This window comes from Companilactobacillus bobalius (assembly GCF_009764355.1).
Genome location: NZ_LNUA01000009.1, coordinates 57,672 through 106,910 on the forward strand (window position 1 = coordinate 57,672; position 49,239 = coordinate 106,910).

Annotated in this window: 41 protein-coding genes and 1 rRNA gene (1 of these 42 cut by a window edge); 28 read left to right on the forward strand and 14 right to left on the reverse strand. The window is 36.2% G+C overall.

What is annotated here, in order from left to right; all coding sequences use genetic code 11:
* Positions 1-14: the 3' portion of a hypothetical protein gene (locus tag ATN92_RS01300; protein WP_056955116.1), read on the forward strand. Its footprint begins 499 nt before the window's first position; 14 of the gene's 513 nt are visible here — the last part of the coding sequence; its start codon lies beyond the left edge, outside the window; the stop codon is at positions 12-14.
* Positions 15-266: 252 nt separating this feature from the next.
* On the opposite strand, the gene ATN92_RS01305 is transcribed toward ATN92_RS01300, so the two are convergent.
* Positions 267-1,079, reverse strand: a complete 813-nt coding sequence (locus tag ATN92_RS01305) for a hypothetical protein (protein WP_056955120.1) — start codon at positions 1,077-1,079, stop codon at positions 267-269.
* 79 nt (positions 1,080-1,158) lie between these two features.
* A complete protein-coding gene (locus ATN92_RS01310) occupies positions 1,159-2,010 on the reverse strand; it encodes an alpha/beta fold hydrolase (RefSeq protein ID WP_056955122.1) in 852 nt (283 codons plus the stop codon).
* A gap of 180 nt (positions 2,011-2,190) precedes the next feature.
* Here ATN92_RS01310 and ATN92_RS01315 point away from each other — a divergent pair, with 180 nt between their 5' ends.
* Positions 2,191-2,895, forward strand: coding sequence for a glucosamine-6-phosphate deaminase (locus ATN92_RS01315; protein ID WP_056955124.1), 705 nt, complete (start codon positions 2,191-2,193; stop codon positions 2,893-2,895).
* 367 nt (positions 2,896-3,262) lie between these two features.
* Here ATN92_RS01315 and ATN92_RS01320 read toward each other — a convergent pair whose 3' ends face one another.
* A complete protein-coding gene (locus ATN92_RS01320) occupies positions 3,263-5,008 on the reverse strand; it encodes a 1-deoxy-D-xylulose-5-phosphate synthase (protein ID WP_056955126.1) in 1,746 nt (581 codons plus the stop codon).
* Between the two features lie 196 nt (positions 5,009-5,204).
* Between ATN92_RS01320 and ATN92_RS01325 the strand changes: the two genes are divergently transcribed.
* The gene (locus tag ATN92_RS01325; RefSeq protein WP_056955129.1) at positions 5,205-6,578 is read left to right on the forward strand and encodes an amino acid permease; all 1,374 of its coding nucleotides are present in this window, start codon (positions 5,205-5,207) and stop codon (positions 6,576-6,578) included.
* Positions 6,579-6,618: 40 nt separating this feature from the next.
* Here the strand turns inward: ATN92_RS01325 and ATN92_RS01330 are convergent, their stop codons facing one another.
* Both ATN92_RS01330 and ATN92_RS01335 read right to left on the reverse strand, forming a co-directional pair.
* Entirely contained in the window at positions 6,619-7,695 is a 1,077-nt protein-coding gene (locus tag ATN92_RS01330) for a S66 family peptidase (RefSeq protein ID WP_056955131.1), read from the reverse strand.
* Positions 7,695-8,894: a chloride channel protein gene (locus ATN92_RS01335; RefSeq protein ID WP_056955133.1), complete on the reverse strand. Its 1,200-nt coding sequence runs from the start codon at positions 8,892-8,894 to the stop codon at positions 7,695-7,697. The genes ATN92_RS01330 and ATN92_RS01335 overlap by 1 nt, the downstream gene beginning before the upstream one ends.
* A 273-nt stretch (positions 8,895-9,167) precedes the next feature.
* Between ATN92_RS01335 and ATN92_RS01340 the strand changes: the two genes are divergently transcribed.
* Together ATN92_RS01340 and ATN92_RS01345 are read left to right on the forward strand one after the other, a co-directional pair.
* Entirely contained in the window at positions 9,168-9,485 is a 318-nt protein-coding gene (locus tag ATN92_RS01340) for a PadR family transcriptional regulator (protein ID WP_056955134.1), read from the forward strand.
* Positions 9,478-10,032: a DUF1700 domain-containing protein gene (locus ATN92_RS01345; protein ID WP_056955136.1), complete on the forward strand. Its 555-nt coding sequence runs from the start codon at positions 9,478-9,480 to the stop codon at positions 10,030-10,032. The genes ATN92_RS01340 and ATN92_RS01345 overlap by 8 nt, the downstream gene beginning before the upstream one ends.
* Positions 10,033-10,333: 301 nt before the next feature.
* On the opposite strand, the gene ATN92_RS01350 is transcribed toward ATN92_RS01345, so the two are convergent.
* The 7 genes from ATN92_RS01350 to rpmH form a co-directional block, all read right to left on the reverse strand.
* A complete protein-coding gene (locus tag ATN92_RS01350) occupies positions 10,334-11,242 on the reverse strand; it encodes a Gfo/Idh/MocA family protein (protein WP_056955138.1) in 909 nt (302 codons plus the stop codon).
* Positions 11,243-11,254: 12 nt separating this feature from the next.
* Complete coding sequence (locus ATN92_RS01355; protein ID WP_056955139.1) at positions 11,255-13,789, reverse strand: excinuclease ABC subunit UvrA; 2,535 nt, start codon at positions 13,787-13,789, stop codon at positions 11,255-11,257.
* A gap of 223 nt (positions 13,790-14,012) precedes the next feature.
* Positions 14,013-15,920 carry a tRNA uridine-5-carboxymethylaminomethyl(34) synthesis enzyme MnmG gene (mnmG, locus tag ATN92_RS01360; protein ID WP_056955141.1) on the reverse strand — a complete coding sequence of 636 codons (1,908 nt, stop codon included), beginning with the start codon at positions 15,918-15,920 and terminating at the stop codon, positions 14,013-14,015.
* A gap of 25 nt (positions 15,921-15,945) precedes the next feature.
* On the reverse strand, positions 15,946-17,334 hold the full coding sequence (gene mnmE, locus ATN92_RS01365; RefSeq protein ID WP_056955144.1) for a tRNA uridine-5-carboxymethylaminomethyl(34) synthesis GTPase MnmE: 1,389 nt from the start codon (positions 17,332-17,334) through the stop codon (positions 15,946-15,948).
* A 140-nt stretch (positions 17,335-17,474) separates the two neighbouring features.
* Positions 17,475-18,329 carry a membrane protein insertase YidC gene (gene yidC / locus ATN92_RS01370; RefSeq protein ID WP_056955146.1) on the reverse strand — a complete coding sequence of 285 codons (855 nt, stop codon included), beginning with the start codon at positions 18,327-18,329 and terminating at the stop codon, positions 17,475-17,477.
* A 28-nt stretch (positions 18,330-18,357) separates the two neighbouring features.
* Positions 18,358-18,699, reverse strand: coding sequence for a ribonuclease P protein component (gene rnpA / locus ATN92_RS01375; protein WP_025085420.1), 342 nt, complete (start codon positions 18,697-18,699; stop codon positions 18,358-18,360).
* Between the two features lie 67 nt (positions 18,700-18,766).
* On the reverse strand, positions 18,767-18,907 hold the full coding sequence (gene rpmH / locus ATN92_RS01380) for a 50S ribosomal protein L34 (protein WP_025085419.1): 141 nt from the start codon (positions 18,905-18,907) through the stop codon (positions 18,767-18,769).
* A gap of 506 nt (positions 18,908-19,413) precedes the next feature.
* On the opposite strand from rpmH, the gene dnaA reads away from it, so the two are divergent.
* The 18 genes from dnaA (at position 19,414) to ATN92_RS01470 (ending at position 37,911) form a co-directional block, all read left to right on the forward strand.
* Complete coding sequence (gene dnaA, locus ATN92_RS01385; RefSeq protein ID WP_082604616.1) at positions 19,414-20,790, forward strand: chromosomal replication initiator protein DnaA; 1,377 nt, start codon at positions 19,414-19,416, stop codon at positions 20,788-20,790.
* A gap of 158 nt (positions 20,791-20,948) precedes the next feature.
* Positions 20,949-22,085, forward strand: a complete 1,137-nt coding sequence (gene dnaN / locus ATN92_RS01390; RefSeq protein WP_056955147.1) for a DNA polymerase III subunit beta — start codon at positions 20,949-20,951, stop codon at positions 22,083-22,085.
* Positions 22,086-22,325: 240 nt separating this feature from the next.
* Positions 22,326-22,535: a S4 domain-containing protein YaaA gene (gene yaaA, locus ATN92_RS01395; RefSeq protein ID WP_056955149.1), complete on the forward strand. Its 210-nt coding sequence runs from the start codon at positions 22,326-22,328 to the stop codon at positions 22,533-22,535.
* Complete coding sequence (gene recF, locus ATN92_RS01400; RefSeq protein ID WP_056955152.1) at positions 22,536-23,657, forward strand: DNA replication/repair protein RecF; 1,122 nt, start codon at positions 22,536-22,538, stop codon at positions 23,655-23,657.
* On the forward strand, positions 23,657-25,606 hold the full coding sequence (gyrB, locus tag ATN92_RS01405; protein WP_056955154.1) for a DNA topoisomerase (ATP-hydrolyzing) subunit B: 1,950 nt from the start codon (positions 23,657-23,659) through the stop codon (positions 25,604-25,606). The genes recF and gyrB overlap by 1 nt, the downstream gene beginning before the upstream one ends.
* Positions 25,607-25,622: 16 nt before the next feature.
* Positions 25,623-28,127, forward strand: a complete 2,505-nt coding sequence (gene gyrA, locus ATN92_RS01410; protein ID WP_056955156.1) for a DNA gyrase subunit A — start codon at positions 25,623-25,625, stop codon at positions 28,125-28,127.
* 201 nt (positions 28,128-28,328) lie between these two features.
* Positions 28,329-28,625, forward strand: a complete 297-nt coding sequence (gene rpsF, locus ATN92_RS01415) for a 30S ribosomal protein S6 (protein WP_025085412.1) — start codon at positions 28,329-28,331, stop codon at positions 28,623-28,625.
* Between the two features lie 37 nt (positions 28,626-28,662).
* A complete protein-coding gene (gene ssb / locus ATN92_RS01420; RefSeq protein ID WP_056955158.1) occupies positions 28,663-29,223 on the forward strand; it encodes a single-stranded DNA-binding protein in 561 nt (186 codons plus the stop codon).
* A 20-nt stretch (positions 29,224-29,243) separates the two neighbouring features.
* Entirely contained in the window at positions 29,244-29,480 is a 237-nt protein-coding gene (gene rpsR, locus ATN92_RS01425) for a 30S ribosomal protein S18 (protein ID WP_025085410.1), read from the forward strand.
* Between the two features lie 325 nt (positions 29,481-29,805).
* Entirely contained in the window at positions 29,806-30,009 is a 204-nt protein-coding gene (locus ATN92_RS01430; protein ID WP_056955210.1) for a helix-turn-helix transcriptional regulator, read from the forward strand.
* Positions 29,996-30,535 carry a DUF3278 domain-containing protein gene (locus ATN92_RS01435; protein WP_056955160.1) on the forward strand — a complete coding sequence of 180 codons (540 nt, stop codon included), beginning with the start codon at positions 29,996-29,998 and terminating at the stop codon, positions 30,533-30,535. Before ATN92_RS01430 ends, ATN92_RS01435 begins: the two co-directional genes overlap by 14 nt.
* A 38-nt stretch (positions 30,536-30,573) precedes the next feature.
* A complete protein-coding gene (locus ATN92_RS01440) occupies positions 30,574-31,110 on the forward strand; it encodes a DUF3278 domain-containing protein (RefSeq protein WP_056955162.1) in 537 nt (178 codons plus the stop codon).
* Between the two features lie 132 nt (positions 31,111-31,242).
* A complete protein-coding gene (locus ATN92_RS01445; RefSeq protein ID WP_056955163.1) occupies positions 31,243-33,243 on the forward strand; it encodes a DHH family phosphoesterase in 2,001 nt (666 codons plus the stop codon).
* Positions 33,244-33,254: 11 nt separating this feature from the next.
* Positions 33,255-33,710, forward strand: a complete 456-nt coding sequence (gene rplI / locus ATN92_RS01450) for a 50S ribosomal protein L9 (protein ID WP_056955165.1) — start codon at positions 33,255-33,257, stop codon at positions 33,708-33,710.
* 7 nt (positions 33,711-33,717) lie between these two features.
* Positions 33,718-35,094, forward strand: coding sequence for a replicative DNA helicase (dnaB, locus tag ATN92_RS01455; RefSeq protein WP_056955167.1), 1,377 nt, complete (start codon positions 33,718-33,720; stop codon positions 35,092-35,094).
* Positions 35,095-35,114: 20 nt separating this feature from the next.
* Positions 35,115-36,401 (forward strand): adenylosuccinate synthase, encoded by a 1,287-nt coding sequence (locus ATN92_RS01460; protein ID WP_056955169.1) that lies wholly within the window; start codon positions 35,115-35,117, stop codon positions 36,399-36,401.
* Between the two features lie 153 nt (positions 36,402-36,554).
* The gene (locus tag ATN92_RS01465; protein ID WP_056955171.1) at positions 36,555-37,403 is read left to right on the forward strand and encodes an NAD(P)H-binding protein; all 849 of its coding nucleotides are present in this window, start codon (positions 36,555-36,557) and stop codon (positions 37,401-37,403) included.
* 61 nt (positions 37,404-37,464) lie between these two features.
* Complete coding sequence (locus tag ATN92_RS01470; protein WP_056955173.1) at positions 37,465-37,911, forward strand: Rrf2 family transcriptional regulator; 447 nt, start codon at positions 37,465-37,467, stop codon at positions 37,909-37,911.
* A 115-nt stretch (positions 37,912-38,026) separates the two neighbouring features.
* On the opposite strand, the gene ATN92_RS01475 is transcribed toward ATN92_RS01470, so the two are convergent.
* Positions 38,027-38,956: a hypothetical protein gene (locus tag ATN92_RS01475; RefSeq protein WP_087721282.1), complete on the reverse strand. Its 930-nt coding sequence runs from the start codon at positions 38,954-38,956 to the stop codon at positions 38,027-38,029.
* Positions 38,957-39,028: 72 nt separating this feature from the next.
* On the opposite strand from ATN92_RS01475, the gene ATN92_RS01480 reads away from it, so the two are divergent.
* Positions 39,029-40,324 (forward strand): hypothetical protein, encoded by a 1,296-nt coding sequence (locus ATN92_RS01480; RefSeq protein ID WP_056955177.1) that lies wholly within the window; start codon positions 39,029-39,031, stop codon positions 40,322-40,324.
* Positions 40,325-40,333: 9 nt separating this feature from the next.
* Positions 40,334-43,003, forward strand: coding sequence for a transglycosylase domain-containing protein (locus ATN92_RS01485; protein WP_056955179.1), 2,670 nt, complete (start codon positions 40,334-40,336; stop codon positions 43,001-43,003).
* 228 nt (positions 43,004-43,231) lie between these two features.
* On the opposite strand, the gene ATN92_RS01490 is transcribed toward ATN92_RS01485, so the two are convergent.
* Complete coding sequence (locus ATN92_RS01490) at positions 43,232-44,671, reverse strand: amino acid permease (protein WP_056955181.1); 1,440 nt, start codon at positions 44,669-44,671, stop codon at positions 43,232-43,234.
* 264 nt (positions 44,672-44,935) lie between these two features.
* Between ATN92_RS01490 and ATN92_RS01495 the strand changes: the two genes are divergently transcribed.
* The 3 genes from ATN92_RS01495 to ATN92_RS01505 form a co-directional block, all read left to right on the forward strand.
* The gene (locus tag ATN92_RS01495) at positions 44,936-46,219 is read left to right on the forward strand and encodes an LCP family glycopolymer transferase (protein ID WP_087721283.1); all 1,284 of its coding nucleotides are present in this window, start codon (positions 44,936-44,938) and stop codon (positions 46,217-46,219) included.
* A 95-nt stretch (positions 46,220-46,314) separates the two neighbouring features.
* The gene (locus ATN92_RS01500; RefSeq protein WP_056955183.1) at positions 46,315-47,859 is read left to right on the forward strand and encodes an ABC-F family ATP-binding cassette domain-containing protein; all 1,545 of its coding nucleotides are present in this window, start codon (positions 46,315-46,317) and stop codon (positions 47,857-47,859) included.
* Positions 47,860-48,188: 329 nt separating this feature from the next.
* Positions 48,189-49,239 (forward strand): 16S ribosomal RNA (locus ATN92_RS01505); the annotation flags it as partial.

Consider the following 49,239-nt stretch of genomic DNA (forward strand, 5'->3'; position numbering starts at 1 on the left):
AAGTTTCCAAATAAAAAGAGATACAACCTGTTCGAATGAACAGCTTATATCTCTTTTTTAGTCTGCAATGTAATAAAACCAATATATCAAAATAAAATATCCTAACCAACGTTCCAACGTAATGCAAATTTTAACAAAACGAATATCTTCAGCGGTAGGCTTTCGTCTAATTGGAAAAAGGATTCCAGCTATATAGTGCCAAACTGCCATGCAAAAAATTAATATTGCAAAGAAAGAATAATAGTAAATGACTGACATTTTTCCCCCTAATCTTCATCATAGTGATCATCTTGATTTTCACTACGACCCATAAAATATCCTTCATCAAAACCTTGATCGTAAGGACTATCGATTGATTCACTTGGTCCATGATAGTCGCCTTTTTTACGGAATTTGATATAAATGAAAAAAACTACAAATTGTAAGACGAAAGCTACCATCGATAATGTATTACCCAATCCGACTAAATCATTAAAACTTGTCGAATAAAGTCGTTTTTTACTGGTACTAGTAGCAATTTTTTGCATTCGTGGCACCATTCTTTGCGCTACTACCAAGGCGGCATCAATTTTCCCTTGTGGACTCACATATTTAATTCTCCCATTCAGCCCCATCCGATATTGCCAATATTTAATATCAGAAATGTAGCCGCCACTTCGATAAGTCGGATAGAAATAAAGTAAATTTGTTTGAAGATTCAAAATTAGATAGCTACTATTTTTAGCCCAATTCTTCGAAATATCTGGATTATCAACTTCACTAGTATCATTCAAATCCAGCGCTCGATTCTTCGACATGAAATTAAACTCATCTGGACCTTCTATATTTATATTGTCACCAAGTTCATCTGTATTTTTAACAATTATTAGATTTAGTCGTTGTGGATGAACACCAATATTGATCTGTCGATTGATCTGATTTAATTTTGCATACTGGTCTTTAGTAATGATTGCTTTGTACTGATAAACGTAATCACCCGTATTAGGCCCATCTTCAACGTCTGCGTGGGCATTTGAAGAAGTTATACTAATTGCTAATATCATCCCTAAAGCACACAGAAAAGCACGTAAGTACTTCATACTCCAGCCCCCTATAACCAGAATTTAGCACTTTTTGTCAACTAGTAAAGACTAAAAAAGCACCCCTTAAAGGAGTACTTTATTCTTCAATATCAACTTGTTGTCTTTCAACTTTTTCTTCGTCAAAAGCGATAATCTTATCAACGATTTCCTTAGGCTTTTCCAACATTGCCAAATGTCCGGCACCTTTAATATCGACTAATTGTAAACCAGGTACTCGACCAATTGTGGCTTTGGCATCTTTAATACCCTTTTCACCCAAAATCTGGTCGCCATCGGCATACATAGCTAAAGTTGGAATCTTGATCGTACGTAGACGCTTGTTTAAGAATTTCTCACTCAAGTAATCAACTGACATCTTTTGTAGCTTCTTAGCTACTTTGTGATCAACCATATTGGCAGCTTCGTCAACAATCTTTGGATTGGACAAACTCTTACGGTCAAAATTTTTATCAAAGTAAAGGCCAGCTTTAACTGGTGACTTAGCCAATTTTCCGAGCAATGGAATAGCCGCTACAGAAGACGATGCGTCCATATCGGAATATTTATCGGTTGCAGGGGTATTCAACAGGATTAATTTTGATATAGTAAAACCACGAAGTTCTGCCATATTAACAGCAATCAATCCACCAACACCGTAACCGAATATAATCAACTGTTTAACGATCTTTAAACGGGCAATTGCTTCCAACATGTTCCAAGCTTCAGAATCAATTGTATAGTTATCACTTTTAACCTTGCTAGACTTGCCTTGGCCAAGCAAATCCAACGCAACAACGGTATATTTGTCTTTCAAGTAAGGAATCATTTCATTGAAATAATCGATTGAACCATCAATTCCAGGAACCAAGATAATAATCTTGTCACTGTGGATTGATCCAATCAAATTTGTATTTACACTGCCTTCGGATGTAGATAATATTTTTTCCAAATTATTCTGCCTCTTTAGTTTTATCTCTATAGTAAAAAATATACCTAAAATGTGAAGATTTTGCATTGATTATCGGGATTTTAACTTATTTTTATTTAATTAACTTATTTTATTGACAATTTACAGAAAATGCATTAGATTGGACTAGACCAGATAAATAGAGATGGGAGATTTTTGAAGATGAATATAATTAAAGTTAAAGATACAGAAATGGGTGGCAAAGAAGCTTTTAAACTTATGAAGGCCGATATCGAAAACGGTGCTAAGGTTCTTGGTTTGGCAACTGGTAGTAGCCCAATTACACTTTACAATGAAATGACAAGCAGCGACCTTGATTTTTCTAACATGACTTCAGTTAACTTGGATGAATACGTTGGTTTGAAACCCGATAATGAACAAAGTTACCACTATTTCATGAAAGAACATCTATTTAACAAGAAACCTTTCAAGAACTCATACGTTCCTGATGGTTCAAATCCTGATGCCGAAGCTGCTACAAAAGCTTACGACAAGATCATCGAAGAAAATCCTATCGATCTTCAAATCTTAGGTATTGGTAGAAATGGTCACATTGGTTTTAACGAACCAGGTTCACCATTAGACGGTACAACTAGAAAAGTTGGTTTGACAGAATCAACAATCGAAGCTAACACACGTTTCTTCGAAGATGAAAAAGACGTTCCACGCTTTGCCTACTCAATGGGTATTGGCTCAATCATGAAAGCTAAGAAGATCATTCTTCTAGCTTATGGCGAAGCTAAGGCTGATGCTATTGCCGCTACCGTTGACGGTCCTGTTACAGAAGACTGCCCAGCAAGTGCTCTACAAAACCACCCAGATGTAACACTTATCATTGATGAAGCTGCTGCATCAAAGTTAAAATAATTGATTAATTTAACCGATAGTCCTAATTAATTTTAGGACTATTTTTTTATGAAAAATATTGGTTCCTCATTAATCCAGTAACTTAAAACGACATCCATTTAGAAAAGTAATGTAATACGCTTGTTCTAAATAGATGCCGTTTATTTTTATTTTAAAAGAGATTAATAAGTAGAATCGTTTACCAGTCTGGAGCAAAAATTAAAAATGCGGTCAGCTGTGAAATCATTGTTAGCGGCTCCGCCGGTTACAATGAGGCCGGTCTTGAAGATCCATTATTTTGCACGAAGTGCGGAATAATTAGCTTCAAGCCGCGCCCACAGCGTTCCACCAGCATTTTTGATTTTTGTGGAAGACGGAATTTTTAAGTTTATAAAGCAGCCTTAATTTCAGCTACAATTTGTTCTGGAGTTAATTTAAACTCATGCCATAATTCGGCAGTAGTTTCACGGTCATTGAAACGTTTAGCAGCTCCAAAGCTAAGAACATGCATGTCCGTATCACCATAGAAACGACTGACCTTTTCACCAAAGCCACCACTTAAACTAGCTTCTTCCAACGTAACAACCAATTGATGATCCTTTTCCAAATTACTCAAAGTTTCACCATCAAGTTCAGAAATATCACGAGGATCAATGACAGTTACATCAAGATCTTCTTTACTCAATTGTTGTTGCACTTCTTCAGCTAATGGTAACAAACTACCAAGTCCTAGAACCGCAACCTTCTTACCAGAATTCAAAACATTCATCTTGTGTGCATCGAAATTATTCAAAGCAGCAGAATGAACACCATTGCTTGGTACTCTGATAGCAACTGGACCTACATTTTGATGAAGAGCCCAGTGCATCATAGCGGTTAATTCTTCCTTAGTAGTTGGAGCTAAGTAAGTTAATCCAGGAATATTACTCAACATTGCAATATCAAAGATTCCTTGATGAGTTGGATCTCCCGCACTGATACTACCACCAGAAACCATGATTGTTACAGGTAGTTTGTTAATACCCAAATCATGAGATAATTGATCATATGCTCTTTGCAAAAATGTTCCTGAATGGAAAACGATTGGTTTCATGCCTTGTTGAGCTTGTCCAGCCGCAAAAGTAATTGACTCTTGTTCAGCAATACCGACATCAAAGTAACGGTCAGGATGTTTACGTCCAAATCTCTTCAAATCATAAGAACCTGGAATAGCAGCCGTAATTGCTGTGATTGGTGTCTTATCTTCAGTGATTTCTTTTTCTAATTCAGCATGTATAACGTCGTTATAAGTTTCACCTGTAACAGGGTGCAAAGTCTTACCAGTCTTTAAATCAAAAGGTACATGCCAGTGGAAAGCCTCTTTGTGGTCAATTGCTGGTTGATAACCATGACCCTTTTCTGTTTGGACATGTAACACGATTGGATGATCAATATCTTTAACAGCTTTGAAAGCATCCAACATTGATTGCATATCATTTCCATCAGCTACGTAACGGTAATCTAAGCCCATAGCCTTAAATAAGTTATGAGAACTTTGACCGTTAGTTTCACGTAGTTCTTTAAGACCTTCGTACATACCACCGTGATCTTCAGCGATGGCCATACCATTGTCATTAACTAGAATAATCAAGTTAGACTTCAAAGTAGCGGCAATGTTCAAACCTTCTAAAGCTAGACCACCTGAAAGTGAACCATCCCCAATAACAGCCATCACATTACCAGACTTACCTTGCAAATCACGAGCCGAAGCCATACCAGTTGCCAAAGCAATTGAAGTTGAAGTGTGTCCAATATTGAAGTAGTCATGAGGACTTTCTTCTGGAGCAGTATAACCACTAACATCTTCAAAATGTTTTGGATCAAGCCAAGCTTGTTTACGCCCTGTTAAAATCTTATGGGTGTAAGATTGGTGCGAAACATCCCAAACAACTTTATCAGTTGGTGAGTTAAATATTGTGTGAAAAGCAATCGTCAATTCAACGGCACCCAAGTTTGGACCAACGTGACCTCCAGTTTGACTAACTTTATTAAGCAATACTTGGCGGATTTCAGTTGCTAATTGTGTTAATTGAGCCAAATCCAATTTCTTCAAATCAGCTGGTTGATCAATTGTATTTAAAATTGATGTTTCCATATATTTGTTTCCTACTTTCCTCAATTTTTTTATCGATGTTTTCATACTACGACTTAAAGTAACCTTTAGGTCAAGAACATTTGTCAAAAAAATTTATTTATTTTTAAAATGATTAATCCCCATCACGAATTTTTGTTGACAAAGGATTAAAAAAACCAGTAACCTAATGAGGTTGTATTTTTAATAGGTGGTTAATATGAAAGAAAAATTATTTAAAAAAGCAGATTATAAAAAATTTGTGGCTGGTGATGCCCATTTTGAAAAGGTTCTAACTCGTGGCAATCTTATCTCAATGGGAATTGGCGCTATCATCGGTACAGGTATTTTCATCCTACCAGGAATCGTCGCTTCTGAAACAGCTGGCCCTGGTATCACAATTTCCTTTATTCTGTCAGCTATTGTCTGTGTTATGACGGCAATGTGTTTTGCGGAATTATCTTCAACTTTTCCGGTTGCTGGTAGTACATATTCATACGGAAGTATCATTTTTGGACAGTTTCCCGGTTGGTTAATTGGCTGGGCTCTATGCTTGGAATACGTTTTAGGTGTGTCAGCCGTATCTTCAGGCTTTTCAGCTTACTTCGTCAGTCTCTTCAAAGGATTAGGCATGGCTCTACCAAAAGCAGTTACAGGTCCATTTGAACCTTCTAACGGAACTTTCATTAATCTACCTGCTGTTATCGTTTTGGTCTTAATTTACTTATTACTTCGTCGTGGCGTTTTGGCCTCAGCTAGAATGAATACCGTAATGGTTTTTGTAAAAATTTCAGTTGTCCTAGCTTTCATTATTATCGGCCTATTCTATATCAAACCAGCTAATTATCATCCCTACTTCCCAATGGGTGGTATGGGTGTCGTCAAAGGGGCGGCTTTAGTCTTCTTTGCTTATCTAGGTTTTGACGTTATTCCGTCCTCGGCACCAGAAGTTAAAAATCCTCAAAAAAATATTCCTATAAGTATCATGAGTTCGTTAGCTGTCTGTGCAATTCTTTACGTTATTTTATCCGCCGTTTTAACTGGAATGGTCAGTTATAAAGATTTAAATGTTTCTGATCCCGTTGTCTTTGCTCTACAAAAAGTAGGCTTGAACAAAGTAACCTTTTTGATCAGTATCGGTGCCTTAGCCGGAATGTTTACTATGATGCTCAACACCGTTTACGGTGGTTCGCGTCTAATTTACGCCCTCGGACGTGATGGTATGATCCCTGAAGCATTTGGAAAAATTCATCCCAAAGCTAAGATGCCAATGCTTTCACTCAATGCCATTTCACTCCTAGCCATTCTTCTCGGTGGTTTCGTTTCCTTAAAAGAGCTAACTAGCTTGGTAAATATTGGAACACTGATTTCCTTTGTCTTCGTAGCCTTAGGAATTATTAAATTGAGACACCGCAGTGATGTACCAAAGAGTGAATTCAAAGTTCCTCTATATCCTTGGTTACCAATAATTTCTGCTATCTCATGTGTTATCTTAATGACTCAAGTTAGTATCAATTCTTGGATCACTTTCATCTTCTGGATCTTAATCGGTGTAGGAATTTACTTCGCTTACGGTTATAAAAAGAACGACTAAAAAATGCTATAAAACACGTTGATGTGTTTTATAGCATTTTTTATTCAGCAAAGTAAGGTTCAATAATTTCTAGTTTCTTATTATCCAAATCTAATTTAGCTTTTAACCCATATGGCAAAGCTGTTCTGGGATAAGCATGTCCAAAGTTAAAATTCGTCATCAACGGTGTCTTAGTATCCGCTGTCTCCTCTTTTAGAACTTGGCAGTATTCTTCATAGTGAACTTCATTCTGAGGTTTACCAGTGATAATAGCGGCAACTACTTGCAAGATTCCCTTGGCCTTCAAATTCTTCAACATCTTACGATATTCTTCTGGTGTCGGTTTTTCTTCACTAGTTTCCAAGAATAAAATTTTACCCTCAAACTCTTTGGCATCAGGAATCAAATGATATTTTTCATTAATTTTCGGTTCATCGTTATAACGTTTATCAGTAAGTAGGCTATTGAGACTATCTATACAGCCACCTAGTAACTTTCCTTCGACAATTCCTGATCCACGTTGAACTTGATATCCTTTAGTTTCAGAATGACTAACACGAGGTGTATTTAAGGCTGCTTCTGAAAAGTCAGTTCGTTCTTCATACCAGACAGGACTACTTGAAATTTCTGTAGTAGTTGGATTTTGAAAATAATGCTCCAAAGTCTTTTTCGTATATGGAAGTAATTCAGTATCTAACTCAGCTAAATCATTGATAACATTGGGACCGTAAAAAGTTGTTAATCCTAATTGATACAACATCAAATGATCCACCGTCGTATCTGAAAAACCGGTAAATAATTTAGGATGTTGTTGTACGTTTTTAACGAACTCTGGATCATCCAGTAAATAAGGTGCTAAACGATAGGTATCTTCTCCACCAATAGCACAGAAAATACCCTTAATTTGATCAGCAGCAAAGGCCTGTTTCAAGTCTTCGGCACGCTTTTCGGGATGATTTTTTATAAATTCTATTCCCTTCAAACTGTTAGGCATGAATTCTGGAATCAAGCCTAATTCTTCAATCCGTTTCTTGCCCTGATTCAATTCATGTTTGGCAAATTTCTCACCTAATACGCCTGCAGAAAGACTAACGACTGCGACGTGATCTCCCTTTTTCAATGCTTGTGGTTTAATCATTAAACGTTCCCCCTGACTTTTAACAAATACTTATTTTTCAAGAATAATACTCCTGCTACCAAAATAATAATAGGGGTAAGTGTAATTGGGAAAAATAGCATGATAAAAATTCCCGCAACAATTGGTGACAACAATTCACTCATAAGAGTCGTTGCTAAAACAGCTACTACTAGTAAAGTATCAAAGTTTGACAAGAGTGTTGCAGCTGCAAAACCAGCTGTCATCGTGGCAAAGGTGATTGGAAAAATATCTCCTCCACGCCAATTAAATGTTAAACACCAAACTAAGAAAATTAATTTTAATAGTGCCATCAAAAATAGATAGGTCGCCGATTGATTACTCCAAGCTCCAATCAACAAATGCAAACTATGTTGACCAGAGAATAATAGGTTGGGCTCTAAATATGAAATAGCGATGATTCCTAACGCTCCTAAAGCAATCCTCACGGCTAAATTCAAGTTTAACTGTTGAATAGTCTTTTCAAATAAATGATTTAATTTCTTCAAAATCATTCCGACAATGATTCCTACTATCATCAGAAGCGGCACAATCCACAATTCGCTTAACTGCCAATGTGAACGACCTAATTTCATAATAAAAGAAGGCTGATCAGTTTGTTTAATCAATAGAACGAATGCCAACAAACCGTTAATGGAGAAAACTATATAGAGTAATTTTTTCCATTTCAGAAGTTTTGGCGTCTTGGGAGCAATCTTCTCATCATATTTCTGACGATATTTGAAAGGATTTAAGAGACGTTTTATTGATGTTCCCAAAGATAATCGTTTTAGCTCATCATATTGAAAATAAAAATAACGTAAATTATCGGCTTGCCAAATTGACAGTGAAATAATAGCACTCAACAATGCTGCTTCAGGGCCGACGCCACTTCCAAAACTTAAAATGACTAGAGTTACCAACAAATTCAAAAAAACATCTTGATAATCAATCGTCTGATTTTGTTTCAACTCCTTCAACGAATCCTTCGAAGTCTTGGGAAGATTTGGCCAACGTTTTAACAAAAAGTACAGTATAAAACTGCCGGCAACGATTAAAACTGTTTGAAAAATATGACTATTACTAAGCCAAACAACTTTAGTTAAAAAGCCTTCAATAACTAAAAAGGCTGCTGCAATAAGGCCAATAATAGCACTCAATAATAATCCATAACTGACGAATAAAACTTTTTTGATAGCCACCACCTACTCTCGTAAATTAAGAAAATTATAGCATTGAAATTTGGATAAAAAAAAAGAGTCCTGCATGTCTGCAGGACCCTTTATGTGGTAAGGTGCGGTGATTTTCCAAACGCTTGCGCGCCAACCACGTACCCTTACCTCGGTTTGGCACCAAGATGTAGTATCGCACGTTCAAACATCCCCGTCAATCTAAATCGTAACGAAAGTTATTTTAAAGTATACTTGACAATTAATACCTCGCTATACATAATATGATGTTAAAGGAGGTATTACATGAACCCACAACTAAAAAAGGGATTATTAGATGTCTGCGTTCTTGCTAAACTCCGTAATTCCGAATCTTATGGTTATGCTATTATCCGTGATCTAGAGCCAATGATTGAAATATCCGAATCTACCTTGTACCCAATACTTAAACGTTTATTAGCAAAAGACGCTATTACCGTAACAAAACGAATACATAATAATCGAATTAGAAAATATTATAAAATAACAGCCATCGGTGAAGATGAAATAACTAAATTTCTTAATGACTGGCAGAATGTAGAAATAATTGTCGATTACATTCGGGGAGGAAATATCAATGACTAAAGAAGAGTTTTTAATTGAACTAAAAATCCGATTGAAGAAGTATGGAATCGCTAATAGTGACCAGTATATTAGTTACTACTCTGAATTTTTAGATGATCTAATGGAAGATGGTTACAGTGAAAAAGAAGCAATCAACAAAATCGGCTCCCCAAATAAGGTTATTCTATCAATTCTTTCAGACGAAAACGTTCAAATTCCCCAAGCCAAAAGTAAAGTTAAAAGTGCACTATTATTATTGGGAATTCCCGTATGGGGACCTATTATAGTTGCAGGATATATTATTCTATTAGCACTAGCATTCGCAGTAATGATTTGTGGTATAGCCCTTTCTCTTTCTGGAATCTGGCTGTTATTAGGAAGTCTAGTGGTTCTATTCAAAACTGGTATTTTAAATTTTCTATTTCAATTAGGAACCGCTTTTATTTTTGGGGGATTAGGTATAGTATTCTGGCAATTATTTTTATTCAGTTTTCAAAAAACTTATAGCCTAGTTAAGATAATGTTTCATAGTTTTACGAAAGAGAGACTTGATCATGAATATATTTAACTTCAATAAAAAACTTATGTTATTGGGTTTAGCTATTACATTTTTAGGAATAGTACTTTGTATAATAATTTTTGCTTGTTTGGGATTTGATATAAACCAAATACTTAAGAATTCCGGTAATATTTATTCTCCCATAAATTGGTCTTCCAAATGATAAGAATATTATCTACAAATATATTTTGTTCTCAAAAAAACGGCTGAAATCACAATGATTTCAGCCGTTTTTCATTTATTGTTTCACATGGAACATATTGTATAAAGACATATGTTCGCCACTATATATTGTGGTCAATTTAATTCATTATTTTTCAATAGTCTTGACCAAATCATAACAGAGTTTATGACTAAGAATAGCTGACTCTGGACTAACTGGATTTTCTCCATCATTAGTAACTGCATTGAGAAATGCTCTAGTAATTGGATCAAATCCTCTTGTCACCAAAGTATTCTCCCAATCAGGGCGTGAGGTTTGTGTCACTGCTCCAGTTTGATATGTTTGTAAGAGATTTAAGTTAGTAACCACCTGACGTGTTTTTGAACCTTGAACGGTGGTCATTTCTAAATTACTGCCGCCAACCATATTCGTAATAACTTGAACGTGACTCTTTGCCCCAGTCAAAGTGATATAACCTTGCTCCAAATTATCATCATCCGTAACTAAAAAGTTATCTACTTTTTGAATAGGCTCATCCATTAAATAAACTGCTGTATCGACTGAATGAATCATCAGATCAAAAATAGCAAATGCTGTTGGTTGTAACGCATTCTCACGAATCTTTTCTGAGACGATTGTTCGTTTATCAGCGATTTGTTTTAACTGCTGATCAAATGGTGCAAATCGACGATTAAAACCACAAGTTAACAATAGTTTCTTCTCTACGGCTAGTTGATAAAGTTCTTCTACTTCTGCTAAATTCTCTGAAACTGGTTTATCGACATAAACGTTAATACCAGCCGTCAATAGTTGTTTAATGATCTGATAATGAGTTTGTGTGGGCGTATGAACAAAGACTGCTAATGGTTTCTCAGCTATCAATTGATCCAAAGTTTGATGAAAGTGTTTGAAACCATACTTCTGTTCCAACATCTCTCCTTTAGCTTCATTTCTAGTTGTTAAATGCCATTCGTATTTATTTTGCAAAGTCGCCATAACTGGTAAATAAGCTTTTTGCGCAATATTACCCAGTCCAATAACACCAATTTTTTCCATATATCTAACCTCTTAATTTTGATTGAACAATTTCAAATGTTCTTTGAGGTACTTTCCAGTTAAACTAGCCGAATTATTTGCAACCGTTTTCGGTGTACCTGTTGCTACAATCTTACCACCATTGACTCCACCTTCGGGACCTAAATCATTGATGTAATCAGCATTGGATATAATATCCAAATCGTGTTCAATTACGATGATTGTGGCGTGACGTTTCAACAGTTTATTAAAGACATCTAACAATACTCCAACATCCTTAGGATGCAAGCCAACACTAGGTTCATCGAAGATAAAGAGTTGATTCTTTTGACTACGCTTCATATAAGTAACTAACTTCATTCTTTGAGCTTCCCCACCGGACAAAGTTGGTGTACTCTCACCTAATTTAAGATAGCTTAATCCAATATTGATCAAAACATCTAGTGTATTTTTGATTTGAGGAACATCTTGAAAAAATTCATCAGCCTGTTTAACTGACATATCTAAGATCTCAGCAATATTCTTACCGTGCCACATAATATCAAGAATCTCTTTTTTATAACGATTTCCGTGGCAGACAGGACAAGTTTGGACCATATCAGGTAAGTACTGAATATCCAAAGTAATTACACCAGTACCACCACAATTTGGACAAGCACCTTGCTTATTGTTGTATGAGAAATAAGTTGGCGTAAATTTCTTGGCTTTAGCCTCTGGTGTTTGTGCAAAGATTTTTCTTAAATGATCCAAAATTTTAGTGTAAGTTCCAACCGTCGAACGAACATTTTTACCAATTGGAACTGAATCGACTTTAACAATATTTTTAATATCAGCGTTATCAACTGATTTGACAAATTTAGGTAGTTTTTCACTATCAATCTTGGCTTGTAATGCTGGTAATAGACTTTCAAAAATTAAGGTCGTTTTACCAGAACCTGACATCCCTGAAACGATATTAAGTGATTCTTTGCTAAATTTAGCTGTCATATCGTGAATGTTATAACGGTCTCCAATTTGAATACTGATAGTTCCCTTTTTAAAGGCCTCTGTTGGTTGATGTTTGATAATATCGGCTTTACCTGTTAAATAAGGTTGGATCACAGAATCAGGATGATGCTCAATTTCCTCGACTGTCCCTTGTGTAATGACACGACCACCATCTGCACCAGAATCAGGACCAATTTCAATTACATAATCGGCAGCCGCAATAATACTCGTGTCATGATCTACGACAATCAAAGAATTCCCTAATCTGACTAATTCACGTAAGATTTTAATCAAACCATCCACGTTAGCAGCATGTAATCCGACACTAGGTTCATCTAAAACATACAAAACTCCAGTCATCTGATTTCTGATTGTCCGAGCTAATTGAATTCTCTGAAGTTCACCAGTTGACAAAGTATTACCAGCACGAGAAATGGATAAATAGTTAAGGCCCAAATCGACGATGGGTGATAGCAAATCTAATAATTCATTAGTCAAATTTTTGCCTAAGGATTTCATATCATCAGGCAACCAGTCCATAATTTTTTGACAAAAATCTTGAAGTTGGGAAATCGTAAATTGGGAAACTTCAGCGATATTCTTGTCGACTAATTCATTGGTGAATAACTTAGGATTAAAACGACTACCATGACAATCTGGGCAAGTTTTTTCAGTATAAAATCTTTCCAAACGTGTCAAAGTATTCTCGTTCTTAGTACTCTTCAAACTATTCTTAACGGCAGTTATCGCATTCTCATAGAGGGCATTCAGTCTAAATGAACGTCCTGTCTTAGTAGGAACCAAAATCTCTTTCTTTTGTTCCTTACCATTAATAACGATATCCTTTTCCTTTGCTGATAAGTCTTTGAATGGGACATCGGTTCTAACGCCTAATTCTTTAATAATATCTTTTTGTAAAGTTCTTCCAGGCAAATTCCAAGACCTTACAGCACCTTCATCAATACTTAGGGATTGATCCGGAATAATCTTGTCTAATTCAATTTCCTTTAAGAAACCTGTACCCTGGCAAGTAGGACAAGCACCATCAGAATTGAAGGCAAAGTCCTCAGCACTAAAAGCCATAAATTTAGCCTGACAAACAGGGCAAGTCATCATCCCCATAGCTTCATCACTAGTTGGTAGATCCATAGCTTCTGAAATTTTCAAAGTTGGATCTAACCGATGACCATTAGGGCAAACTACTGAAGCTAGTCTTGAGAACATCAATCTTAAAATATTCAAACTCTCAGTCATTGTTCCAACGGTTGAACGAACACTAGGTACAACAGGACGTTGTCTTAAAGCAATCGTTGAAGGTAAATTCTTGATGTTCTTAACGTCAGAACGGCCCATTTGTGTGATTCTTCTTCTTGTGTAAGTCGACAAAGCATTTAGATACTTTCTAGCTCCTTCTGCATAAATCGTATCCATAGCTAAAGAAGATTTTCCTGAACCCGAGACTCCGGTAATCGCCACAAAAGAATTCAAGGGAATATCTACATCGATATTCTTAAGATTATTGGCGTTGGCACCAATGACCTCAATATTATCTGGAATATAATTTTTATGTCTAATTGTCATAACTTTCTCCCTCTAATTAACAGGTAGATTATAACATTGCCGTTTGTTATTTCTTAACATAACGATGAAGTTAAATTCTGACACCTGTTTATCAAATGATAAACGGCGGCGGAATGTCGTATTTTCTTTCTATTCTAAACAAAGAAGGACCATGTCGCTTGCGACATGGTCCTTCCGATTTTTCATACATTATATTTTAAAAAAGTAGCGTTATAACGATTGGCTAGTTTACCTCGGGCAACTTAGCAATTTTACCCTGTTCAATATAGACACTCAAAATACCAATATCAGCCGGATTTACACCACTGATACGACTTGCTTGAGCAATTGTTTCAGGATTGATCTTACTTAATTTTTGAACGGCTTCAGTAGCTAAACTATCAACCTTTGTATAATCAATACGAGCAGGAATTTTCTTTGATTCCATCTTTTTCAAACGATCAATTTGAAGTTGTTCCTTCTTAATATAACCAGCATACTTCGTAGCAATTTCAACTTGTTCAGCAACCCGATTATCAACTGGAAAATCAGCTGCACCGACCATATCAATAATATCTTGATAGTGAACTTCTGGTCTTCTCAAGAAATGATCAGCTAACACACCATCTTTCAAAGGCTTTAAGTCATGTGCTTTTAAGAATGGTAAAGCTTGCTTAGGGGTAATCATCTTACGTGAAAGACGATCTAACTCCATCTTAATGGTCTGACGTTTCTCTTTGAAGGCGTTATAACGGTCATCGTTAATCAATCCAAGGGCATAGCCTTTGTCAGTTAAACGAAGATCAGCATTATCGTGACGTAAAATCAAACGATATTCTGCACGGCTAGTTAATAGACGATATGGTTCATTAGTTCCCTTAGTTACAAGGTCATCAATCAAAACACCGATATAAGCTTCGTTACGATGTAAGATAAATGGATCTTTACCTTGGGCACGTAGAGCAGCATTGATACCAGCCATAATTCCTTGTCCAGCAGCCTCTTCATAACCTGATGTTCCATTCATCTGTCCGGCAGTAAAGAGGTTCTTTACAACTTTTGTTTCAAGATTTAACTTCAATTGCCATGGTTCGATAACATCGTATTCAATGGCATATCCAGGACGCATCAACTTAGCATTTTGAAGTCCAGCGACTGAATGAAGCATCTTCAATTGAATTTCCTCAGGCATAGAAGTTGAGAAATCTCCAACATAATACTCTTGAGTATCCTTACCTTCTGGCTCTAGGAAGATCTGGTGTCTTGGCTTATCAGCGAAACGAACAATCTTATCTTCGATTGATGGGCAATATCTAGGACCAACACCCTTGATAACACCAGAGAACATTGGTGCACGGTTAAGGTTCTCACGAATAATCTTATGTGTATCAGCGTTAGTATAAGTCATCCAACATGAAATTTGGTGTTGAAGATAACTTGAATCAGGTGTTTCAAATGAGAAGTGATTAGGTTCTTTATCACCTGGTTGTTCGATGGTTTGGTCAAAATCAATTGTGTCCTTATTAACACGAGGAGGTGTACCTGTCTTAAATCTTGTTAGCTTGAAGCCATGCTTCTCAAGATCTTCAGATAACTTGATTGAAGGAATACTGTTATTAGGACCAGATGAATATGTCAATTCACCAATGATGATCTTACCTCTGGATGATGTACCTGCTGTTAAGACAACAGATTTAGCGTGATATTTAGCTCCAGTAGCTGTAACGATACCTTTGCAGACACCATCTTCAACGATCAATTTTTCAGCAATACCTTGGCGGAGTGTTAAATTAGGTTCCTTTTCCAAAGTATTCTTCATTTCACGATGATACATATTCTTATCGGCTTGGGCACGGAGTGCTCTAACAGCGGGTCCCTTACCAGTGTTAAGCATTCTCATTTGGATATAAGTCTTATCGATGTTGCGGCCCATTTCGCCACCTAAAGCATCAATTTCACGGACAACGATTCCCTTAGCTGGTCCACCAACTGAGGGGTTACATGGCATGAAGGCTACCATATCCAAATTGATTGTAATTAATAATGTCTTTTCGCCCATTCGAGCGGCAGCCAAAGCAGCTTCTGAACCCGCATGGCCGGCACCTACAACGATAACGTCATAAGTTTCTGAATCAAATTCTTTAACTTCCATTTTTCCACCTATTAACTTAAATTAACTATTTTCCTAAACAGAATTGTGAGAACAATTGTGTAATTAACTCATCTGGATAACTTTCACCGGTAATTTCGCCGAGAGTGTTCCAGCAAGCCGTCATATCGATTTGTACAAGGTCAATAGGCATTCCAGCCTCAATCCCTGAAATAACGTCATTAAGACTGTTTTTAGCCTTACGAAGCAATCCTGCTTGTCTAGCACTAGTAATAATGACATTACTACTATTATCTTCAATTCCTGAATTAAAGATTTTACCGATGGTTTGTTTAATTGTTTCAATACCATCATTTTTAATAGCTGAAGTTTGTAGAATAATATCATCATCCTTCAACTGAACTACTGAATTAGGCGTTATAACGGGCATCAAATCATTCTTGTTAAAAATAACGATTCGTTTCTTGTCCGTTGTAGCATTTAACAGTTCAATATCGTCTTCTTCTAGTTCTCGACTAGAATCCAAAACTAAGATTACCAAGTCAGCACTCTTTAAAGCACTCTTAGAACGTTCAACACCGATCTTCTCAACTTTGTCTTCAGTATCACGAATTCCGGCTGTATCGATCAATTTAAGCGGTACGCCGTCAATATTGACATATTGTTCAACCACATCACGTGTCGTTCCAGCAACATCAGTTACGATAGCCTTATCTTCGTCCAAAAGACGATTCAAAAGACTAGATTTACCAACATTAGGTTTTCCGACAATAGCGGTAGCTAAACCATGTTGTAAAATTTCACCACTATCAGCTGTCTTTAACAGTTGATCAATACTTGAACTTACAGTACGAGCTTTTTCCAACAACAATTTAGTTGTCATTTGATCCGTATCGTACTCTGGATAATCGATATTAACTTCAACTTGAGCTAAAGAATCCAAAATTTCTTGACGTAAGTTAGCGATCAAGTGATGTAAATTTCCATCCAACTGATTGACAGCTACTTGCATAGCTTTGTCAGTTTTCGCACGAATTAAATCCATCACGGATTCGGCTTGTGTCAAATCAATTCGGCCATTTAAAAAGGCTCGTTTTGTAAATTCACCAGGTTCGGCCATTCTGGCACCGGAACCAATTAAAAGTTGAAGTACTTTATTTGTAGCAACTATACCCCCATGGGTATTTATTTCTACTACATCTTCACATGTAAAAGTCTTAGGGGCACGCATAACAGAGACCATTACTTCGTCAACCAATGAACCATCGGCTGGATCAATAATATGACCATAATTAATGGTATGACTTGCAACTTTAGCAAGATCACGTCCCTTAAATAATTTCTTAGCGACTGAAATAGCCTGATCTCCTGACAAACGAACGATGGAGATGGCACCTTCCCCAGGAGGTGTTGAAATGGCTGCGATTGTGTCGTATTCAGTTACTGCACTTGGCATAAAATAGCTCCCTTCTCTATTTTTGAGCATAAAAAAAGTGCATAATCCGCCTGTTCTGACGGAAAAGCACCTTGACTACTTTTCTATATTCGATATTGAAATTTCTAAAACATCTTAACGACATTTTCAGAGATTGTCAATTATTTACGATTCTTATATACACGTTTCTTAGCTTTTCTAAGACGACGTTGTTTATCACGTTCTGCTTCCTCAGCCTGTTTTTGTTCACGACGATACTTGAACGGATTTTGGAAAGCCAATGTCTGAAGAACTTGGAACGCATTAGTTACAACCCAATAAATTGTAATAGCTGATGGGAATGTTAATGCGGGAACGAAGATAAAGATTGGCATGACGTAAGTCATAATCTTCGTTGTCGCATTTTGTTGTGGTTGTGAATAGCTGGAAATGTATGTACTTAAGAAAGTAAATACACCAGCTAAGATAGCCATGATGTAATATGGATCAGCTTTTCCAAGTTGCATCCATAAGAAAGTACCATCACGTAATTGTGTTGTCTTGTAAATAGCTTGATACAAGGCGAACATAACTGGCAATTGAATTACCAATGGCAAACAACCAGCCACAGGATTAACTCCTGCTTCACTATATAGCTTTTGTGTTTCTTCCCTCAATTTTTGTTGAGTCTCAACGTCTTTTGATGAATATTTATCCTGAAGAGCCTTCATTTGAGGCTGAATCTTCATTTGCTTATTCATACTTCTGATTTGAAGCCAGTTAAGTGGCAATAGAATAACACGCACAATAACTGTGAAAAGAACGATAGCCCAACCATAACTATTACCAACGATTGATGCTAACCAAAGAATGAATTGCGAGAAACTATACAAGATATAGTGATCCCAGAATCCAGTACTATGGCTTGTGATTGGTTCATTTAGGTTAGAACAACCAGCCAAAACCAATACAACACTAAGTAATAGTGCAATACCTATGTACTTCTTTAAGCTTTTTTTATTCACTTTTACACCCATTATTTTTTATTTATTAAAATTTAATATCCTACTGTAATATTTTACCCAATTTTAATAAATGCACAATATTCTTTTTTGTTTCAAACATGTCCAAATCTATAGCTGGTTTTCTTGCAATAATCAAGAAATCTAATTCTGCAGGAAGTTCTGGTTTCAATTCCAAAAGTGATTGACGAACGTATCTTTTAATACGATTACGACCAACCGCAGTATGTGAAACCTTTTTTCCTACAGATAATCCAACACGAAAATGTTTTTGGTCCTTTTTCGCAATCTTATATAGTACAAAGTTGCGATTAGCGACTGAATATCCATTTGAATAGACATATTGAAACTCATTTTCTTTTTTTATTCGATAGCTTTTTCTCATATGTCACCAGACTACTCTCGTTTTGTAATAAAAAAAGACCACCAAATTGTTTAGTGATCCTTCAAAACTAAGCTGATAATACTTTGCGACCCTTTTTACGGCGTCTTGCTAGAACTTTGCGACCATTACTTGTACTCATTCTCTTCATGAAACCATGGACGCGTTCACGGTGACGCTTCTTTGGTTGATATGTTCTCTTTGTAGTCATCAGTAAACCTCCTGACTCTTATATTAAAAATTTTTTAAATAACACTTCTTCAGACAATTGCTTAACTATAATATCATGTTCTAGCTTGAATTTAAACAGCTAATTTCCTATTAATGTAATTCTTTATCAAAAAGTTTTTCGCATTTTTGACTGTGGATAATTTATTTAAAGATTTGATAACTTATTTTTTCCACAGCTCCTTAAACAGGGTTTTCCAACTGTTAACTTTGTTGTGTTTTAGTTTTCCACAGAATTTGTGGAATTCTTGTTTTTTGTTTGTAACACCTGCAAATCAAGACTTTCCCAGTCTTATAATTGTGGATAACTATGTTAACAACTGAAATCAGTTTCCATTTTCCACAAAGCTGTGGATTAATAAATTACCTGTTGTTATTTCTTCATAATTTAAACAAGTGTTCTGTGGAAAACTTCTTAATAGAATGATAAACTATAGACTGTCATTTTAGGGAAAAAATTATCCACAACTTAAGATTGGGGGGAAATAATTGCAAAATATAAATAACTCAACTGATCCAAAACTAACAGAATTTTGGGATTATTTTACAAACAAACTTAGATCTCAATTAACATCTGTCAGTTATTCAACTTGGGTTGAAAGTGCAAATCCCTTATACATAGATGGAAATAACATTTATATTTCAGTCCCAACAAAACTGCATAAGGACTATTGGGAACGAAATTACACCGAAAAAATTGCTATTTACTCATATGAATTAAACGGAATTGAACTTAACCCAATTATTGAAAATGATGATGAAGTCACAAAAAAAGAGGAACAAGAAATTGCTCCCCAAGTTGAGCCAGCCACTGAAACTGCTCAACCAAAACATATATTTCATAATTCACATTTGAATCCGAAATATACTTTTTCATCATTTATTGTCGGTAGTGGAAACCAAATGGCTCACGCCGCAGCTCTTGCTGCAGCTGAAGATCCAGGTGGTGTCTACAATCCATTATTTATTTATGGAGGCGTTGGTTTAGGAAAAACTCATTTAATGCAAGCTATTGGACATCAAATGATCAAACTCGATCCAACCGCCAAAGTGAAATACGTTACCAGTGAAACTTTCGCAAATGACTTTATTAATTCCATCCAAATGAGGACACAGGATGATTTTCGTCAAGAATATCGCAACGTCGATCTACTATTAATAGATGACATTCAATTTTTTGCCGAAAAAGAGGGTACTCAGGAGGAATTTTTCCATACTTTTAACGAATTGTACGAAAATGGTAAGCAAATTGTCATGACTTCTGACCGCTTGCCAAATGAAATCCCTAAATTACAAGCCAGATTGGTTTCCCGTTTCACTAGTGGTTTATCAGCTGATATCACTGCTCCTGATCTCGAAACTCGAATTGCTATTCTAAGAAACAAAGCCAAAGCGGAACATCTAGAGATTCCTAATGATACTTTGTCTTACATTGCTGCGCAGATTGACACAAATGTCCGTGAACTTGAAGGTGCTTTGATACGTGTTCAAGCTTATTCAACGACCAAAAACACTGATATAACCAAATCTGTTGCTGCTGATGCTTTGAAGGCCTTTAAACTATCTAATGATAAAAAAGGTTTATCCATCGCAAAAATTCAAAGCAAAGTTGCGAAATTTTATCATGTCTCCGTACAAGATTTAAAAGGTAAGAAACGTGTGAAATCAATTGTTGTGCCTCGACAAATCGCGATGTACTTGGCTCGAGAGCTGACAGATCGATCACTTCCACAAATTGGTATGGAATTTGGCGGAAAAGATCATACAACTGTTATGCATTCTTGTGATAAAATATCCGAATTGGCTCTAAAAGATGACGATTTAAAACGTTCCATCAACGAATTAAAAGATGACCTTAGAAATTAACATGTTCATAACTTTTGAGTTTTCCCAGAGTTATCCACACCTGTTAATAACATTCGAAAATCTTATGAATATTAAGTTTTAGTGACTTATCCACAGTTTTAACAGGCCCTACTACTACTTCTATATTTATATTAATTAATTAAAAAAGGGAGTTACCTATGAAATTTTCTATTGACCGATCAAAATTCATCAACCAAACAAGTAACGTTCAAAGAGCAATTTCAACAAAGACAACTATTCCAATTTTGACTGGAATGAAATTAGATCTTTCTGAAAGTGGTTTGACTATTACCGGAAGTAATTCAGATATTTCAATTACTTCATTCATTTCTAAAGAAAATTCTGAAAATGATTTAAAAATTGAAAATACTGGCTCAATTGTTTTACCAGCTAGATTTTTCAATGAAATCATTAAGAAACTTCCTGGTGACAACTTTGAACTTGAAGTTTTGGAAAATAATCAAACTTTAATTAAATCAGGTGTTTCTGAATTTACTATCAACGGATTAGATGCCGTTAATTATCCACACCTTCCAGAAGTAGAAACTGACAATCAGTTAGTTCTACCAACAGATGTCTTTAAAGAAGTTGTTAATCAAACTGTTATTGCTGTTTCGACTCAAGAAAGCCGTCCAGTTCTAACTGGTGTTAATTTCCTAATCAGTAATGAAGGATTAACAGCAGTTGCTACAGATAGTCATCGTCTTTCTCAAAGAAGAATCAACATTACTAGTGATGAAGACTACAATTTGATCATTCCTGGTAAGAGTTTGACTGAATTAGTTAGAACTATCAGTGACAGTGTTAAAGAAATTTCAATGTCAATCTCAGAAAATCAAGTTTTGTTCAGTTTTGACAACATCATGTTCTACTCAAGACTATTGGATGGTAGATATCCTGAAACTGATCGTTTGATTCCTGAAGAATCAAGTACTAAGTTGACATTCGACTCTTCAAAACTATTAGCCTCAGTTGAACGTGCATCTTTGCTTTCACACGAAAGTAGAAATAACGTTATTAAATTGGAAATCAAGGCTGTGGATAAAAAAGCTACTCTTTATGGTAATTCTCCAGAAGTTGGTACTGTGGAGGAAGTCTTGGATTTTGACAACCTTGAAGGGGAAGATTTAGAGATTTCATTCAACCCTGATTATTTGAAAGATGCTTTGAGATCATTTGGTAGCAATACTACAATCGAAATGAGTTTCACATCTCCATTGCATCCATTTACACTAAGACCTGTTGAAGATCGTGATAATTTCGTACAACTTATCACTCCAGTTCGTACATTTTAATGTGAAATTAGCCAAATAGGCTGAACTTTTCGGTTCGGCCTATTTTTTTTTGCATTATATATTTAAACGCCGTAGTTTTGCGTAAGAACTTTTTTTGAACAATTTTAGTGGGTGGATACTCATTATCGGAAAAATTGCTCAAAACGGCTGATATTTCGTTCTGAGTTGTTTTTTATTGTGAAAACAACTATAATATTAGTATGTCATTAATGGATAAATCTAATAAATAGGGTGTTAACTATGTCTGAAAAAATTAAGCTTGAAACTGAATTTATTACTTTAGGTCAACTTTTAAAAGATGAAGGTGTCATCGGGACTGGTGGCCAAGCCAAATGGTTTTTGAAAGAAAATTCAGTCTTACTTAATGGCAGTCCTGAGGATCGTCGCGGTAAGAAGTTACGTTCTGGCGATGTAATAGTTGTCGGTGATCAAACTTTTGAAATTGAATAAATGTTTGTTAAAGAACTAAAACTTCAAAATTACCGTAACTATGAATCCTTGCAGGTCGAATTTTCACCAAACATTAATGTGTTTTTAGGTGAGAATGCCCAAGGCAAGACCAATTTATTAGAGGCTATGTACTTTTTAGCTTTAACAAGAAGCCATCGAACATCAAATGACAAGGATTTAATTAAGTGGGGCAGTGATTTTGCTCGAATTTCTGGAACCGTGATAAAAGATAATTCTAGTCGCTTGAAGTTAGATTTGGTGATTAGTAAATCTGGTAAAAAGGCTAAATTGAATAATTTAGAGCAACGTAAGTTGTCAACGTACATTGGTAATTTGAATGTAGTTCTTTTTTCACCGGAAGATCTTTCAATCGTTAAAGGTAATCCAGGAATCAGGCGGAAATTCATTGATATGGAATTTGGTCAAATGTCGACGCAGTATTTGAAGACAATGAGTCAATTCCGTTCGGTTTTAAAACAACGTAATGCGTATTTGAAGAAACTTCAGCATCATCAAGCAAAGGATTTGATCTATTTGGATGTTTTATCCGATCAATTTGCGGCTTATTGTGCTGAAGTAGTTTTTTCACGCTTACAATTTTTGCAAAAGCTTCAAGGCTATATTGAAAAGATTCATGCAAACATAACTGAAGATCATGAAAAATTAGAAATTACTTACAGCACATTTTTCAATACTGATGGTAAAACTCTTGAAAATATTTATGATATTTTCAAAGATACTTTCAAAAAGAATTATCAACGTGAAATTCAACGTGGTGTGACCTTAGCTGGACCGCATCGTGATGATATCAAGTTTTTAGTTAATGGAAAAAATGCTCAAGATTTTGGTTCGCAAGGTCAACAGCGTTCGGTTGCACTAAGTTTGAAATTAGCTGAAGTTGAATTGATGAAAGATCAAGTTGGTGATTATCCGATTCTTTTATTAGATGACGTGTTATCGGAACTTGATCACAAACGCCAAACCCATTTACTGTCGTCGATCAAACAAGGAATTCAAACGTTTATCACGACAACATCAATAGATGATGTGGATCCTGATTTGGTGAAGAATCCGAATATCTTAAATATTAATAATGGCAAAGTTCAACAGGAGGAGATTTAATGGCTGAAGACAGAAAAGCTGAGCTAGAAAAAAGAGAAGAACAAGTCGAAGAATATGATGCTAGTCAAATTCAAGTTCTTGAAGGACTAGAGGCTGTTCGTAAACGTCCCGGTATGTATATTGGCTCTACTAGTAAGCAAGGTTTACACCACCTTGTTTGGGAAATTATTGATAATGGTATTGATGAAGCTTTAGCTGGCTTCGCAACAAAGATTGAAGTTACTGTTGAACCTGATAACTCCATTACTGTTACTGATGATGGACGTGGTATTCCAGTTGATATTCAAAAGAAAACTGGTAAACCAGCTCTTGAAACGGTTTATACAATTTTGCATGCCGGAGGAAAATTCGGCGGTGGCGGATACAAGGTATCTGGTGGACTTCACGGTGTTGGTGCCTCAGTTGTTAACGCCTTGAGTAGTGAGCTAGATGTTGAAGTTGTTCGTGGTGGAAAACGCTACGGTATCGACTTTAAACGTGGCAAGGTCAATAATGCCATGCACATTATTGGTGATGCTAAAGAATTTGAACATGGTACGAGAGTTCACTTTGTGCCAGATCCTGATATCTTTACAGAAACAACAATTTACGATGATAAAGTTTTAACGACTAGAATTCGTGAACTAGCTTTCTTAAATAAAGGACTCAAACTTACATTTACAGATAAAAGAGCTGATACAGCTGAAAAATTAGTATTCCATTATGAAGGCGGAATTAGAAGTTACGTTGAATTTATGGATAAGGATAAAGAAGTTCTCTTTGATGAACCAATTTATCTTGAAGGTGTTCAAGACGGTATTACAGTTGAAGTTTCATTGCAATATACTGATGAATATCACACTAATTTGATGACTTTCGCTAATAACATTCATACCTATGAAGGTGGAACTCACGAAGTTGGATTCAAGACAGCTTTGACACGTGTTATTAACGATTACGCTCACAAAAATAAAATGTTAAAAGATACTGAAAAATTATCTGGTGAAGATGTTCGTGAAGGAATGACTGCGGTTGTTTCAATCAAGCATCCGGATCCACAATTTGAAGGTCAAACTAAGACTAAGCTTGGAAATAGTGATGCCAGAACAATCACTGATCGTTTATTTAGTGAACACTTCTCCAAGTTCTTGATGGAAAACCCTGACGTCGCTAAAAAGATTGTTGAAAAGGGTTCTCTAGCAACAAAGGCACGTCTAGCTGCTAAACGTGCTCGTGAAGTAACTAGAAAGCAAAATGGATTGGAAATCAGTAATTTACCTGGTAAGTTAGCTGATAATGCTAGTAAAGATCCTGCAATTTCTGAATTATTCATTGTCGAGGGTGATTCTGCTGGTGGTTCCGCAAAAACTGGTCGTTCACGTTTAACACAAGCCATTCTACCTATTAGAGGTAAGATCTTGAACGTTGAAAAAGCTTCAATGGACAAGATTTTGGCTAATGAAGAAATTAGAACATTGTTCACAGCTATGGGTACAGGTTTTGGAGAAGATTTCGATATTTCTAAAGCAAGATATCATAAGATCATTATCATGACCGATGCCGATGTCGATGGTGCTCATATCAGAACTTTGCTTTTGACATTACTTTACAGATATATGCGTCCGGTTGTTGATGCAGGATATGTTTATATTGCCAAGCCACCTTTGTATCAAGTACGCCAAGGTAAGATGATGCAGTACTTTGATACTGATAAAGAAAAAGATGATTTCGTTGAACAATTACCACCAAAGCCAGAACCAAAGATTCAACGTTACAAGGGTCTTGGTGAAATGGATGCTGATCAACTTTGGGAAACAACTATGGACCCTGAGAAGAGAAGATTGGACCGTGTTAACCTCGATGACGCTATCGAAGCTAATGAAATTTTCTCAATGTTGATGGGTGATAAAGTTGAACCTAGAAGAGAATTCATTGAAGAAAATGCACGATATGCTGAAGTAGATTATTAGGGAGGATGGCAATTTAATGGCAGATCATAGAATAGAAAATGTTAACTTGACAGAAGTCATGAAGAATTCCTTCGTTGACTACGCTGCCAGTGTTATCGTGTCACGTGCTTTACCTGACGTGCGTGATGGTCTAAAACCAGTTCATCGCCGTATTCTTTATGGTATGAATGAGTTAGGTGTTACACCTGACAAACCATATAAGAAGAGTGCCCGTTTCGTTGGTGATATTATGGGTAAATATCATCCTCATGGGGATTCGGCTATTTATGAATCAATGGTTAGAATGGCGCAGGATTTTAGTTATCGTTATCCATTAGTTGATGGACACGGAAACTTTGGATCTATTGATGGTGATCCACCTGCTGCTATGCGTTATACCGAGGCAAGAATGAGTAAGATGGCAGTTGAAATGTTGCGTGATATCAACAAAGATACTGTTGACCTTGTTCCTAACTACGATGGTGAAGAAAAAGAACCAATGGTATTGCCAGCCCGATTCCCTAACCTTTTGGTTAATGGTGCAACTGGTATCGCTGTTGGTATGACAACTAATATTCCATCACATAACTTAAAAGAAGTTATTGACGCACTCCATATTTTGATGAGAAATAAGGATGCTACTGTCGCTGATTTGATGAAAGTTATTCCTGGACCTGATTTCCCAACAGGTGGAATTATCATGGGTCGTTCTGGTATCAGAAAAGCCTATGAAAATGGTAAAGGAACAATTATTCTACGTGCTAAAGTTGATGTAGTTACTAAAAAGAGTGGCGCAGAACAGATTATTGTTACTGAACTTCCTTATATGGTTAATAAAGCTCGTCTTGTTGAAAGAATTGCTGAATTAGCTCGTGAAAAGAAGCTAGAAGGAATTACTGATTTAAACGATGAGTCAGACCGTGAAGGTATGCGTATTGTTATTGATATTCGTCGTGATATGAGTGCTTCCGTAGTACTTAATAATCTTTACAAATTAACACAACTTCAAATTTCATATGGTATCAACATGGTTGCTATCGTGGGTAAAACTCCTAGAGTCTTCTCATTGAAGGGCATCTTAGTTGAATACTTGAAGCATCAAGAAATTGTTATCAGACGTAGAACTGAATTTGAATTGAAACGTGCTAAAGCTCGTGCTCACATTCTTGAAGGATTGAGAATTGCTTTGGATCATATTGATGAAATCATCAGTATCATCCGTGGTTCACAAACTTCAGCGATTGCTAAGCAAACGTTAATGGATAAGTACAAGTTATCTGACAAACAATCACAAGCTATCTTGGATATGCGTTTGGTTCGTTTGACAGGTTTGGAACGTGACAAAGTTGAATCAGAGTATCAAGATTTGTTAGTTAAGATTGCTGACTTTGAAGATATTTTGGCTAAACCAGAACGTGTTGATAAAATTATTTATGACGAATTGTTGGAAATTCAAGAAAAATTCGGTGACGATAGAAGAACTGAAATTCGTGCTAGCGAAGTTGCTAATATCGAAGATGAAGATCTAATCGAAGAAGAAAATATTCTAGTTGTATTGACACACAATGGCTATATCAAACGTTTGTCTGCGGATGAATTCCGTGTTCAAAATCGTGGTGGCCGTGGAGTTCAAGGTATGGGAATTCATGATGATGATTTCATTGAACAAATGATTTATACATCAACACATGACCGTCTCTTGTTCTTTACTAATGCCGGTAAAGTTTATCGAATCAAGGGTTATGAAGTTCCCGAATATGGCCGTACGGCTAAGGGAATTCCAGTAATTAACCTATTGAATATCGAAAAGGGTGAAAAGATTCAAACTGTTATCAATGTTGACCGTGATGTTGATGTCGATAATTCATATTTGTTCTTCGTAACTAAATATGGGACAGTTAAGCGTACTCCAGTAACTGATTTCGCTAATATCAGACATTCTGGTTTACGTGCAATCACTCTTAGGGATGAAGATGAATTGACTAATGTCTTCTTAACAGATGGTGATAAGGTCATTATCATCGGAACTCATAAAGGTTATGCCGTAACATTTAAAGAAAGCGATGTTCGTCCAATGGGAAGAACTGCTGCTGGTGTTCGTGGTATTAAACTTCGTGAGGAAGATTATGTTGTCGGCTCTTCAATTGCTGAAGAAGGACAAGAAATTCTAACTATTTCCGAAAAAGGTTATGGTAAGAGAACTTCCGTCAGTGAATATCCTATTAAGGGACGTGGCGGTAAAGGTATCAAGACCGCCAACGTTACTGAAAAGAATGGTCCAATCGCTGGATTGACAGTAGTTGACGGTGATGAAGATATCATGTTGATTACTGACAAAGGTGTTATGATTCGCTTTGGCGTTCATAGTGTCTCACAAACTGGACGTGCAACTTTAGGTGTTAGATTAATCAAGGTTGATGACGATTCAATCGTTTCAACTATGGCTAAGATTGCTGATGACTCAGATGAAGAAGACGATGATTCATCTTCTGATAATGAGACACCAACTAATGATGAAACATCTGAAACAGATAATAATTAAAACTCAATCGTTTCTGCGTAATTTAGATATGTATCCTAATCGGGATGCGTGTCAGGCAGAAACGATTTTTTTATTAGAAATTTTTCTAGTAATTGGTAGGGATTTATGATAAACTCATAACTTGTGAGTATAAAATTGCAGTTAATTTATGCTCCTTGTTCTTTAATTAGAACCATTAGACCATAAGGAGGTGTACAGTCCATGGCTGAAGCACATTACGAAATTACATATATCATTAAACCTGATATTGAAGAAGACGCAAAGAAAACATTAATCGATCGTTACGATAAGATTATTGCTGACAACGGCTCAAAAGTAATCGACTCAAAAGACTGGGAAAAGAAACGTTTAGCATATGAAATTGCTAACTACAAAGAAGGTATCTATCATATTATTAATGTAGATGCTGAAAATGATGAAGCAATTAACGAATTCGACCGTCTTTCAAAGATCGACGATAACATTCTTCGTCACATGATCGTTAGACGTGAAGACTAGTTTTGTTTCACGTGAAACATTTTAAGGAGGCAGATAAATGATTAATCGAGTAGTTCTAGTTGGACGCCTGACACGTGATCCTGAATTAAGATACACTGCCAATGGGGCAGCGGTTGCCAGTTTTACAGTTGCTGTAAACAGACAATTTACTAATTCTCAAGGTGAACGTGAAGCCGATTTTATTAATTGTGTTATTTGGAGAAAAGCTGCCGAGAATTTTGCTAATTTCACTAACAAAGGTTCTCTTGTTGGAATTGATGGACGTCTTCAAACACGTAACTATGAAAACCAACAAGGTCAAAGAGTTTATGTAACAGAAGTTGTCGTTGATAATTTCTCATTACTTGAATCTCGTTCAGAATCTGAAAAGAGAAACTCTGGCAATGGTTCTTCTAACAATGCTAATCCAAATCAAGCACCTAGCTATAATCAACCAAGTCAATCAAATCAGTCTCCATATGGAAACAATAATAACCAAAGTAACAACAATAGTAATAACAACAATAATCAATCTAACAATTCAAACAATAATATGAGCGATCCGTTTGCTGACAATAGTAAACCAATCGACATATCAGATGACGATTTACCATTTTAATATAGAAGGGAGCAATTATAATGGCCCAACAAAGAAGAGGCGGACGTAGAAGACGTAAAGTTGACTTCATCGCTGCTAACCATATCGAATACATCGATTACAAAGATACAGACTTACTTAAGAGATTTATCTCAGAACGTGGTAAGATTTTGCCAAGACGTGTTACAGGTACAAGTGCTAAGAACCAACGTAAACTTACTGTAGCTATCAAGAGAGCAAGAATCATGGCTCTATTACCATTCGTTGCTGAAGACTAATTCTTCACAATTAATTAAAGATCACATTCAGGTGGTCTTTTTTTTATGCTCTCTTAGCGACTATGTCGCTAAGAGAATATTATGCATATATTCGAAAGAATACATACGTTCATACAGTACCTCTATTAAAAGAAGTTATTAAATGGATATATGGGGTAAAGATGATAAAGAGAATTAGGCCTAAAGAGGGGCCTAATTCTCTTTATTTTTTATGAATAAAATGATAGCGGTTACTAAAAACGTCATATATAGTTGACATAAAGATTAATGTGCTTTATATTAAAAGTGTCAAATATATATGACTTTTAGGAAAATGGGTGAATCAATGAATCGGGTTCGTGAATATCGACGTGCTAAAAAATTATCGCAAATGGCCTTAGCGGAAGAAATTGGAGTTGCGCGTCAAACGATTAATTTAATTGAGAATGGTAAATATAATCCATCTTTAGATTTGTGCTTAAAATTGGCTTGGGTTTTGGATACTGATTTGAATACATTGTTTTGGAGGGATGAAGATGAAAAAAGTTAATGACCGAGTATTAAGATGGTTCTTTGGAATATCAGGTGTAATAGATGAACAAGTGAAATCAGAAATTGGCAAGCTTTCCGTAGAAGCATTGATAGCAGTGTTCATTTTTGAAGTACTTTTCAATATTGGGATTGGTACTTACATATATTTCGGTACAATAAAAGATCTTGAATCATTCTTCTTATTCATAATGACATTACATTTATTTTTAGTAATAGGTATTATCACATTCTTTACCAGTTTTAGATTGCAGCGCAGAGGAGTTCTTAATCAAGAGGTCACAACTAAGGCAGGGAAAAGAAATGCAATCAAATCGATTCTTAATAAATACCTGACAAAGCTGCCAATGATGTTTCTTCTTATCTGGTTGTTAGTAACATCCCTTGATTTTAATGGTCAAAACTTTATGGATACTTTATTGAGTTGGTCATCTATCCGTCAGGCTTTGCAACCATCAATAGTCTTAACGATTATCTTTATAATTATTGATATATCTAAGATTAGATTGCTAAAAGATGAAAGTTAAACTATACCTAAGTTTCTACAAGCTCAGAGGGGGAAGATATGAATAAGTTCGATAGATTCGTAATTAAATGGTTTTTAGGTTCAACAACAGTGATTGATGAAAGAACTAAAAATGAATTAGGAATGGCCGCAATACGTGCAGCGTTTGCTTTCTTTGTATTTGAAATGTTGTTTGCTTTAGGGTCGACTATTTATTTAATAAATGCAGATGTGAAAAATTATGAAAATACGTTATATGTAACTATGCTTATCCAAATAATTATGACCTTCGCTATTCTCATTGGATTCATTTCTATCCCACTAGCAAAGAAAAAATTGGGTAATAAAGAAATCAGTCCTGGTAAGAAAAAGAAAACAATGAAGACCATCAAGAATTATTGGATCAAAATGGCACCAATGGAGTTTTTGATTTATTGGTTAGTAAGTGTAGCGTTAAATACAAATAGGAATAGTTTTTTTAATAATTTGTTTGATCCACGTCGAATTACAGACGCATTGATATTCACTGTGATTTTTAGTATATTTATGTATCTCAAAGAACGAAGAAGTATTCATGTCGTTAAAGATGACAAATAATTGAAAAACACCGGCATTTCCTTATTTATCTAAGGAGTGTGGGTGTTTTTGTCCACAAGATGGGTGTTATATATGAAGAAAGAAAAGGTCGGCTGTGATAAAATTAAGGGGTATATCTAAGAGGGGACTAATATGAAAAAGCTAAAATCTAATCTGAAATTCTTCCTTTCGCGAGTTGACCATTCAACTCAACTTACGGCAGTCTCTTTGATCGTGATGTTGCTATCGATTTTGGTGGTTGGATTGTTCCACGGTTCTATTAGTGGCTACATTCAAGCTATCTTGGTCATCATCTCATTAGTATTGTTTGTTTACTTGTTCTTATTACTAGGCGAGAAAGCTGGTAAGTACACAAATAACTTGCAGTATCGAATTGATCGGGGAACGGATAACAGTTTCGTTGAGTATCCACTAGGAATACTTTTGTATGATACTGATAAACAGATTCAATGGGTTAATCCCTACTTTGTAGAGAAGACGGGCTTTAATCCGTCAAATAGTATGAGTGTTAAAGATATATCAGCGGAATTGTCGAAATTGATCGATGAAGATAATCATGCCGATAGTAAGACAATTCAAATTGACGATAAGTACTTCTTAGTACAAGTCCAAAGTGAATTGAAAGTAATATATTTGTTTGAAATCACACATTATTCTAAAATTGAAAAACGTTATGAGGATAATCGTTCAGTAATCGGTCAAGTTTACTTGGATAATTATGCAGAAATAACGCAATCGATGAGTGATCGAGATGTATCTAATTTGGATAATTACATTACTAATGAATTATCTAATTGGGCATCTAAGGAACAAATGTTTTTGAAGCGAATTGATGACGATCATTTCTTCATCATGGCCTATACAGGACGTATCTTTGATATGGAGAAAAATGGCTTTAAGATTCTCGATACTATTCGTGAGTTTACATCTCAACAGAACGTTCCACTTACTTTAAGTATGGGCTTCTCTTACGGTGTAGATGATTTGCACAAACTTAACGATGAAGCACAAAAGAATCTTAACTTGGCGCTTGGCCGAGGTGGAGATCAGGTCGTAGTTAAGGAAATCGGTGAGAAAGCTCGTTTCTATGGTGGAAATACCGATCCAATGGAGAAGAGAACTCGTGTCCGTGCCAGAATGATCAGCGAAGCCTTACAGGAGTTATTGAAAGACAGCGACCAAGTTATTGTTATGGGGCATTCACACCCTGATATGGATGTTTTGGGGTCTTCATTGGGTATTAGAAGAATTGCTATGATGAACAATACACCATGTAAAGTTGTTATTAATCCAAATACTTTGCATTCTGATGTTAGTCGTCTTTTAGGAATGATCGATAAAGATCCTGAAATCAAGAAGGATATTATTACACCAGATGAATCAATTGCTATTAGAACGTCGAAGACTTTGATCGTAATGGTGGATCATTCTAAACAAAGTATTTCTATCAATCCTGATTTGTATAAAGGTGAGAATGAAAAGATCGTTGTCATTGATCACCACAGAAGAAGTGAAGAGTTCCCTGAGAATCCAATGTTGATTTACATTGAACCTTACGCTTCTTCAACCAGTGAATTAATTACTGAGATGCTTGAGTATCAACCAAAGAATAAGAAGGCAATCGAAAAAATCGAAGCAACGGCCTTGTTAGCTGGAATTACCGTTGATACGAAGTCATTCTCACTTAGAACTGGTACTAGAACATTTGATGCGGCCAGTTACTTACGTTCAGTTGGTGCTGACGAGACAGTTATTCAAAATGTTCTAAAAGAAAATATTGATTCATTTATTCAGAGAAATCATCTAATCGAAACGGTAACAATGGTTAATGGGAACATGGCGGTTTGTTTTGGCGAAGAGGATAAGCCTTACGATCCAGTTATTGTTGCCCAGGCAGCTGATACATTGTTATCATTAGATAATGTTGAGGCTTCATTTGTAATTAGCAAACGTCCAGATGGTCGGGTTGGTATCTCAGCTCGTAGTTTGGGTAATGTCAATGTACAAGTCATTATGGAAAAACTCGGCGGTGGTGGACACTTGTCTGATGCCGCAACTCAGATTCCGGATTCAACAGTAGATGATGTTAAACGTCAATTGATTGATGTTTTGACAGGTTCCGACAAGAAATAAGGAGGGTCATTATGAAAGTTATTTTCCTAAAGGATGTTAGAGGTAAAGGTAAGAAGGGTGAAGTAAAGAACGTTGCTACAGGCTACGCCCAAAACTTTTTGATTAAAAATAATGAAGCTATCGAAGCTACTAAGGCTAACGTAGCTAAATTGAAGGCTGAACAAAATCGTGAAGCCAAAGATTACGAAGCTGAAAAAGCTGAAGCTAAAGTTCTTAAAGGTGAAATCGAAAACGACAAAACTGTTGTTGAAGTTCTTGCTAAATCAGGTGCCGATGGTCGACTATTTGGTTCAGTAACAACTAAGAAGATTGCTGACGAACTTAACAAACAATATGATATTAAAGTTGATAAACACAAGATGGAACTAACTGATGGTATCAAGTCACTCGGATATATTAATGTACCTGTTAAATTATTCGAAGGTGTCGAAGCCACAATTAGAGTTCATGTTGCTGAAAAGAAGTAGGATATAAATGAATAATGATATAACTTCAAGAATACCGCCCAATGATAAGGATGCTGAGCAAGCCGTATTAGGAGCGGTTTTTCTGAGCCAAGATGCTTTGATTGAAGCTATGGAATACGTTGAGGCAGATGATTTCTATCAACATGCCAATCAATTAGTATTTCAAGCCATGATGAATTTAAATGATGAAGAAGAACCAGTCGATGTTGTGACGGTTCAAAATGAACTAGATCGTCAAAATCAAATTGAGGACATTGGTGGGGTGAGCTACTTAGCTGAATTAGCTAATGCAGTTCCTACTGCTGCCAATACGGCTTATTACGCCAAGATCGTTAAGAACAAGTCCGTCTTGAGACGTTTGATCAATGCAGCGACTAATATCGTTTCCCGTAGTTTTGAGGGGGATGAAGATGTTGACAGTATCATCGATCAGTCTGAAAAAGACATCATGGATGTTTCTGAGAATAGAAATCATAAGGGATTCAGAAGAATTTCAGATGTTGTAAAGTCTTCTTTCGAAGAAATTGACAAGTTATATGATCAAGATAGTGATGTTACAGGACTTTCAACAGGCTATAAAGATCTTGATGCGATGACGACTGGTCTACATAAAGATGAATTGATCATCTTAGCTGCTCGTCCGGGTGTTGGTAAAACAGCTTTTGCTTTGAACCTAGCTCAAAACGCAGCGACTAAATCGAATGCTACTGTAGCCATCTTTTCTTTGGAAATGGGTGCTGAACAGTTAGTTAACCGTATGCTCTGTTCTGAAGGTAGTATTGATGCTAATTCACTAAGAACTGGTAAATTGGATGAGAATCAATGGAACAGTTTGGTTGTGGCCATGGGAAGTCTTTCTCGGACTAATGTCTATATTGATGACACTCCTGGTGTTAAGATGGCCGAAATTAGATCTAAATGTCGTCGTTTGTTAAAAGAAAGCGGCAAATTGGATCTTGTGATCGTCGATTATTTGCAATTGATCGAAGGTACTGGTCAAGAAAATAGACAACAAGAAGTTTCTGTTATTTCTCGTGGTATGAAAAAATTAGCAAAAGAACTTCATGTACCAATAATCGCGTTATCACAGCTTTCCCGTGGTGTGGAAGCGCGTCAAGATAAAAGACCAATGTTGTCAGATATCCGTGAATCTGGTTCAATTGAACAGGATGCTGATATCGTTGCCTTTCTTTATCGTGATGATTATTATCGTGATGAAGATGGGGATGACAATGATAATCAAGAGGATCCTGAGGATCAAGATGTAGGTGAAGTTGAAGTAATTGTCAGCAAGAACCGTTCAGGTCCTCGAGGAACCGCTAAGCTGTTGTTTGTAAAGTCTTATAATAAGTTTTCATCAATAGCGAATATTCCAGAAAATTAAATAGTGTAGGTGTAGAAGAAATGACGACAGTTGTTGTAGTAGGTACCCAATGGGGCGACGAAGGTAAAGGTAAGATTACTGATTATTTTAGTGGCGAAGCTAACATTATTGCACGTTACCAAGGTGGAGATAATGCTGGACATACCTTGAATATCGATAATCACGTTTACAAGTTAAGATCTGTCCCATCAGGAATTTTGTATCCAGATAAGACTAGTGTTATTGGAAACGGTGTTGTTTTGAATCTTGAATCACTACAAGAAGAGTTAGGTCGTCTTCATGATCAAGGTGTAGATACAACTAATTTAAAGATTTCTAACCGTGCACAGTTGATTCTTCCTTATCATATTGAATTAGATAAGTTACAAGAAAAAGCTAAAGGTGATTCTAAAGTTGGTACAACTAACCGTGGAATCGGACCTGCTTATACTGATAAAGCTTCACGTGTTGGTATTAGAATGGCTGATATTCTTGATAAAGACTTGTTTAAGGAATTATTGACAGAAAATCTTAAGCAAAAGAATGAACTATTCACAAAAATTTATGGTGTTGAACCAATGAATTTTGACGATATTTTTGAAAAATATTATCAAATTGGTCAACAACTTAAAAATCGTGTTATTGATACATCTGCCTATTTAAATAAAGAATTAAAGAACGGTCAAAATGTTCTATTCGAAGGTGCACAAGGAATCATGCTTGATATTGATCATGGTACTTACCCTTATGTAACTTCATCAAACCCAGCTGGTGGTGTAACTACTGGTGCCGGTATCGGTGCTCCTTTGATCGATAATGTTATCGGTGTAGTTAAAGCTTACACATCCCGTGTTGGTGCTGGTCCATTCCCAACAGAACAATTGAATGAAGAAGGCGACTTCCTACGTGAAGCTGGTCATGAATATGGAACAGTTACACATCGTCCAAGACGTATCGGTTGGTTAGACTTAGTTGTTCTAAAACATTCATGTAATGTATCAGGTGTAACTCATTTGTCATTGAACTGTTTGGATGTTTTAACAGGACTTAAAGAAATTAAGATTTGTACAGGTTATGATTTGAATGGCAAGATCATTGATGAATATCCTGCTAACTTGAACGTCCTAGCTAAGTGCAAACCAGTTTACAAGACATTCCCAGGCTGGACAGAGGACATGACTCAAGCTAAGAGCTTGAAGGAATTACCTCAAGCAGCATTGGATTATCTTGACTTTATCAAAGACCAATTAGGTGTTGAATATGCCACCGTTTCAGTTGGTCCTGATAGAGAACAAACAATTGAAGTAAATGATGTTTGGAAAGACTAAAAATATATAAACTAACTAAATTCAACGTAAAAACACTGAGGTGAAAGCCTTAGTGTTTTTTTTGAGCTTATTTTTTGCAATCATCTTAAAAGGTGTTATTATAAATATAACAAGTTAATGATAAAGTAACAAATATGAAAGAAGGATATATTTATGACAACATACGGAGTAACTGGATCAACAGGACATTTTGGACAAAACGCAATCAAGGAGTTGGCAAAATTAGTGCCAGCAGGCAATATCATCGCCTTAGCTAGAAATACTCAAAAGGCAGAACAAATTGTTCCTGAAGGTGTAGAAGTTCGCTCAGGCGACTATACAGATGAAAAACAATTGGAAGAATCATTGAAGGAAATCGATCGTCTACTATTTATTTCATCACAACCAGGTGGACCAGTGGCAAGATTGACTCAACATGAAAATATCGTAAAAGCAGCTAAGAATGCTGGTGTGGGTTACGTTGCTTATACTAGTTTCCCACACGCTGACGTTTCAGAAGCACCACTTGCTAGTGATCATAAAGCTACAGAGAAATTGATTTTGGAAGCCGGAATTGATCATTCATTCTTACGTAACAATTGGTATTTGGAGAATGAAGCAGCAACTATTAAGGCAGCTGTTAGTGGTCAACCATTTGTTTACGCAGCTGGGGATGGTAAAACTGGTTGGGCTTTAGAATCTGAATATTCTGAAGCTGCCGCTAAAGTTTTAGCTTCAAGTACTACAAAGGATGTTTATGAATTTGCTGGAACTAGTCGGACATATCAAGATTTAGCAGATGCTATCAAGGGTGATTTCGATGTAAAGTCCTTAAGTATTTCTGATTTCCAAAAGGCATTACAAGATTCAGGGATGGATGAAGGAACAGCTGAAGTTGTAACTTCAATTCAAGATTTGATTCGTCAGGGTAATTTGGATGAAAATAGTGATGATTTACCAGAAGTTCTAGGTCGAGAATTGACACCTTTGGCAAAAGCATTGGAAATAGTTAGTCAAAAATAATTGTCATCTCTTCTTGAAATGTCATACTATACTAATGAGTATTTACTAGGAGGAGAATATTATGAAATTTTCAAGTAAGTTAAGTGATGGTGTTCATATCCTAGCCTATGTGGACATTTTACAAGATGGTGATTTATCTAGTAATGCTATTGCCAGTAGTATTGAATCTAATCCCAGCCTGGTTAGAAGAATGATGTCACGTTTAAAGAAAGCTGGCTTGTTGATGAGTCAGCCAGGGAAGGTAGCACCAAAGCTGGGCCGTCCAGCTACGGAAATTAGTCTACTAGACGTTTATCGAGCTATTGAAGATAATCAAAAACTATTACACATTGATGAAAAAACTAATCCTCAGTGTATTGTTGGCGGGAATATTCAAGAGACCTTAACTGGAATCTATGATCGTATACAAGCTGATGCTGAAGAGAGTATGTCACAAATAAGTTTGCAACAGATTATCGACGGGATTTTAGAAAATAATGAAAAAAAGAAACTGTCTAATTCAAACTAAATAATCATTATAAAATATAGATAATAAATAACGGCAACCATTTAGAATGAACGTATGTAATTACGTTTCTAAATGGTTGCCGTTTTTGATTAGTCTGAAATATTTTTCATGAAAACTATTTGTTCTGTGTATCAGTTGAGATGATGCCTTTCTGAAAATTGATGAAGCGACTGCTGTTACGACTGTAAGTTAACGTATAATAATAGGTGTTATCTTTGCTTAACTGTTTTAAGTAAACACGGGTGTATCGAGGTATATCAGAAATTTGATAACCGACGATAGCAAAATTGCTAACTCGAGAATTGGCATTACGAGCTAGCTTGAATAGTCCAGCATTGCTCTTATCAGGATTCAAGCCTAAGTTGATAGAAATCTGATTGAAGTTACCAGGATCATTAGCGTTAGTGGCCGTAAGATTGGAATTGATAATGGCTGTTTTGAGACGTTGTGTGAAACTTTTGGCCTGATCAACACCAGCTTTGCCCATATCAATGTCTTCAAGAAGATATTGTGGTGGATATTTATTAGATTGGGTATTTAGATATTTGGCAGAGGTAATTGAATCGCCTTTGTGATAAATTCGATAACGATAACTAACAATGGTTTTAGTATCATCGTAACGATTACAACTGATGGTTACATATTTTCCATGGGTATCTTTACCAAAATTCAGAATAGTCATATTAGTTATATAGCGATGAGGTTTCTTATTGATTCTTTTTAGCAAAGCTTTTTCTTGATCATTGGACAAAAACGATAACTCATCTGTACTATGATAGTCATCATTGATAGTACTGAGAATATTTAGAGCTTGTTGTTTATTCTTAGTCATATCGCCGTCATTTAAAGATATAGCCTTAGGAGCGATATCCTCATCAATATTTTTAGGATTAACGATCAATGAAAATGGGATGGTGATCTGTGCGATGCCATCGACTGTCTTGTCTTTGATTTTTCCAAGGTTGAGGGCATAACTTACGACAATCATTACTATCAACACTAGAATAATTATCCATTTAATATATTTTTTGTTTAATTTTTTCAAAATATACACCCTTTATTTGCATGATAATTTACTATAATAATAACAAGATGAACTAGATATTTGGGGAAAATGATGAAAGATAAGAAAGATTTAAAAAGTAAGACGAAATCAGAACATTATTTATTAGTGAGTGCTGGGATTGTCGGTGCGATTACGGCTGCCATCTTTTTCATTATGCTTTCACGTGGAGTAGTCAATGCGGTAGTAACTTCCAAGATATCTAGCCAATATCAGGATAAGGAATTGGAAGTATTAAAAACTAACTTGGATTATTCTACATTAAACTTTATTGGCAGGGTGATTAAGGTTAGTGATGGGCATGTGATTACACCTAGCAATATTAAAAAGTATCAACAACTTGAAGATTATATTCAAGCTAGAAAGAATCGTACTAAAGATGTGGCTGCACTTTATGATGGTAAAAATGATTATCGTGATGATGTGACTAGTCAAAAAATTAATGATTTAGACGCTGCACTTTTAAAAGAAAAGAATCAGGATGTTTATCAAAAACAGCGTAATAAACTAGATACGATTCAGATCTGGTTTGAGCAAACTGAAGATGCTGATAAGTATCTGGATAAGACTTGGCAGGAATTTAACAATGATAACTCTAGTTTGAGTTTTAAAAAAATCTCAATGGTCAATACGTATTTCAAGTTGATCAAGAATAAGACAATTGAAAATCGTTGGAATGAGGCTGTCAACAAGATGGATCAGTATTTCTCTAACCATCAAGGTGAGAGTTCCCGTGTTGAAGCAGTTAAACAAGAGCTAGAAGCTTTGAGAAGTGCTCCTCTGACAGAGAAGTATACACCAGCTAATGTTGATATCGTTTCTAGTTTGAACTTCTCAAGCGGAGCCTCAGATAGTTTAACGCAAGCAGGAATAACTGGAAAGACGGCTTTGTACTATAACACTAGTACCAATAAGTTAGCTTTGATGACTAAAGTTAATGGTAAGTATGTGGCTGAAAATGGCTATATTAATGTTACAAGTTCACAAGTTGGTTCTGGTAAGTATACGATCAAGAAGCTTATTAGTAGTGGTAACTCGGATGCAATAATTACAGATAATACAAATAGTAATTATGGACAGTATGTAACCAATGCTAGTGACAGTGACTTGGAAGATTTGGGAATAACTAATCCTGATAATACGACGGCTGATTTCAATTCAGCGACACCAGTTTTCTGGTTGAAGAATAATTCTGATTTGAATAAGTCGATTTACTTCACCAATAGTTCTACATTAGGCTTTATTTATGCAGGCAGTTCAAGTTATAACGAAGGTATGCAAATTAGTTCGTCAGACTTGTCTAATTTGATGTCACAAATCTCAACTGGAATAACATTCTATGTTAATTAGGGGCTAATTATGCGTAAAAGAGAAACTGGGTTACGAGAAAGAGTAACTAGAAAAAGACGAAAATGGCCATGGGTCTTACTAACAATTTTATTGTTACTAGTTTTAAGTGTTGGGGCTTTTTGGCTGAAATATGGTTATGAAATAAGAAATACAATTGCGGATGGATACTCTTATAGTCAAGGATTGAAAGTATCAGATTTTCATCCTAGTAATTCTACCGTTATATATGATCGTAACGGTAAAGAAATTAAGAAACTATCTCGTTCTAGCTCAAATTACACGCCAATCAAGGATATTAATCCTGATATCAAAAAGGGGCTAGTCGCAGTTGAAGACCAAAGATTCTACATTCATCACGGTGTCGATATGTATGCCATTATGAGATCTGTTGTCTCGACTTTGTTACATCGACGGACAGAAGGTGGATCGACTCTAACACAACAGTTGGTCAAGAACGTTATTCTGCAAGATCAATCGCAGAATTTAAACCGTAAGCTCAAAGAAATGGTTATTGCCCAACAACTTGAAAAGAAATTTAGTAAGCAACAGATACTAGAGTTCTATATCAATAATGTTTATATGGGACATGGCTCATACGGATTTAGTGCTGCGGCAGATTATTATTTTTCTGAGAATCAAAAAGATTTATCAATTGATAAATTAGCCTTGCTAGTAGGAATACCGAATAGTCCACTTTATTATGATCCCGTCAGTGCACCAAAACGTTCATTGAATCGCCGTAATACGATTCTTTACGTCTTCTATCAACGTGGGTTGATTTCAAAACACACCTACGAGACAGCAAGTAAACGACCACTCGGTTTGAAGGTCAATAAACGTAAGTATGATAATGATGTTTCAAATAATTATGCTTTGAATTATGCCGTTTATAACGCAACTGAAGAATTGATGAAATCCTCTGGCTTCACGATGGAATATGCTTTTAAAGACAATCAGGTTAGAAATGATTACTTTGCTCGTTATAGACAAGAGTTTGAACGTGCACGTGGTAAGTTACTTGATGGTGGTTATACAATCAATACTACTATTGATATGGATGTCCAGAATAAGATTGAAAGTTTAGTTAATAAGACGTATCAATCCTATACAGGTAGATCCGCTAACGGTAAACTAACACCACAAGTTTCAAGCACCGTTATAGATAATAAAACGGGTGACGTTATAGCGGTAGTTGGTGGAAGAACGACTCAAGATGATCAGATGAATCGAGCGATAAATGGCTATAGTCAACCTGGATCAACTGCTAAACCATTAGTAGCTTATGCACCTGCTTTTGAACGAGGATATTTGCCACAAAGTACAGTCGTCGATTCAGCTGTTGCTAATGTACATAACTGGTACAGTGGCTATACTGGTAAAACCACCGTTCGGCACGCGCTAGAGAACTCTATTAATACGGTTGCTTATAAATTGGCACTTCAGGATACAAGTTATTCTTTCTATGATGACTTAACGAAGATGGAATTTGCCCGTTTGCGCCCAGTAGAAGATAAGAATGCTATTGATGCACTAGGTACTTTTAGTACGACGACAACCGAAATGGCTTCAGCATACAGTTCATTTTCTCGTGGCGGTCAATTTATTCATCCAAGTAATCTAACAAGTATTTATGATAATGACAATAATCGTTATATTTATCAAAATACTCATATGAAGAAGGATATTTATACTAAAAATGCCAGTTACATGATGATCAATACCATGCAGTCAGTAATTAGTGATGGTCTAGGTAAATCGGCTGCACTAGATAATTACAAGTACACGGCAGGTAAAACTGGTACAAGTGATAATAATAAGGATTCATATTTTGTTGGTATGACACCTGATTTTACGATTGCTAATTGGACCGGAAATGATGTGCCATCTACTTCATTGACTAGCAACGAACAGACATTGTCGATGCAAGCTTTCAAAGCTGAAGGTGAATATTTGGTTGATCAAATGAAGGAAAAAGAAGAGAATTTTAAGAAACCAAATACAATTACCGTCAGTGGTAGTAATTTGTCAGTCAATCAGAGTAATGAGAAACCAACCATTCAAGATGTTATTGATACTGATTTTTCTAAATATACTTCAGCTCAAGAACAAAAGAATACTGATCGACTCTATAATCTCGATTATCGAATCATTTATCATCTATCTAAGAAAGAGGAGTATAAGCGAGAAGACAAGGTTCAATCAGCTATCGATAAATATACTGACAATCCAATTACTAAAGAATCTCAATACGATAGTAAGTTGAGTGAATTGCAAAAGATTCGTTATCTGAACGCTAATGTTAAACGTCAATCAGCAAAGAATGACTTTAATCAGCAGATTCTACAGATGCAAAAGGAATTGAATTTGAGTCAAGCAATGTTCCAGGCTGCTAAGGATAATAGGAAGATTGCTAAGTATCAATCTGAAAAGGAAGCCATCGAAACACAACGTGAACAAAAGCGTCAGTCGATGGTAGATAAGTTGATGCCACAATACAATTCTCAGTTGCAAAAAGTTAAGGATGCTTATAAGAACAATGATTCTGATAAGGAAGATCAAAAACAAAAATTGATTGATATTATGAATGAAATCAGAAGTTACGGTGGTAATGTTCCTGATGTCAAAATTAATGTTAATAGTGATTCTTCTTCGAATAGTAGTTCTAGTTCTTCTGATTAGAATATGATTGGACTCAAATCAAAAGGGCGACCCCATATTAAATTGGGAGTCGCCCTTTTTTTATAGCTATAATTCTATTTTTTATAACCATGGTTCTATGCTGAATAGTGGAAACGAGTTTCGCGGGCCAGATTCCTGTGCTTTGCAGGACTTCACGAACTGCCTGCGTCGCAGTCAATTCGCAAAGTCCTGCAAATGCTCAGAATCTATGCGGGCCTGCTCCACTCTCTAATCAACATTTGTTCTTTTAGCGATGGCTGGCAAGATCAATCCTAATAGAATTAATGCTAATGGAGTGATGATGTTCAATGCTAATTGGAACCACCATGATGATGGATCTTGGGCCATGTTCATTTTAGGAACCATACCCATGATACATGCGAAGGCTGTTAGGAAGAAGGCCCAAAGTCCAACTCCGAAGCCGACGTATCTATTTTTAACGAACATATAATCAGATTTATATTTGTCCAATTGTTTAGTTAGCATCATATAAGCTAAGAATACCCATAGATAACGCATAGGCATAACAATTGAGTTAAGGTTCAACAACCAGTTATATAGATCATTCATACCATTGATACCTAGTGCAGGCACGATGATAAGAATAGAAACTAGAATAGCAGTCATTTTGTAACCATTGATAGCAATACCACGTTTATTTTTCTTCAAAAGAGCCTTTGGAATGTACTTCTTATCGGCATCTCCTAGAAGCATACGTAATGGAGCATCAATTGAAATGGCTAAAGCTGCTGCACTGGCTAATGTGTTGGTAATCGCAAATGCCCAAACGAACAAATTACCAACGTGGAAACTATTGCCTAAGAATTGGAAGGCTTGGTAAGCACCGTTGGCCATAAGATCGGCAGGAATGTGGTTAGAATTAACAATCATACCGATTGCAAATGAACCTAGAACGGCTGAAACGGCAACCATAACAGCTAAAATGATCATACCTAGTGGGAATTCCCTGGAAGCATTTTTAGTCTTATTAACATAAGGCGAAATCTTCTCAGCACCACCAACGGCGAAGACTAACATCGAAATAGTTGTGAAGTACTGTAAATCGAATTTCGGTATATAAGTGTGAATATCAGTCATGTTAGGTGTAGCAATTTGAACATGAGTGATAAAAGGTGCACTGACACCAAGGATGATAAACAACATTGACATAGTAAACATAGCAATCCCGGCGATGCTACCGATACTATTCAATGTTGAAGCACCCTTACTGGCGATCCAGACGAAAACAAGGAAAATAATCAAACTTAGTCCTTGCACAACAATTGGTGAAGAATCCTTGATAAAAGATCCATTACCTTTGAAAAGCCAACTTAGACTGACCATAATAATTTGTGGTTTTTGAGCTAAATAAGGAACATGAACAACCCAATAAGTCCAAGCGGCAAAGTAAGCTAGTTTGTTGTTAGATAGAGTTCTGATCCAAGAACTAACTCCTCCACCAGCTTCTTGAAACGCTGATCCTAATTGACCCACCATTAAAGTGTATGGGACAAAATAAAGAATCATAATTAAAATCCATGACGTTATAACAGCTAAACCTTGATTGGCAAAGTTATTAATAACGTTATTAAGACCCCAGACGGTAGTGAAACCAAGTAGAGCGATATTCCACCATCTGAAAGCCTTAGCATTCTTTGCATCTGACATAATCAAATCCTCCTACAAGAGTGATTATACAGGAAACTTAAAGTAAAAAGGCTAGGAATAATAAGATGTTTTTTTCGAAATATCCTAGTATTATATTTGTGTAACTTTTTTTTAATAAAATTGACAGACGGTGTCAAAAAATTATAATTTAGGAATACGGCCGTTACATATTTCTTTTTGATACATGGAATTAAGACTGTATAATTGTATTCTATCTACTATATAATGAGAGTGAATTTGTAGATAGCAAATTAAACGGAGTTAATTATGAATAACAACAATAATAATGGTTTACGAGGACGTCGGAAAAGAACGCGTAATAGCGCCTTGGCGTCCAGCAATAATGGAAAGATTAAACATCCGCTCCTTAAGATAATCGGGTTGGTAGCTTTAGTAACTTTCTTTGTAATGGGGGCATATGGTTTTAGAATCTATGCTCAAGCTCAGAATTCTTTGGGCAAGACATATAAAGCAATAGATGGAAAGAATGCTTCCGCTAAGATAGTTAGTAAGAAGCCCGTTTCAATATTGTTGTTAGGTGTAGATACAACGGATAACGGTGTTCGTGACACAGAAACAAATTATCGTGGTAATTCTGATACGATGATTATCGTAACGGTTAATCCTAAGACTAATAAGACAACAATGATGTCAGTTCCACGTGATTCAATGACAGAAATTTGGAAGAGTGCTAATCACAACACGAAGAAGATTCAAAAGATAAACTCAGCATATAATATTGGTAATGAAGAAAGTGCCATGGTTACAACTGAAAAGTTTTTGAACGTTCCAATTGACTACTACATTAAGGTAGATTTCAATTCTTTAAAGGAAATTGTTAATGCTGTTGGAGGTGTAGATGTTGACGTACCGTTCAGTTTCTCGTATGGTGATACAGGCGAAAAGAAGTCACACTTCAAAAAAGGTAAGATGCATTTAAACGGTAAACAGGCCTTGGATTACTCAAGAATGCGTTATGAAGATCCACAGGGTGATTATGGACGTCAATTGCGTCAACGCCAAGTTATAACAGCTATTATCAAGAGTGCAGCTAGTGCAAAGACCTTTACACGTTATCAAAAGGTTCTAGATAGTATCTCTAGTTCAATGACAACTAACTTAAGTTTCAGTGATATGCAATCCATGTTCTTGAATTACAGTGGAGCAGCCAAGAATATTGACTCTGACCATTTGCAAGGATATGGTTCAATGATCGATGGTTCATCTTATGAAATAGCACCAACTAAGGAATTAAGACGAGTATCTAATAAGTTACGTAAGCAATTAGGCTTAGCTGAAGAACAATTGAATAATAAAGAAACCAGATTAAACGCGTATAATGAGAAGTTAGGCTTTTCATTTAATTACACCGGTAATCAACAACAGAACTACACAACTAAGATTACTTCTACAAGTAGTTCTACTAGTTCTGAGAGTTCGTATGGTTCAAGTTATGGAGAATCAAGTCATTCTACTGGTGGTTATGGTAGTAGTTCTAACAGTTCTACTGGGTCAACTGGTTCCAGAGGCTTCGGTGGCGGCTATTAAATTAATTAGTTAAATAATAAGCGGGGGTAACCCCATTTGAATAAAGGCTGAGACAAATGTTTTCAGTCTTTTCTTATTGTATAAAGGAGAAAAATATGAGTGTTTTAGAAGTACACGGATTAACACAACAATTTTTGGATAAAAGATTGTACGATTCCGCAGATCTACAAGTAAATAAAGAGGATCATTTAGGTATCATTGGTCAAAATGGTGTTGGTAAGAGTACCTTTATTAAGATTTTGACTGGTCAAATTGAACCTGATGAGGGCAAGATTACATGGAAGAAACATATGACCGTTGGTTATTTGGATCAACAAGCCAAATTAGCCTCAGGGATGACCATATATGAATATCTTCAAACAGCATTTTCAAAATTATATGAAACTAGTGACCAGTTAAACGAAATTTACATGAATGATCCTAGTGATGAAGATTTGGAAAGAGCTGGAAAACTTCAAGAAATCTTAGATGCCAACGATTTCTACGAATTGGATACTAAGATTGAACAAGTAGCAACTGGTTTAGGATTGGATGCTATTGGATATGAGCATGACGTTTCCAAACTAAGTGGTGGTCAACGTTCAAAGATTATCTTGGCTAAAATTCTATTGGAGAAACCCGATATGATTTTGCTAGATGAGCCTACTAACTACTTAGATACTAATCATATTGACTGGTTAGCTGATTATTTGAATGATTTCCAAGGAGCATTTATCGTAATTTCCCATGATTATGGCTTCTTAGACCGCATTATAAACTGTGTAGCTGATTTTGAATTCGGTAAGATCACTAAGTATACAGGTAGTCTCAAGCAAGCTCTAAAGCAAAAGGCTGCTAACAAAGAAACATATATGAAGGCTTACGTTAAGCAACAAGAGAAAATCTCTAAGACTAAGGCTTATATTAGAAAGTTTAAAGCCGGTTCTAGATCAAAGAGTGCTAAGAGTAGGGAGAAACAATTAGCTCATATGGATGTGTTGACACCTCCAGGGAATAAGACAGCTGCCAGCTTTGGATTCCCATATGTAGAAGTACCAAGTTCGAGAATGCTATTGGAAGTTAATGATCTAAAAGTAGGTTATGATGGTAAACCTCTATTTGATAAGGCCCTCAATTTCTCAATCGTCAGTGGAGAAAAGATGGTTATCAAAGGATTCAATGGTATTGGTAAGTCTACATTGATTAAGACTCTTTTGGGTATACTTAAGCCTATTGAAGGTAACTATGATTTCTCTGAAGTTGCTAAGATAGGTTACTTTAAACAAGATCTTGTCTGGGAGAACAATCTCGAAAGTCCATTTAAGTACATTAGTGACAAGCATCCAGACCAAGGTGGTAAAGAGGTTAGACGTGTTCTGGCTAGAACTGGATTGACTAATCAACAGATCATGTCACCGCTACGTTCTCTTTCTGGTGGGGAGCAGACTAAGGTTAAGATAGGTGATTTGATGTTCAATACTTCTAACTTCCTATTCATGGATGAGCCTACAAACCATTTGGATGATGAGAGTAAAGCTGCACTACGTAAGGGTTTGAAGAACTATGAAGGATCATTGATCTTAGTAACCCATGAAGAAGACTTCTATAGTAGTGATTGGATAAATAAGGTTCTAGATATTGAAAAGATAAAAGAAAATTAGTTATTTTCAAAAAAGTATGAAAAATACTTGCATTGGTTTACCATTAACGGTAAGATATTATTTGTTGTCGCAAGAGAACAAACGTATCAACAGATTGATTGATGATTTCATCAATTCAATTGAAATAATTATTTTAAAAAGTTATTGACAAATTGTTATTAACTTGATAAACTAATTAAGTTGTCGATGAGCGTAAGCGCTTAATTGACTGGTAGACCTTTGAAAACTGAACAAAGTTTTAACACTAAAATTGTGTAGGCCAACATTTATTTGTTGGATTTACAACGAAGTCAATTCGCTAGTATTTTTATTTATGAGTCACAAACTTTTAATATGAGAGTTTGATCCTGGCTCAGGACGAACGCTGGCGGCATGCCTAATACATGCAAGTCGAACGAACCAAACTGTTGATTGAAGCTTGCTTCTTGATTCAGATCTTGGTGAGTGGCGGACGGGTGAGTAACACGTGGGTAACCTGCCCAGAAGTGGGGGATAACATTTGGAAACAAGTGCTAATACCGCATAACAACTTAGATCACATGATCTTTGTTTAAAAGATGGTTTTGCTATCTCTTCTGGATGGACCCGCGGCGTATTAGCTAGTTGGTGAGGTAATAGCTCACCAAGGCGATGATACGTAGCCGACCTGAGAGGGTAATCGGCCACATTGGGACTGAGACACGGCCCAAACTCCTACGGGAGGCAGCAGTAGGGAATCTTCCACAATGGACGAAAGTCTGATGGAGCAATGCCGCGTGAGTGAAGAAGGTTTTCGGATCGTAAAACTCTGTTGTTGAAGAAGAACATATGTGAGAGTAACTGTTCACGTACTGACGGTATTCAACCAGAAAGCCACGGCTAACTACGTGCCAGCAGCCGCGGTAATACGTAGGTGGCAAGCGTTGTCCGGATTTATTGGGCGTAAAGAGAATGTAGGCGGTTTATTAAGTTTGAAGTGAAAGCCCTCGGCTCAACCGAGGAAGTGCTTCGAAAACTGGTAAACTTGAGTGCAGAAGAGGAAAGTGGAACTCCATGTGTAGCGGTGGAATGCGTAGATATATGGAAGAACACCAGTGGCGAAGGCGGCTTTCTGGTCTGTAACTGACGCTGAGATTCGAAAGCATGGGTAGCAAACAGGATTAGATACCCTGGTAGTCCATGCCGTAAACGATGAGTGCTAAGTGTTGGAGGGTTTCCGCCCTTCAGTGCTGCAGCTAACGCATTAAGCACTCCGCCTGGGGAGTACGATCGCAAGATTGAAACTCAAAGGAATTGACGGGGGCCCGCACAAGCGGTGGAGCATGTGGTTTAATTCGAAGCAACGCGAAGAACCTTACCAGGTCTTGACATACCATGAAAAGCTCAGAGATGAGTCTTTCC

What these genes read in the sequence shown, in the direction of transcription:
- ATN92_RS01305 (WP_056955120.1), bottom strand. Translation starts at nt 1,079, where the DNA reads ATGAAGTACTTACGTGCTTTTCTGTGTGCTTTAGGGATGATATTAGCA.
- ATN92_RS01315 (WP_056955124.1), top strand. Translation starts at nt 2,191, where the DNA reads ATGAATATAATTAAAGTTAAAGATACAGAAATGGGTGGCAAAGAAGCT.
- ATN92_RS01320 (WP_056955126.1), bottom strand. Translation starts at nt 5,008, where the DNA reads ATGGAAACATCAATTTTAAATACAATTGATCAACCAGCTGATTTGAAG.
- ATN92_RS01325 (WP_056955129.1), top strand. Translation starts at nt 5,205, where the DNA reads ATGAAAGAAAAATTATTTAAAAAAGCAGATTATAAAAAATTTGTGGCT.
- ATN92_RS01330 (WP_056955131.1), bottom strand. Translation starts at nt 7,695, where the DNA reads ATGATTAAACCACAAGCATTGAAAAAGGGAGATCACGTCGCAGTCGTT.
- ATN92_RS01340 (WP_056955134.1), top strand. Translation starts at nt 9,168, where the DNA reads ATGAACCCACAACTAAAAAAGGGATTATTAGATGTCTGCGTTCTTGCT.
- ATN92_RS01345 (WP_056955136.1), top strand. Translation starts at nt 9,478, where the DNA reads ATGACTAAAGAAGAGTTTTTAATTGAACTAAAAATCCGATTGAAGAAG.
- ATN92_RS01350 (WP_056955138.1), bottom strand. Translation starts at nt 11,242, where the DNA reads ATGGAAAAAATTGGTGTTATTGGACTGGGTAATATTGCGCAAAAAGCT.
- ATN92_RS01355 (WP_056955139.1), bottom strand. Translation starts at nt 13,789, where the DNA reads ATGACAATTAGACATAAAAATTATATTCCAGATAATATTGAGGTCATT.
- mnmG (WP_056955141.1), bottom strand. Translation starts at nt 15,920, where the DNA reads ATGGAAGTTAAAGAATTTGATTCAGAAACTTATGACGTTATCGTTGTA.
- mnmE (WP_056955144.1), bottom strand. Translation starts at nt 17,334, where the DNA reads ATGCCAAGTGCAGTAACTGAATACGACACAATCGCAGCCATTTCAACA.
- yidC (WP_056955146.1), bottom strand. Translation starts at nt 18,329, where the DNA reads ATGGGTGTAAAAGTGAATAAAAAAAGCTTAAAGAAGTACATAGGTATT.
- rnpA (WP_025085420.1), bottom strand. Translation starts at nt 18,699, where the DNA reads ATGAGAAAAAGCTATCGAATAAAAAAAGAAAATGAGTTTCAATATGTC.
- rpmH (WP_025085419.1), bottom strand. Translation starts at nt 18,907, where the DNA reads ATGACTACAAAGAGAACATATCAACCAAAGAAGCGTCACCGTGAACGC.
- dnaN (WP_056955147.1), top strand. Translation starts at nt 20,949, where the DNA reads ATGAAATTTTCTATTGACCGATCAAAATTCATCAACCAAACAAGTAAC.
- yaaA (WP_056955149.1), top strand. Translation starts at nt 22,326, where the DNA reads ATGTCTGAAAAAATTAAGCTTGAAACTGAATTTATTACTTTAGGTCAA.
- recF (WP_056955152.1), top strand. Translation starts at nt 22,536, where the DNA reads ATGTTTGTTAAAGAACTAAAACTTCAAAATTACCGTAACTATGAATCC.
- gyrB (WP_056955154.1), top strand. Translation starts at nt 23,657, where the DNA reads ATGGCTGAAGACAGAAAAGCTGAGCTAGAAAAAAGAGAAGAACAAGTC.
- gyrA (WP_056955156.1), top strand. Translation starts at nt 25,623, where the DNA reads ATGGCAGATCATAGAATAGAAAATGTTAACTTGACAGAAGTCATGAAG.
- rpsF (WP_025085412.1), top strand. Translation starts at nt 28,329, where the DNA reads ATGGCTGAAGCACATTACGAAATTACATATATCATTAAACCTGATATT.
- ssb (WP_056955158.1), top strand. Translation starts at nt 28,663, where the DNA reads ATGATTAATCGAGTAGTTCTAGTTGGACGCCTGACACGTGATCCTGAA.
- rpsR (WP_025085410.1), top strand. Translation starts at nt 29,244, where the DNA reads ATGGCCCAACAAAGAAGAGGCGGACGTAGAAGACGTAAAGTTGACTTC.
- ATN92_RS01430 (WP_056955210.1), top strand. Translation starts at nt 29,806, where the DNA reads ATGAATCGGGTTCGTGAATATCGACGTGCTAAAAAATTATCGCAAATG.
- ATN92_RS01435 (WP_056955160.1), top strand. Translation starts at nt 29,996, where the DNA reads ATGAAAAAAGTTAATGACCGAGTATTAAGATGGTTCTTTGGAATATCA.
- ATN92_RS01440 (WP_056955162.1), top strand. Translation starts at nt 30,574, where the DNA reads ATGAATAAGTTCGATAGATTCGTAATTAAATGGTTTTTAGGTTCAACA.
- ATN92_RS01445 (WP_056955163.1), top strand. Translation starts at nt 31,243, where the DNA reads ATGAAAAAGCTAAAATCTAATCTGAAATTCTTCCTTTCGCGAGTTGAC.
- rplI (WP_056955165.1), top strand. Translation starts at nt 33,255, where the DNA reads ATGAAAGTTATTTTCCTAAAGGATGTTAGAGGTAAAGGTAAGAAGGGT.
- dnaB (WP_056955167.1), top strand. Translation starts at nt 33,718, where the DNA reads ATGAATAATGATATAACTTCAAGAATACCGCCCAATGATAAGGATGCT.
- ATN92_RS01460 (WP_056955169.1), top strand. Translation starts at nt 35,115, where the DNA reads ATGACGACAGTTGTTGTAGTAGGTACCCAATGGGGCGACGAAGGTAAA.
- ATN92_RS01465 (WP_056955171.1), top strand. Translation starts at nt 36,555, where the DNA reads ATGACAACATACGGAGTAACTGGATCAACAGGACATTTTGGACAAAAC.
- ATN92_RS01470 (WP_056955173.1), top strand. Translation starts at nt 37,465, where the DNA reads ATGAAATTTTCAAGTAAGTTAAGTGATGGTGTTCATATCCTAGCCTAT.
- ATN92_RS01480 (WP_056955177.1), top strand. Translation starts at nt 39,029, where the DNA reads ATGAAAGATAAGAAAGATTTAAAAAGTAAGACGAAATCAGAACATTAT.
- ATN92_RS01485 (WP_056955179.1), top strand. Translation starts at nt 40,334, where the DNA reads ATGCGTAAAAGAGAAACTGGGTTACGAGAAAGAGTAACTAGAAAAAGA.
- ATN92_RS01490 (WP_056955181.1), bottom strand. Translation starts at nt 44,671, where the DNA reads ATGTCAGATGCAAAGAATGCTAAGGCTTTCAGATGGTGGAATATCGCT.
- ATN92_RS01500 (WP_056955183.1), top strand. Translation starts at nt 46,315, where the DNA reads ATGAGTGTTTTAGAAGTACACGGATTAACACAACAATTTTTGGATAAA.